The organism is Zoogloea sp. (assembly GCF_041904905.1).
In the GTDB taxonomy this organism is placed as follows: Bacteria; Pseudomonadota; Gammaproteobacteria; order Burkholderiales; family Rhodocyclaceae; genus Zoogloea.
Window position 1 is genome coordinate 1 of record NZ_JAYRMI010000007.1, and the last position, 54853, is coordinate 54853.

At 70.3% G+C, this 54853-nt stretch carries 54 protein-coding genes and 2 riboswitches (1 of these 56 cut by a window edge); of the genes, 27 read left to right on the forward strand and 27 right to left on the reverse strand.

What is annotated here, in order from left to right:
- The 3 genes from ACE3N6_RS03335 to ACE3N6_RS03345 all read right to left on the reverse strand — a co-directional run.
- Positions 1–1176: PAS domain-containing protein (locus tag ACE3N6_RS03335; protein ID WP_374243751.1), on the reverse strand; the 1176-nt coding region annotated here is incomplete at its 3' end.
- Positions 1173–2120 (reverse strand): phosphate/phosphite/phosphonate ABC transporter substrate-binding protein, encoded by a 948-nt coding sequence (locus tag ACE3N6_RS03340; protein ID WP_374243752.1) that lies wholly within the window; start codon positions 2118–2120, stop codon positions 1173–1175. The genes ACE3N6_RS03340 and ACE3N6_RS03335, both read right to left, overlap by 4 nt.
- A 120-nt stretch (positions 2121–2240) precedes the next feature.
- Positions 2241–2699: an NUDIX hydrolase gene (locus ACE3N6_RS03345; RefSeq protein ID WP_374243753.1), complete on the reverse strand. Its 459-nt coding sequence runs from the start codon at positions 2697–2699 to the stop codon at positions 2241–2243.
- Positions 2700–2804: 105 nt separating this feature from the next.
- Here ACE3N6_RS03345 and ACE3N6_RS03350 point away from each other — a divergent pair, with 105 nt between their 5' ends.
- The gene (locus ACE3N6_RS03350; RefSeq protein ID WP_374243755.1) at positions 2805–3374 is read left to right on the forward strand and encodes a hypothetical protein; all 570 of its coding nucleotides are present in this window, start codon (positions 2805–2807) and stop codon (positions 3372–3374) included.
- A 99-nt stretch (positions 3375–3473) separates the two neighbouring features.
- Entirely contained in the window at positions 3474–5018 is a 1545-nt protein-coding gene (locus ACE3N6_RS03355; protein ID WP_374243756.1) for a P-loop NTPase fold protein, read from the forward strand.
- A 291-nt stretch (positions 5019–5309) separates the two neighbouring features.
- On the opposite strand, the gene ACE3N6_RS03360 is transcribed toward ACE3N6_RS03355, so the two are convergent.
- Positions 5310–5771 (reverse strand): hypothetical protein, encoded by a 462-nt coding sequence (locus tag ACE3N6_RS03360; RefSeq protein WP_374243757.1) that lies wholly within the window; start codon positions 5769–5771, stop codon positions 5310–5312.
- 491 nt (positions 5772–6262) lie between these two features.
- Between ACE3N6_RS03360 and ACE3N6_RS03365 the strand changes: the two genes are divergently transcribed.
- Positions 6263–7096 carry a DUF4440 domain-containing protein gene (locus tag ACE3N6_RS03365; RefSeq protein ID WP_374243758.1) on the forward strand — a complete coding sequence of 278 codons (834 nt, stop codon included), beginning with the start codon at positions 6263–6265 and terminating at the stop codon, positions 7094–7096.
- A gap of 84 nt (positions 7097–7180) precedes the next feature.
- Here ACE3N6_RS03365 and ACE3N6_RS03370 read toward each other — a convergent pair whose 3' ends face one another.
- The 4 genes from ACE3N6_RS03370 to ACE3N6_RS03385 all read right to left on the reverse strand — a co-directional run bounded on the left by ACE3N6_RS03370 (position 7181) and on the right by ACE3N6_RS03385 (position 10976).
- On the reverse strand, positions 7181–7915 hold the full coding sequence (locus ACE3N6_RS03370) for an ABC transporter ATP-binding protein (protein WP_374243759.1): 735 nt from the start codon (positions 7913–7915) through the stop codon (positions 7181–7183).
- Between the two features lie 79 nt (positions 7916–7994).
- Positions 7995–9215, reverse strand: coding sequence for an ABC transporter permease (locus tag ACE3N6_RS03375; protein WP_374243760.1), 1221 nt, complete (start codon positions 9213–9215; stop codon positions 7995–7997).
- Between the two features lie 31 nt (positions 9216–9246).
- Complete coding sequence (locus tag ACE3N6_RS03380) at positions 9247–10485, reverse strand: efflux RND transporter periplasmic adaptor subunit (protein ID WP_374243761.1); 1239 nt, start codon at positions 10483–10485, stop codon at positions 9247–9249.
- Complete coding sequence (locus ACE3N6_RS03385) at positions 10482–10976, reverse strand: TlpA disulfide reductase family protein (protein ID WP_374243762.1); 495 nt, start codon at positions 10974–10976, stop codon at positions 10482–10484. Before ACE3N6_RS03385 ends, ACE3N6_RS03380 begins: the two co-directional genes overlap by 4 nt.
- Positions 10977–11038: 62 nt before the next feature.
- Between ACE3N6_RS03385 and ACE3N6_RS03390 the strand changes: the two genes are divergently transcribed.
- From ACE3N6_RS03390 to ACE3N6_RS03410, 5 genes are all read left to right on the forward strand, one after another.
- Positions 11039–11698 (forward strand): DUF4197 domain-containing protein, encoded by a 660-nt coding sequence (locus tag ACE3N6_RS03390; protein ID WP_374243763.1) that lies wholly within the window; start codon positions 11039–11041, stop codon positions 11696–11698.
- A gap of 12 nt (positions 11699–11710) precedes the next feature.
- Entirely contained in the window at positions 11711–12406 is a 696-nt protein-coding gene (gene pxpB, locus ACE3N6_RS03395) for a 5-oxoprolinase subunit PxpB (protein WP_374243764.1), read from the forward strand.
- Positions 12403–13449, forward strand: a complete 1047-nt coding sequence (locus tag ACE3N6_RS03400; RefSeq protein ID WP_374243766.1) for a biotin-dependent carboxyltransferase family protein — start codon at positions 12403–12405, stop codon at positions 13447–13449. The genes pxpB and ACE3N6_RS03400 overlap by 4 nt, the downstream gene beginning before the upstream one ends.
- Positions 13446–14204, forward strand: a complete 759-nt coding sequence (locus ACE3N6_RS03405) for a LamB/YcsF family protein (RefSeq protein ID WP_374243767.1) — start codon at positions 13446–13448, stop codon at positions 14202–14204. Before ACE3N6_RS03400 ends, ACE3N6_RS03405 begins: the two co-directional genes overlap by 4 nt.
- A 116-nt stretch (positions 14205–14320) precedes the next feature.
- Positions 14321–15607: a Glu/Leu/Phe/Val dehydrogenase gene (locus ACE3N6_RS03410; RefSeq protein WP_374243768.1), complete on the forward strand. Its 1287-nt coding sequence runs from the start codon at positions 14321–14323 to the stop codon at positions 15605–15607.
- A 12-nt stretch (positions 15608–15619) separates the two neighbouring features.
- Here the strand turns inward: ACE3N6_RS03410 and ACE3N6_RS03415 are convergent, their stop codons facing one another.
- From ACE3N6_RS03415 to ACE3N6_RS03425, 3 genes are read right to left on the reverse strand one after another with little or no spacing between them, the layout of a single operon-like run.
- Positions 15620–16189: an SCP2 domain-containing protein gene (locus tag ACE3N6_RS03415; RefSeq protein ID WP_374243769.1), complete on the reverse strand. Its 570-nt coding sequence runs from the start codon at positions 16187–16189 to the stop codon at positions 15620–15622.
- A gap of 23 nt (positions 16190–16212) precedes the next feature.
- Positions 16213–16950, reverse strand: coding sequence for a bifunctional demethylmenaquinone methyltransferase/2-methoxy-6-polyprenyl-1,4-benzoquinol methylase UbiE (gene ubiE / locus ACE3N6_RS03420; RefSeq protein ID WP_374243770.1), 738 nt, complete (start codon positions 16948–16950; stop codon positions 16213–16215).
- Between the two features lie 23 nt (positions 16951–16973).
- Positions 16974–17399 carry a gamma-butyrobetaine hydroxylase-like domain-containing protein gene (locus ACE3N6_RS03425; protein WP_374243771.1) on the reverse strand — a complete coding sequence of 142 codons (426 nt, stop codon included), beginning with the start codon at positions 17397–17399 and terminating at the stop codon, positions 16974–16976.
- A gap of 168 nt (positions 17400–17567) precedes the next feature.
- Here ACE3N6_RS03425 and phoB point away from each other — a divergent pair, with 168 nt between their 5' ends.
- Complete coding sequence (gene phoB, locus ACE3N6_RS03430) at positions 17568–18275, forward strand: phosphate regulon transcriptional regulator PhoB (RefSeq protein ID WP_374243772.1); 708 nt, start codon at positions 17568–17570, stop codon at positions 18273–18275.
- Positions 18276–18278: 3 nt separating this feature from the next.
- Positions 18279–19625, forward strand: coding sequence for a phosphate regulon sensor histidine kinase PhoR (gene phoR / locus ACE3N6_RS03435; protein ID WP_374243773.1), 1347 nt, complete (start codon positions 18279–18281; stop codon positions 19623–19625).
- A 77-nt stretch (positions 19626–19702) separates the two neighbouring features.
- On the opposite strand, the gene ACE3N6_RS03440 is transcribed toward phoR, so the two are convergent.
- The 3 genes from ACE3N6_RS03440 to ACE3N6_RS03450 form a co-directional block, all read right to left on the reverse strand.
- Positions 19703–21313, reverse strand: a complete 1611-nt coding sequence (locus tag ACE3N6_RS03440; protein WP_374243774.1) for a hypothetical protein — start codon at positions 21311–21313, stop codon at positions 19703–19705.
- A gap of 17 nt (positions 21314–21330) precedes the next feature.
- Positions 21331–21774 (reverse strand): HIT family protein, encoded by a 444-nt coding sequence (locus ACE3N6_RS03445; protein WP_374243775.1) that lies wholly within the window; start codon positions 21772–21774, stop codon positions 21331–21333.
- Positions 21775–21901: 127 nt separating this feature from the next.
- Complete coding sequence (locus ACE3N6_RS03450) at positions 21902–22720, reverse strand: class II glutamine amidotransferase (protein ID WP_374243776.1); 819 nt, start codon at positions 22718–22720, stop codon at positions 21902–21904.
- A gap of 114 nt (positions 22721–22834) precedes the next feature.
- Here ACE3N6_RS03450 and ACE3N6_RS03455 point away from each other — a divergent pair, with 114 nt between their 5' ends.
- The 4 genes from ACE3N6_RS03455 to ACE3N6_RS03470 all read left to right on the forward strand — a co-directional run bounded on the left by ACE3N6_RS03455 (position 22835) and on the right by ACE3N6_RS03470 (position 29108).
- Positions 22835–23635 carry an NAD-dependent deacetylase gene (locus ACE3N6_RS03455; protein ID WP_374243777.1) on the forward strand — a complete coding sequence of 267 codons (801 nt, stop codon included), beginning with the start codon at positions 22835–22837 and terminating at the stop codon, positions 23633–23635.
- A 71-nt stretch (positions 23636–23706) separates the two neighbouring features.
- On the forward strand, positions 23707–27066 hold the full coding sequence (locus ACE3N6_RS03460; protein WP_374243778.1) for an SNF2-related protein: 3360 nt from the start codon (positions 23707–23709) through the stop codon (positions 27064–27066).
- Between the two features lie 295 nt (positions 27067–27361).
- Positions 27362–28270, forward strand: a complete 909-nt coding sequence (locus tag ACE3N6_RS03465) for a hypothetical protein (RefSeq protein WP_374243779.1) — start codon at positions 27362–27364, stop codon at positions 28268–28270.
- Positions 28233–29108 carry a hypothetical protein gene (locus ACE3N6_RS03470; protein ID WP_374243780.1) on the forward strand — a complete coding sequence of 292 codons (876 nt, stop codon included), beginning with the start codon at positions 28233–28235 and terminating at the stop codon, positions 29106–29108. Before ACE3N6_RS03465 ends, ACE3N6_RS03470 begins: the two co-directional genes overlap by 38 nt.
- 133 nt (positions 29109–29241) lie before the next feature.
- On the opposite strand, the gene ACE3N6_RS03475 is transcribed toward ACE3N6_RS03470, so the two are convergent.
- The 9 genes from ACE3N6_RS03475 to ACE3N6_RS03515 all read right to left on the reverse strand — a co-directional run bounded on the left by ACE3N6_RS03475 (position 29242) and on the right by ACE3N6_RS03515 (position 39433).
- Complete coding sequence (locus ACE3N6_RS03475) at positions 29242–29865, reverse strand: hypothetical protein (RefSeq protein WP_374243781.1); 624 nt, start codon at positions 29863–29865, stop codon at positions 29242–29244.
- Between the two features lie 28 nt (positions 29866–29893).
- A complete protein-coding gene (locus ACE3N6_RS03480; protein WP_374243782.1) occupies positions 29894–30241 on the reverse strand; it encodes a hypothetical protein in 348 nt (115 codons plus the stop codon).
- A gap of 242 nt (positions 30242–30483) precedes the next feature.
- Positions 30484–30870, reverse strand: coding sequence for a hypothetical protein (locus ACE3N6_RS03485; RefSeq protein WP_374243783.1), 387 nt, complete (start codon positions 30868–30870; stop codon positions 30484–30486).
- Between the two features lie 510 nt (positions 30871–31380).
- Complete coding sequence (locus tag ACE3N6_RS03490; RefSeq protein WP_374243784.1) at positions 31381–32334, reverse strand: D-2-hydroxyacid dehydrogenase; 954 nt, start codon at positions 32332–32334, stop codon at positions 31381–31383.
- Between the two features lie 217 nt (positions 32335–32551).
- Complete coding sequence (gene cobO / locus ACE3N6_RS03495) at positions 32552–33163, reverse strand: cob(I)yrinic acid a,c-diamide adenosyltransferase (protein ID WP_374243785.1); 612 nt, start codon at positions 33161–33163, stop codon at positions 32552–32554.
- A gap of 113 nt (positions 33164–33276) precedes the next feature.
- A complete protein-coding gene (locus ACE3N6_RS03500; RefSeq protein ID WP_374243786.1) occupies positions 33277–34059 on the reverse strand; it encodes an ABC transporter ATP-binding protein in 783 nt (260 codons plus the stop codon).
- Entirely contained in the window at positions 34056–35102 is a 1047-nt protein-coding gene (locus ACE3N6_RS03505) for a FecCD family ABC transporter permease (RefSeq protein WP_374243787.1), read from the reverse strand. Before ACE3N6_RS03505 ends, ACE3N6_RS03500 begins: the two co-directional genes overlap by 4 nt.
- Before the next feature lie 105 nt (positions 35103–35207).
- A complete protein-coding gene (locus ACE3N6_RS03510) occupies positions 35208–37064 on the reverse strand; it encodes a TonB-dependent receptor domain-containing protein (protein WP_374243788.1) in 1857 nt (618 codons plus the stop codon).
- Between the two features lie 141 nt (positions 37065–37205).
- A riboswitch (cobalamin riboswitch) is annotated at positions 37206–37383 on the reverse strand.
- 109 nt (positions 37384–37492) lie between these two features.
- On the reverse strand, positions 37493–39433 hold the full coding sequence (locus ACE3N6_RS03515; protein WP_374243789.1) for a TonB-dependent receptor: 1941 nt from the start codon (positions 39431–39433) through the stop codon (positions 37493–37495).
- A gap of 134 nt (positions 39434–39567) precedes the next feature.
- Positions 39568–39808, reverse strand: a riboswitch (cobalamin riboswitch).
- A gap of 64 nt (positions 39809–39872) precedes the next feature.
- On the opposite strand from ACE3N6_RS03515, the gene cobU reads away from it, so the two are divergent.
- From cobU to ACE3N6_RS03550, 7 genes are all read left to right on the forward strand, one after another.
- A complete protein-coding gene (cobU, locus tag ACE3N6_RS03520) occupies positions 39873–40430 on the forward strand; it encodes a bifunctional adenosylcobinamide kinase/adenosylcobinamide-phosphate guanylyltransferase (RefSeq protein ID WP_374243790.1) in 558 nt (185 codons plus the stop codon).
- A gap of 73 nt (positions 40431–40503) precedes the next feature.
- Positions 40504–41538 carry a nicotinate-nucleotide--dimethylbenzimidazole phosphoribosyltransferase gene (gene cobT / locus ACE3N6_RS03525; RefSeq protein WP_374243791.1) on the forward strand — a complete coding sequence of 345 codons (1035 nt, stop codon included), beginning with the start codon at positions 40504–40506 and terminating at the stop codon, positions 41536–41538.
- An 11-nt stretch (positions 41539–41549) separates the two neighbouring features.
- On the forward strand, positions 41550–42320 hold the full coding sequence (locus ACE3N6_RS03530; protein ID WP_374243792.1) for an adenosylcobinamide-GDP ribazoletransferase: 771 nt from the start codon (positions 41550–41552) through the stop codon (positions 42318–42320).
- Positions 42305–42856, forward strand: a complete 552-nt coding sequence (gene cobC, locus ACE3N6_RS03535; RefSeq protein WP_374243793.1) for an alpha-ribazole phosphatase family protein — start codon at positions 42305–42307, stop codon at positions 42854–42856. Before ACE3N6_RS03530 ends, cobC begins: the two co-directional genes overlap by 16 nt.
- A 184-nt stretch (positions 42857–43040) precedes the next feature.
- Entirely contained in the window at positions 43041–43685 is a 645-nt protein-coding gene (locus tag ACE3N6_RS03540; protein WP_374243794.1) for a hypothetical protein, read from the forward strand.
- 315 nt (positions 43686–44000) lie between these two features.
- Positions 44001–45860 carry a multicopper oxidase family protein gene (locus ACE3N6_RS03545; RefSeq protein WP_374243795.1) on the forward strand — a complete coding sequence of 620 codons (1860 nt, stop codon included), beginning with the start codon at positions 44001–44003 and terminating at the stop codon, positions 45858–45860.
- 184 nt (positions 45861–46044) lie between these two features.
- Positions 46045–46878 carry an alpha/beta fold hydrolase gene (locus ACE3N6_RS03550; protein ID WP_374243796.1) on the forward strand — a complete coding sequence of 278 codons (834 nt, stop codon included), beginning with the start codon at positions 46045–46047 and terminating at the stop codon, positions 46876–46878.
- Positions 46879–46881: 3 nt separating this feature from the next.
- Here the strand turns inward: ACE3N6_RS03550 and ACE3N6_RS03555 are convergent, their stop codons facing one another.
- Positions 46882–48462, reverse strand: coding sequence for a cytochrome c (locus ACE3N6_RS03555; RefSeq protein WP_374243797.1), 1581 nt, complete (start codon positions 48460–48462; stop codon positions 46882–46884).
- Positions 48459–49085, reverse strand: a complete 627-nt coding sequence (locus tag ACE3N6_RS03560) for an SCO family protein (protein ID WP_374243798.1) — start codon at positions 49083–49085, stop codon at positions 48459–48461. The genes ACE3N6_RS03555 and ACE3N6_RS03560 overlap by 4 nt, the downstream gene beginning before the upstream one ends.
- Positions 49086–49352: 267 nt before the next feature.
- Here ACE3N6_RS03560 and ACE3N6_RS03565 point away from each other — a divergent pair, with 267 nt between their 5' ends.
- The 6 genes from ACE3N6_RS03565 (at position 49353) to ACE3N6_RS03590 (ending at position 54086) form a co-directional block, all read left to right on the forward strand.
- Positions 49353–49937 carry a type II secretion system protein N gene (locus ACE3N6_RS03565; RefSeq protein WP_374243799.1) on the forward strand — a complete coding sequence of 195 codons (585 nt, stop codon included), beginning with the start codon at positions 49353–49355 and terminating at the stop codon, positions 49935–49937.
- Between the two features lie 110 nt (positions 49938–50047).
- Positions 50048–50686 (forward strand): paraquat-inducible protein A, encoded by a 639-nt coding sequence (locus tag ACE3N6_RS03570; protein ID WP_374243800.1) that lies wholly within the window; start codon positions 50048–50050, stop codon positions 50684–50686.
- Positions 50683–51327, forward strand: a complete 645-nt coding sequence (locus ACE3N6_RS03575) for a paraquat-inducible protein A (protein ID WP_374243801.1) — start codon at positions 50683–50685, stop codon at positions 51325–51327. The genes ACE3N6_RS03570 and ACE3N6_RS03575 overlap by 4 nt, the downstream gene beginning before the upstream one ends.
- Positions 51320–52987, forward strand: a complete 1668-nt coding sequence (locus ACE3N6_RS03580) for an intermembrane transport protein PqiB (protein WP_374243802.1) — start codon at positions 51320–51322, stop codon at positions 52985–52987. The genes ACE3N6_RS03575 and ACE3N6_RS03580 overlap by 8 nt, the downstream gene beginning before the upstream one ends.
- Entirely contained in the window at positions 52984–53502 is a 519-nt protein-coding gene (locus ACE3N6_RS03585) for a DUF3617 domain-containing protein (RefSeq protein ID WP_374243803.1), read from the forward strand. The genes ACE3N6_RS03580 and ACE3N6_RS03585 overlap by 4 nt, the downstream gene beginning before the upstream one ends.
- An 8-nt stretch (positions 53503–53510) precedes the next feature.
- Positions 53511–54086 carry a membrane integrity-associated transporter subunit PqiC gene (locus tag ACE3N6_RS03590; protein WP_374243804.1) on the forward strand — a complete coding sequence of 192 codons (576 nt, stop codon included), beginning with the start codon at positions 53511–53513 and terminating at the stop codon, positions 54084–54086.
- A 7-nt stretch (positions 54087–54093) separates the two neighbouring features.
- Here ACE3N6_RS03590 and ACE3N6_RS03595 read toward each other — a convergent pair whose 3' ends face one another.
- Entirely contained in the window at positions 54094–54735 is a 642-nt protein-coding gene (locus ACE3N6_RS03595) for an ATP-dependent Clp protease proteolytic subunit (protein WP_374243805.1), read from the reverse strand.
- 78 nt (positions 54736–54813) lie between these two features.
- Positions 54814–54853, reverse strand: partial view of an ATP-binding protein gene (locus ACE3N6_RS03600; RefSeq protein WP_374243806.1) — the 3' end only. The gene runs 1583 nt beyond the window's last position; only the last 40 of its 1623 coding nucleotides appear in the window; its start codon lies off the right edge, out of view — the gene reads right to left on this strand; it ends in the stop codon at positions 54814–54816.

Consider the following 54853-nt stretch of genomic DNA (forward strand, 5'->3'; position numbering starts at 1 on the left):
GGCCTGCCACTGGAGCTGCTGCTGGAAGCGGTGCTGCTCGGTCACGTCGCGGAACACCAGCACCGCCCCCAGCAGCCCGCCCTCGGGCGAGTAGATCGGCGACACCGACTCCTCGATGTGGAAGGCCTCGCCGCCGCGCGACTGGAGCAGCAGCGCCTCCGCCCGCGGCCCGGCCGCAGGCGCGCCCAGCGCATCCTGCAGCGGCGAGGGCGCCGGCTGCCCGGTGGCCGCATCCACGATCCGCACCACCTCCTCCACCGGCCGCCCGATGGCCTCGGCCCGGGGCCAGCCCACGTAGCGCTCGGCCACCTCGTTCAGAAAGCTCACCTGCCCGGCCGCGTCGGTGGTGATGACCGCCTCGCCGATGGACGCCAGCGTCACCTCGGCCAGCTCCTTCTCGGTCTGCAGCGCGGCCTGCAGCTGGGCCTCCTTGCGCGCCCGGGCATCGAGCGCGTCGAGCATGAAATTGAAGGCATGCCCCAGATGCCCCAGCTCGTCGTGCTGGCGCACCGGGGCGCGCACCCCCATGTCGCCGATGCTCACCGCGTCGGCCACCCGACGCATGGCGGTCAGCCGGCGGGTCAGGCCCGACGCCAGCAAGCCGGCGATCAGCGCCCCCGCCACGATGGCCAGCGCCGTGTACCACAGGCCGGCGGTGCTGATCGCCGCCAGCCGCGCGCTGTTGGCGCCCTGGGCCATCCCCACCCGCACCCAGCCCAGCGGGGCACCGTCGGTGCGCACCGGCACCACCACGTCCACCAGCGCCCGGGAGCGCTGCAGCAGGTGCGGCCCGCCCGCGCCGTCGCGCGGAAAGCGGTCCATGTCGGCCACGAACTGGCCGCGCCGCAGGGGGTCGCCGTGGGCCAGGATCTTGCCGCTGCTGTGCACGATCATCACGTGCGCCACGCCGGGGTAGCGGGCCACCGCCGCCGCCAGCTCCTGCAAGCCCGCCAGATCGGAGGCCAGCATCTGCGAGATCGCCGTCACGCTCAGGGTCTGGGCCAGGTTGCTGGCCTCCTCGGTCTGACTGTCGATCAGGAAAGCCTGCTGGCGCAGGGTCAGATCGTGGACGAACAGCGTCATCATCACCGCGTGCACCAGCACCACGCCCCAGATCAGCTGCCTGCGCACGGTGCCGGCGAAGAACCCGAAGACCCGCCTTGCCAGACCTTTCATTGCGGCTTCTTCTTCACCTTGCGCTCGTACTCCCGGAGGAAGGCCACCACCACGTCGAACTGCCGGTCGTCCGACAGCTCGAAGCCGCGCGTGTCGATGCCCTCCAGCACCGCCCGCCCCTCCGCCGAATCCTGCAGGCCCGCCAGCAGCGCCGCCACCTGGGCGGCCACCGCCGGCGGCACGTCGTCGCGCACGATCACCGCGTTCTGGATCAAGCGCGGCGTCTGCCAGACCACCTTCAGCTCCGCCGCCTCCCGCGGGTTGGCCTTCCGGAACGCCTCCCACGCCACCGGCCAGGTGGCGCTGGCCGCGCTCTGGCCCAGGTAGACGTTCATGATCGCCGAGTTGTGGGTGCCCACGTACTGGTTGTCGAGCTGCGTCTCCACATCCACCCCGTGCTCCTGCAGGTAGAGCTGCGGCATCATCGCCGCCGCCAGCGCCGTGGGCGCCGGGTAGGCCACCACCTTGCCCTTCAGGTCCGCCGGCTCGCGGACCGGGCTGTCCTTGCGCACCAGGAAGATCCCCCGGAACGCCTCGTCGTCGGCCATCTTGGCGATCACCCGGTAGCCCCACCCCCGGGCCAGGGTGGCGTGGTAGGGGTTGGGCAGCGAGAACGCCGGCACCCGCTGGCGCAGCTTGCCCTCGTAGTCGGCGTAGTTGTTCGAGGCGTCCAGATCGAAGGCCACGCCTGGCATGTGGGCCGCCAGATGGCGCATCAGCGGCTCGAACTTCTTGTGCAGCAGCTGGGGGTTGTGCAGCGGATGCACCGCGAACACGTAATGCACCCGGCTATCCGCCGCCGTCGGCGCGGCCGCATAGCGCGGCCCCTCCACCGGCGCCGGCTTGTCGCACCCGCCCAGCAAGCCCAGCACCAGCCCCAGCCCCCCCATCCGCAGCAAGCACCGCCGCCAGGGCCCGCGCCCACCGATGGCGGATTCACCCATGCCTTCTCTCCTCGTCTCCGGAAGCTCACCCTTCCGTCCACGCGTTACGGCACGCCCACCCCAAAAATTGAGCCGGCCACCCCACCCGATGACAGCCGCAAGCCTCCGCCGCCCCGGCCCTCAGGCCCCGCCGCAGGCCCCCCGCGCCCGGGCCAGCAAGCCCCGCCCCAGCAGCAGCCGGCGCATGCTGGCGGCCAGGCGCAGGCCCAGCGTCTCCTCGTCGGCCCAGGCAAAGGCGTCGATCTCGGGCAGCCGGCGCCCCGTCACCGCGTCGTCGAAGAAGCTGGCGCACACGCAATCCGCCGCCCGCGTGGCCGCCGACTCGGTGCGCACCGCAAACAGGTGCAGATCCTTGCCCCGGTAATAGGCATGACGCCCCAGATCCACCAGCCGCGCCCGCGCGAAGACCAGCCCGAACTCCTCCTGCGCCTCCCGCAGCGCGCAGTCGATGGGCAGCTCGCCCGGCTCGATCAAACCCTTGGGCAGATCCCAGTGGGTGCTGCCGGTGGAATGCCCGACCAGCACCTCGCCACGTTCGTCGATGACCAGCAGGCCGCAGGAGAGAAGAGGGGAAGACATGGGCGGCACGGCACGCAGGCAGCAAGGCAACGGCCCCCATTCTGGAGCAGGACGCCCCTGGGGGGAAACCGGGCCCGTAGAATGCCCCCTCCCCCGGAGCCCGCCATGCCCCTCGACACCGCCCTGCTTCAGCTCCTGGCCTTCACGGCCATCCTCATTGCCATCGCCATCCACCGCAGGCGCGCCGCGCGCCGACCGAAACCCCCGGCCCCGCCGGACTTCCTGCAACGACACCCGGAATTCATCCACCGCTACACCGAAGAAATCTTCGGGCAGATCCACCGGCGCGTCTTCCCCGATCTCGACCCGGCCACCCTGCGGGCCCTGTTCGAGACCTTCCGGTTCGAGTTCTCCGCGCGGGGCGGCTTCATCTTCACCCCGCCGCCGGGCACCGCCGCCCGGCTGGTGCCCCGGCTCTTCCCGCCGGCGCGGGCCGACGACGTGCTGCGCGCCCTGCGCAAATACCGCGCCGACACCCCCGACGACACCGAGCTGATGCACGTCACCCTGCTGCGGGCGGCCAAGGGCGACCCCGACGCCATCGCCCCCCTCGTCAAGGCCGCCCGGCGCGATTTCCGCGACATCCTCCTCCTCACCCCCGACAACGGCGACCACGCCCTCCGCCAGTTCGTCCTGTGGCTGCTCGAACACGACGCGCTGGCACCGCGCGGGTGAGCCGAGGCGCCTGCCGCAGCCAGACAGTCCGACGACGCGCTTCCCGCCGCAACCCCGTTGCCACCACAATATTGCCGATTGCATGGTCGGAGCATTCGAATGAGCGATGAACAGCTGCACCAAACAACACAGGACGTCTGGGCCGACGACCGGCTCGGACGCAAACCCTACGCCGACTTCCTCACCACCTACCTGCGCAATCGCTGCGTCACCGAAAAGGACGGCGCCCGGACGCTGACCCCCTTCTGCATCTCCATCGATGCGAAATGGGGCGAGGGGAAGACCTTCTTCCTCCAGACCTGGATGGCCGCCCTTCGGCAGGAAGCACGCAATCCGGTCTTCCTGTTCGACGCCTGGACGTCCGATTTCGACACCGACCCCATCGTCGCCTTCATGGCCGCGTTCAAGCACGCCCTGGACGCCGAGATCGAGAAACTGCCGGCGGCCTTTGAAGCGAAAAAATCCCTTGCCGATGGCGTCCGCAAACTGGGCAAGGCGGTCGTGCCGACGCTCAAGGCATTGGGTCGGGCGGTGGTGGAAAAACATGCACCCGGCTTTTTCGGCGCGGTTGCCGACATTGCGACCGAATCCGAATCCTCCAACGACGGCGAAACGAGGCTCGAAGAACAACTCGACTCCGCCAAGGACACCGCCTCGGAAGCGCTCTTCAAATCACTGCTGGCCGAGAGCACCAAACGCAAGGCGCTCATCGCCGACTTCCGGACGGAAATCGAGCGAACCTTGCGCTATCTGGCCGACAACGGCGAGGTCGAACTCCCGATGTTCGTCTTCATCGACGAACTGGACCGCTGCCGCCCGACGTTTGCGGTGGAGTTGCTGGAAGGGCTCAAGCACATCTTCAACATTCCCGGGCTGTGCTTCGTGGTCGCCACCAACATCGAACAGCTCGCCCATTCGGTCAAGGCGGTGTATGGGGAGGGGTTCGATGGGACCGCTTATCTGCAGCGGTTCTTTGATGTCGGGTATGTGCTGCCGCGGCAAGACCCCACCAAATACATCCACGATCTCGTATCCCAAAAGTCTGTCCTCGCCGAGGGCAACTGCTATTCGGGCGTCCCACAGCGCGGCTTCATCGGGTATCCGCAGGAAAACGGAAGCCACATTGCCCTCGAATGGGTGGCCACCGAATTCGATCTGGACCTACGGTCTCAACGCAGGGTCGTCGAAATGGCGTCGGCGGTGCTGGAGTCATTCAACAAACCCCACGGAAGACATGCCATGTGGGCCTTCATGCTCAGTGCCGCTTACGTAAAGGATCGGACTCTTTTCGAGTGCCTAAAACAGGACAGCCCACACGCGACCCTCGTGGCGGCCTGGAGAAACGCGGGCCTTACTCCTTCAACGAGATGGTTCAAGGAGCGCGACGGCAGTCGAGTGTCAGTCGAACTTCAAACCATCGCGGAAGCCTATGTGACCGCCCGAAATGGCGATACGGGATCCCTTTGTCGCAAAAGGGATTCCGCTGCGGAAAGATACGATACGGCCGATTACCTTTGGGAGTTCTATCGGAAGCTCGTGGATGACTGCAATTCATCACTTCGCCAACGAGAATCGTCTGTTCGTACTGTTTTTTCCGATTACCCCCAACTCGTCGAATGCGCAGGCTTCCTGACCAACCCATAGCACCGGCACATTTCCCTGCAGGTCGGACTGAAGCCCGACCTGCAGGGGCGCAAGTTGCGGCCCCTTGCGCGCAAGCGGATTTCACCCAACCGCAAGCAACGGGCGCTCGTGCGCGAGTCTCGGCCGCTTGCCCGCAAGCAAAAATCGCTTGCGCACGAGTGATTGCGGCTTGCGCGCAAGGTCCAGTCGCTTGCGTGCAAGTGATTTTTGCTCGCGCCCAAATGGCGGCAGCTTGCGCACAAGGGGTTTTCAGTTGCGCGCAAACGATGGGCGCTTGCACGCAAGCCGCCATCAGTTGCCGGCGGCTTTGGGCGGGCGGCGGGTATAGCGCACGCTCATGCTCTCCCGCAGCCCGTCCAGCCCGGCGCTCTTGCCGCCCATCTTGATGTAGCCGTAGCCCTCCAGGGCGGCGTTGATGATGTCGCTGCCCAGGGCCATCTCGGTGCTGTCCGCCTTTTCGAGCAGCTCGCGCAGGCGCAGGAAGCGGGGGCGCATGAGGTCGAGGTCGGTGACGTCCTGGCGCAGCTCGGCCACGCTGAAGCCGGGCGGGATGAGCTGGGGGTTCTCTTCGAGCACCACGGTGGCCTGGCGGCAGAAGGCCTCGCTCTTGTCGCCCATCTTGTTGAGGCGGCGGATCTGGTCGGGGGTGAGCGTGACGAAGCGGTCGAACTTGGCTTCGAGGATGTCGAGGGCCTTGTCGATGGCGGCGATGTCGTCCACGCCGAAATCGAGGGAGATGAGGTTCTGGGTCATGATGGGCGTTCTCCTGTTCGTGTTATCGGAATCATGCGCCGGGCATCGGCGCGAGGCCGATTCTAGGCCATGACCACGGCCTTCGGCCAGCCGCATGGCATTGACAGGGGAAAGGCCCCCGGCGACGGCGCCCGGACGGCCGTGGAGGTCGGGTGACTTCGGCGGGTTGTCGGGTTACGCCCTGCGGGCTAACCTGACCTACACGACTACACGCGCTTCGGCGGGTTGTCGGGTTACGCTGCGCTAACCCGACCTACGTAAGCTGACCCGACCTACGTAAGCTGCGCGTGCTTGACGAACAGAAGCGGTAGGTCGGGTTAGCCCGCAGGGCGTAACCCGACAGGGAGCGATCGAATTGCGTCGATCACAAGATGCATGTCGGGTTACGCTGCGCTAACCCGACTCACCTGCGCGTGCTGAAGTTCGGCCTGCAGGTCTGCCGCGCGGCGCAGACCGCCTTTGAACCGTTTGATTGCCCCAAGGACCTCGCCATGAACGACGAATCCCTCATCCGCGCTGCCCTCGCCGAGTGGCAGCAGGCCTTCTGCCGCAAGGACGTGGACGCCCTGATGGCGCGCTACGCGCCGGGCGCCGTGCTGTTCGACGCCATCCCGCCCTTCGTGGACGACGTGGCGGGGATGCGCGAGAAGATCGTCGGCTGCCTGCCCTATTTTCCCGACGACACCCGCATCGAGACGCGCAACCTCGCCGTCACCGTGGGCGCCGAACTCGCCAGCGCCCACTGCCTGTGGCACTTCACCCAGCTGCCGCCGGGGCACCCGGCCGGGCGGCACTGGTTCCGCAGCTCCACGGTGTGGCAGAAGCAGCCGGATGGCCGCTGGCTGATCCTCCACGACCACTGCTCCGCCCCCTTCAACCCTTACACCGAGCGCGCGGTGCTCTTCCCCGACGCCCAGGCGGCGCTGGATGCCGCCCCCGAGCGCTGCGGCAGCGGCGCCAACCCGGTGGGCTGGTTCGAGATCTACGTGGCCGACATGGACCGGGCCAAGGCCTTCTACACCGCGGTGTTCGGCTTCGAGTTCACCCGGCTGGAGAGCCCCATCGACCTGTGGGCCTTCCCGATGCAGTCGACCAACGCCGGGGCCAGCGGCGCACTGGCGAAGATGGAGGGCTTCGGGCCGGGCGGCGGCGGCAACAGCGTGCTGGTTTACTTCAGCTGCGCCGACTGCTCGGAGCAGGCCGATCTGGCGGGCTGGAATGGCGGCGAGGTGGTGAAGCCGAAGTTCGCCATCGGCGCCTACGGCCACATCGCCATCGTGAAGGACAGCGAGGGCAACCTCATCGGGCTGCACTCGATGGCCTGACCTGGGGGGCCAGCGAGGCCGCGCGAGGGCGGCGCGGGGAGGCGGGGGCCGGCTCGTGGGGCCCCATCGCCCCCGCAGGGCGACCTACGGGGCGGGGGGCTGAGGCGGGGCGGCGGTCGGGCCGTCGTCGGCGATGCGCCCGTCCACCAGGCGCACGATGCGGTCGCAGCGGGCGGCGAGGCGGGGGTCGTGGGTGACGATGAGGCAGGCGCAGCGGGTGCGCCCGTTGAACTCGCGCAGCAGGGCGAAGATGTCGTCGGCGGTGTGGGTGTCGAGGTTGCCGGTGGGCTCGTCGGCAAGGATAAGGCGCGGCTGGAGGGCCAGGGCGCGGGCGATGGCGACGCGCTGCTGCTGGCCGCCGGAGAGTTCGGCCGGCTTCTTGTGGGCGTGGGCCTTGAGGCCGACGGCGTCGAGGAGCGCCAGGGCGGTGGCTTCGGCTTCGTCGTCGGGGCGGCCGCGGGCGATGACGGTGGGCATCATCACGTTCTCCAGCGCGCTGAAGGCCGGCAGCAGGTGGTGGAACTGGAACACGAAGCCGATGCTGCGCCCGCGAAGCTGGGTGATCTCGGCCTCGGAGAGAGTGGCGGTGTCGCGCCCGGCGATGGACAGGCGCCCGCCGGTGGGGCGCTCGAGCAGGCCGACGATGTTGAGCAGGGTGCTCTTGCCCGAGCCGGAGGGGCCGATCAGGGCGGCAAACTCGCCCTCGGCGAGGGTGAGGTCGATGCCGTGGAGCACCTCGGTCTCGACCGGGGTGCCCAGGTTGTAGGCCTTGGTGAGGCCGGCGAGCTGGATGACGGGCGGCCGGGCGGCGGCGCTCATGGAACGACCCTCCGGTCACTTCGCGACCACATCCCCAAGGGAGGGTGCGCGCCGCCTTCGGGCGGCCGGGCGGCGGCGCTCATGCCCGGATCGCCTGCACGGGGTCCATCCGCGCGGCGCGGCGGGCGGGGATGACGGCGGAGGCGAGGCCGACGCCGGTGGCCACCAGGGCGGCCATGACGATGAAGCGCGGTTCGAGCTGGGCGGAGAACAGCGGCGAGCCGTCGGCGTTGCGGTAGATGTGGGAGAACACCTGGAGCAGGGTGAAGGCGAGCAGGCTGCCCACCGCCGACCCCACCGCGCCCACCGCCGCGCCCTGGATGAGGAAGACCTGGAGGATCATCCCGCGGCTGGCGCCCATCGCGCGCAGGATGCCGATCTCCTTCTGCTTCTGCACCACGCTCACCACCAGCACGCTGGCGATGCCCAGGGCCACGATGAGGGTGACGAAGCTGCGGATCAGGTTGTTGGAGACGGTCTGGTTGCGCAGGGCGGCGAGGAGCTGGGCGTTGGTCTGCATCCAGTTGTCCACGGTCAGGCCGGTGGCGCCGCGCAGGCGGTCGGCCACGGCCTGGGCGGCAAAGATGTCGGCCACGGTGAGGTCGAGGTTGGAGATGCCGCCGGGCAGGTCGAGCAGGCTCTGGGCGAGCGGCAGGGTGACGAAGATCCAGCGGCGGTTGAGATCCTTGTTGCCGATGTCGAACACGCCGCCCACCACCAGCAGCTCGTCGCGGCCGTTGGGCAGCATCACCCGCAGCTTGTCCTCCAGGCCGATGCCCAGATCCTTGGCCAGCTCGCTGCCGATCACCGCCCGCGGGCCATCCACCGCAAAGCGGCCGGCCACCATGTATTCCTCCATGCGCACGATGCGCCGGTAGCGCTCGGCATCGACGCCCATCAGCGCCACCGATTTGTTGGCCTGCCCGCGCACCGCGAAGGCGGGGCCGGTGGCCACCGGCGAGACGGCGGTGACGCCTTCCATGCCGGCGGCCAGCCGGGCGATGTTCTCCCATTGGTCCACCGAGCGCAGGCGCTGGGCGCGGGGTTCGATCAGGGTGGCGTAGCCGTCGGCGTCGATGGCGCGGCGGTTGGCTTCTTCGAGGGGGCGGATCACCACGTGGGCCTGGCTGCCCAGCACGCGGTCGACGATCTGGGCCTGGAGCTGGGCGATGAGCTGGGTGAGGAAGACGATCACCGCCACCCCGCCGGTGGTGCCGGCGAGGATGAGCAGGGTCTGCATCCGCCCCTCGCGCAGGAAGCGCAGGGCGACCATCGGGGCAAAAGGCAGGCGGATCTTCATGGGGCGGCGGTGCGCTGGGCGGCGGGGCGGGTCACTTGGTCATCCCCTGGGGCACCTGCAGGCCGCCGACCTTGGGCTTTCTGGGCGGGCGCACGCGCACGGTGTCGCCTTCGAGCGCGCCGGCAGCGGGCAGGATGGCCTGGTCGCCCTCGGTAAGGCCGCTGGCGATCTCGACCAGCCCGATGCCGACGAGGCCCAGGGCGACGTCGACCCGGGTGGCCACACCGTCGCGCACCGCCAGCACCCAGGGGCGCGGGCCGTCGGCCTCGCGCACGGCCTCGGCGGGCAGCACGAGGGTGGCGTCCCGGTGGCCGGTGACGGCTTCGACCGAGACGGTCATGTCGGGGCGCAGGAAGGCCGGCGGCTTGCCCACCCGGAAGCGGATCTCCACGGTGCCGCGCTGGGGGTCGACCGCCGGGGCGAGGTAGTACAGCTCGGCGTCGAAGGGCTGGCCGGGGAAGGCGTCGGCCACGCCGCTGGCCTTCTGGCCGGGCTGCAGGAAGCGCAGGTTCTTCTCGTCCACGGTGGCGTAGATGCGCGTCTCGCCGGCGTCGGCCAGTTCGAGCAGCACCTTGCCGGCGGCGGCCACGTCGCCGGGCTCGGCCTTGCGGGTGAGCACGGTGGCCGCGGCGGGAGCGGTGAGGGTGAGCAGCGCGGCGCGGGCCCTGGCGTTGGCGAGCTGGGCGCGAGCCTGGTCGAGCCGCGCGCGGGCGGCGTCGCGTTCGGTGCCGCCGGGTTGCTGGGCGGCCAGCTGGGCGCGGGCGGCATCCACCGCGGTGGCGGCATTGGCGGCGTTGCGCAGGGCGTCGTCGGCCTTGGATTGGGCGTAGAAGCCCTGGGCGACGAGGCGGCGGGCGCGCTCGGCCTCGGCCTGGGCCACCTTGAGGTTGGCCTCGGCCTGGGCAAGCTGCTGGGCCGCCACCGGCCGACCGAGCTTCTCGACCTGGGTGAGGCGGGCCTCGGCTTCGGCGCGGGCGGCTTCGGCCTGGGCGACCAGCGCGGCGGCGTCGTCGGCGCGCAGGCGGGCCAGCACCTGGCCGGGGGCCACCCGGTCGCCTTCGCGCACCGCGATCTCGAGCACCGTGGCGGCAATCGGGCTGCCGATGGCGATCCGCGCCGGAGTGGCGATGCGCCCGGTGGCCACCACCGATTGGGTGAGGGGCGCGCGCTTGACCGTCGCCACCTCCACCTCGCGCCCGCGGGGCCACAGCACGGCCGCGGCAATGGCGCCGGCCGCCGCCAGCGCCAGCATCGCGCTGCGGGCCTTCATGCCGGGTCGGCCAGCAGCTTGTCGATCAGGCTGTGGAGCTTGGGGAAATCGGGCGCGCCCAGGTATTTCTGGACCACCCGCCCCTGCTTGTCGATGAGGAAGGTGGTGGGCGTGAGGCGCACGCCGTCGAAGCCCCTGGCGGCGGAGCCGTCGCTGTCGAGGGCCACCTTGAAGGGCAGGGCGTTCTTGGCGGCGTAGTTGCGCACGTACTGGGGCGGGTCGTAGTCCATCGCCACGGCCACGGTCTCGTAGCCCCGCGGGGCGAACCTGGTGTGGGTGTCCACCAGCTGCGGCATCTCGGCCACGCAGGTGGTGCAGGTGGTGGCCCAGAAGTTCACCAGCACCACCTTGCCGCGCAGGGCGGAGAGCGGGGTGGTCTGGCCGTCGAGGGTGGTGAAGCGCACGTCGGGGGTGGCGGGCTGGCTGCATCCGTCAAGGAGTGCAACGAGCAGCACAGGGGCGACGAGGCGCGTGATAGCCTTGAGAAACATCTTTTTGTTACCGCGTTCTGGCTGAGGGAGGTTCTGCGATGCGTGCGATTCTGAGAGCTTTGGTGCTGCTTGTCATCTGTTCCCAGGCGTGGGCCCTGGGCCTGGCCGATCTCACCGACAAGGACGCCTCGGGCGGCCTGAAGGAGGCCCTCGTCCAGGGCGCCGGCAAGGCGGTTGGACAACTGGGCGCCGACGGCGGTTTCCTCAACAACCCGAAAGTGAAGATCGGCCTGCCCGACAGCATCGCGCCCCTGGAGGCCGGCCTGCGCGCCATGGGCCGCGGCAAGGATCTCGACGCCCTCATCGACAACATGAACCGCGCCGCCGAACAGGCCGTGCCCAAGGCCAAGGGGCTGCTGGTGGATGCGGTGAAGAAGATGAGCGTCGAGGACGCGAAGAAGATCCTCTCCGGCGGCGACGACGCGGCCACCCAGTATTTCCGCGACAAGACCGCCGCCCAGCTCACCGAATCCTTCCTGCCCACGGTGCGCGAGACCACCGGCAAGCTGGCCCTGGCCGAGCAGTACAACAAGCTCGCCGGCAAGGCCGGGGCGTTTGGCCTGGGCAAGGGCGACGACCTGAAGATCGAGAACTACGTGACCCGCAAGGCGCTGGACGGGCTCTACCTGATGATCGCCGAAGAAGAGAAGGCGATCCGCAAAGACCCGGTCGGCGCCGCCGGCAATCTGGCCCGGAAGGCCTTCGGCGCGCTCGGGCAGTAAGCCGCCGGGGCCATGCCCAAAACCGCGCCGCTGCCGCCCGTCCGCCTGCTGCCGCTGGGCGACGCGGCGCTCACCGTCGAGTTCGGCACGGCCATCGCCGACCCCATCCACGCCCGGGTGCAGGGCTTTGCCGACGCGCTGCCGGCGCTGGCCGAACGCCATCCGGGCATCGTCGAATGGGTGCCCACCTTCCGCTCGGTGACGATCCACTTCGACCCGGACCGGGTCGATGCCGCCCAGCTCGCAGCCGACCTGCAGGCCCTCGCCCGCGAAGGCCGCGAGGCCACCGCCAGCGGCACCGCCTGGACGCTGCCGGTGTGCTTCGAGGCCGACTGCGCCCCCGATCTGGCCGACGTGGCCGCCGCCAGCGGGCTGGCCCGCGAGGCGGCGATCGACCTGCTGTGCGCCACCGAATTCACGGTTTACATGCTGGGCTTCCTGCCCGGCTTTCCCTACCTGGGCGGCCTGCCCGCGGCGCTGACGATGCCCCGCCTCGCCACCCCGCGCCTTGCGGTGCCGGCCGGTTCGGTGGCCATCGCCGGGCGGATGGCGGCGGTGTACCCGTGGGACAGCCCCGGCGGCTGGCGCCTCGTCGGCCGCACCGCCGCCCGCCTGTTCGACCCCGCGAACCCTGGGCGCCCGGCCCTGCTGGCCCCCGGCGACCGGGTGCGCTGGCAGGCGGTGAGCCGCGCGGCGCTGGGCGGATGAGCGTCGGCCTGCACCTCGACGCGCCGGGCCTCGGCGTGTCGATCCAGGACCGCGGCCGCAGCGGCCACCGCCGCATCGGCGTGCCCGTCTCCGGCGCCCTCGACCCGCTGTTCCTGGCCGCTGCCAACGGGCTGGCCGGCAACCCGCCGGACGCCGCGGGGCTGGAGGTGCTGCTCGCCGGGCCGCTGCTGCGGGCGGTGGGCGGGCCGATCCGCGTGGCCCTGGCCGGCGCGATGGCGGCCCGCCACCTCGACGTCGCAGGCGCACCCCGGTCGGTGGCGGCGTGGTCCACCGTCACCCTGCAGCCGGGGGAGCGGCTGCAGGTGGGCAGCCCGCGGGGCGTGGGCTATCTGGCGGTGGCCGGCGGCATCCTCACCCCGCCGGTGCTGGGCAGCCGGGCCACCTACGCCCGCGCCGGGCTGGCGCGGCTGCCGGCGCTGCTGCCCTGCGCGCCCTTCGCCGGCGACCCCGCCGAATGGGCCGCCCCCGCGCCGCTGGTCCACCCCGATGGCCCGATCCGGGCGCTGCCCGGCCCGCAGATCGACCACTTCGACGCCGACACCCTGGCCCGCTTCACCGGCGAGCCCTTCCGCGTCACCCCGGAGCGCGACCGCATGGGCCTGCGCCTCGACGGCCCGCGGCTGGCGCACAACGCCCGGGGCGCCGACATCGTGTCGGACGGCGTCACCCCCGGCACCGTCCAGGTGCCCGCCGACGGCCGCGCCATCGTGCTGCTGGCCGACTGCCAGACGGTGGGCGGCTATCCCAAGCTGGCGGTGGCGATCCGCGCCGACCTGCCGCGACTGGCCCACCTGCAGCCGGGCGAGGCGCTGCGCTTCCGGCTGGTGGACGCCGCCGAAGCCGCCGCCGCCCGCGCCCAGGCCGCCCGGCAGCTGGCAGAATGGCTCGCCGCCCTCGCCCCCCGCGGCCTGGCCGGCAGCGACAGCGCCGCCCTCCTCGCCGCCAACCTGGCCGGCGCGGCGGTGCGCGGCGACGAAGACCCCATCGACCCCCAAGCCTTCGACACGAGCCCCACCCCATGACCCGCACCCTCAACCTCAATGCCGACCTGGGCGAGAGCTTCGGCGCCTGGACGATGGGCAGCGACGCCGCGCTGCTCGCCATCGTCGACAGCGCCAACATCGCCTGCGGCTTTCACGCCGGCGACCCGCTGGTGATGCGCCGCACCCTCCAGCAGGCCAAAGCCGCCGGCACCGGCATCGGCGCCCACGTGGCCTTTCCGGATCTGCAAGGCTTCGGCCGGCGGCCGATGACGATACAACCGGACGAGCTGGAGGCCATCGTTTTGTATCAGATCGCCGCCCTCGACGGCATGGCCCGCACCGAAGGGCTCGCCCTGCGCCACGTGAAGCCCCACGGCGCCCTCTCCAACATGGCCTGCGCCGACGCCGCCCTGGCCCGCACCGTGGCCCGCGCCATCAAGGCCTACAACCCGGCGCTGATCCTCCTCGCCCCGGCCCTGTCCGAGCTTTACAAGGCGGGCGAGGCCGCCGGCCTGCCGGTGGTGGCCGAAATCTTCGCCGACCGGGCCTACCTGGACGACGGCAACCTGGTGCCCCGCAGCCGGCCCGACGCGATGATCCACGGCGCCGCCGCCGCCCTCGCCCACGTGGCGGCGATGCTCGACGAGCAGGCGCTGATCTCGGTAAGCGGCAAGCGCCTGCCCACCCCCATCGGCTCGATCTGCGTGCACGGCGACGGCCCCGACGCGGTGGCCACCGCCCGCCACCTGCGCGACGAACTGCTGCGCCGCGGCTACCGCCCGGCGCCCCTTTAGCCGGGCCGCCGCCCGACCGTAATCGGCTCCATGCAGCGGGGCAATGAAACCCCGCCCCGCATCGACGGACAAAGCAGGCACAGGCGTCGCCCCCACCCGAACGAGGATCCGCAAGCATGGACAACGTGGCCCACATCCCCTCCTACCTCTCGGCCGAACACCTGGGCCCGTGGGAGACCTACCTGGTGCAGATCGACCGGGTCGAACCCCACCTGGCGCCGGCGCTGCGCCCCCTCGCACCGCTGCTCACCCGCCCCAAGCGGGCGCTGATCGTGGACGTGCCGATCCGCCTCGACAACGGCGAGATCGCCCACTTCGAGGGCTACCGGGTGCAGCACAACCTCTCCCGCGGGCCCGGCAAGGGCGGCATCCGCTATCACCCGGACGTGACCCTCTCCGAGGTGATGGCCCTGTCGGCCTGGATGACGGTGAAGAACGCGGTGGTGAACGTGCCCTTCGGCGGCGCCAAGGGCGGCGTGCGGGTGGACCCGAAGACGCTGTCGACGGCGGAGCTGGAGCGCCTCACCCGCCGCTACGCCAGCGAGATCAACATCCTGATCGGCCAGGACAAGGATATTCCGGCGCCCGACATCAACACCAACGAGCAGGTGATGGCGTGGATCATGGACACCTTCTCGATGAACGAGGGCAAGACCGCGATGGGCGTCGTCACCGGCAAGCCGGTGGGCCTGGGCGGCAGCCTGGGGCGCAAGGACGCCACCGGGCGCGGGGTGTTCGTGACCACCGCCGAGGCGGCCCGGCACATCGGGCTGGAGATCGCCGGCGCGCGGGTGGCGGTGCAGGGCTTCGGCAACGTGGGCGAGGCGGCCGCCCGGCTGTTTGCCGATGCCGGCGCGAAGGTGGTGGCGCTGCAGGACGCCACCGGCACCATCCACAACCCGGCCGGGCTGGACGTGCGCGCCACCAAGGCCTGGAGCCTCGCCCATCGGGCGCTGGCTGGCGCCCCCGGCAGCGAGCCGATGGCCGACGCCGACTTCTGGGGGGTGGACGCCGACATCCTGATCGCCGCGGCGATGGAGAACCAGATCACCGCCGCCAACGCCGGGCGCATCCGCGCCCGCCTCATCACCGAAGGGGCCAACGGCCCGACCACCCCGGAGGCCGACCTGATCCTCCAGGACAAGGGCGTGACCGTCGTCCCCGACGTGCTGGCCAACGCCGGCGGGGTGACGGTGAGCTACTTCGAGTGGGTGCAGGACATCAGCGCGTTCTTCTGGACCGAGGAGGAGATCAACGCGCGCCTCGACCGGATCATGCGCGAGGCGTTTGCCGCGGTGTGGGACGCGGCCCGGGCCCGGGGCATCCCGCCGCGCACCGCCGCCTTCGTGCTGGGCTGCGAGCGGGTGCTGCTGGCCCACCGGCTGCGCGGGCTGTACCCCTGAGCGGGGCCCGGGTTAGCAGGTTTCGAGCTTCTTCAGGCGCTTCTCGAGGCGGGCGAGGTCGTCGCGCAGGGCGGCGGTGGCGCCCGCCAGGTCTTCGAGGGCGGCCTTCTTGACGACCAGCGGCTGCTCCTCGCCGAAGTACTCGACGAGGTTTTCGACCGCGTTGCGGGCGGCCTGCCGGTGCCACGCGGCCACCCCGCGGGCGACGCTCACCGCGCGGTGGGCGGCGATGTCGCCCACCAGCCGCGACAGGGCCTCCTCGCCGTCCCAGCGCAGCTTGCGCAGCACGAAGCCGAGGGCGTCGGCAAAATCGGCGTTGCCGCCGATGCGGATGTCGGCCATCAGCGCGTCGGTGCCGCCCACCGCCTTGGGCAGCGAGGCCAGCGGCAGTTCGAGGGTCACGTCGGGCTCGGGCGTGGCGGATTCGGTGAAGCAGCCGTCCCCGTCGATGCCCAGGCTGAGGACGAAGGGCGTGACGTGGAAGACGGCGGTCCGCCCGGCAAAGGGCGCCAGCCGGGCACGCGCCCAGGGCGCGTCGGCGAGCAGGTGATTGAGGCCGGCAATGGCGGGCGAGGCAAACATCGCGTGTCCTGCGGTTGGAGGGCTCAGAGCTTGTAGCCGCGGTGCAGGGCCACCACCCCGGCGGTCATGTTGAAGTACTCGACGCGGGCGAGGCCGGCGCCTTCCATCAGGGCCTTGAGGGATTCCTGATCGGGGTGCATGCGGATGCTCTCGGCCAGGTAGCGGTAGCTGTCGGCGTCGTTGGCCACCTTCTCGCCCATCAGCGGCAGCAGCTTGAAGGAGTAGAAATCGTAGGCCGGGGCGAGGGGCTTCCAGACCTTGGAGAACTCCAGCACCAGCAGCCGGCCGCCGGGCTTGAGGACGCGGCGCATCTCGGCGATGGCCCGATCCTTGTGGGTCATGTTGCGCAGGCCGAAGGCCACGGTGACGCAGTCGAAGTAGTCGTCGGGGAAGGGCAGCTTCTCGGCGTCGCACTGGGCCACGGGGAGCAGGAAGCCCTTGTCCACCACCCGGTCGCGGCCGACGGAGAGCATGGCGTGGTTGATGTCGGTGAGCCACACCTGACCGGTGGGGCCGACCTTCCGGGCGAAGGCGAGGGACAGGTCGGCGGTGCCGCCGGCCACGTCGAGCACCCGGTCGCCGGTGCGCACGCCGGCGATCTGCACGGCGAAGGCTTTCCAGAGCCGGTGCAGGCCGAAGGACATGAGGTCGTTCATCACGTCGTAGCTGCGGGCGACGGACGAGAACACGCCGCGGACCTTGCTCGCCTTCTCGGATTCGGCAACCTGCTGGAAGCCGAAGTGGGTGGTCTTGTCGTTCATGATCGGGATCGGAAATCGGTTGTTCAGTGGTGATGACCGCAGCCGCCGGCCTTGGGCGCGGGGGGCGGAAGATCGGCCGGGTCGCGGCTGCCGCCTTCGGTGTCGAGGCGCAGCAGGTAGTTCTGCCAGAGGTCGTCGTGACGCTCGCCCAGGTCGTAGAGGTAATCCCACGAGTACAGGCCGCTGTCGTGGCCGTCGGAGAACACCGGGCGGATCGCGTAGTTGCCCACCGGCTCGACCCGCTCGATCTCCACGTCGCGCTTGCCCAGCTGCAGGACTTCCTGGCCGGGGCCGTGGCCGCGCACCTCGGCGGACGGGGAATAGACGCGCAGGAACTCGTAACTCAACTCGAAGCGCTTGCCGTCGTCGAAGGCGATTTCCATGATGCGCGAGCGCTGGTGGAGCTTGATCTCGGTGGGGACGGGATCGTCCTTGCGAAGGCCGGCCATGGGGGATTTCCGTGGTCAATGGGTCAAGCCCGTAATGATACTCGAAGGCGCCCGCGCCGCCTGCCCGACGGGTTCCCACCGACGCATTTCAGGCAGATGACCTGTCATCAAAGGGTAAACTGGCTGCAATAGACTGCCGGCGTCCCAGCGCTTCCACCGAGGTTCACCATGCCTGCCACCATCCTGCTCGTCGAAGACGAGCCCGCCATCCAGGAATTGATCGCCGCCAACCTGATGCGGGCCGGCCACCATGTGGTCCGGGCCGGCGATGCGGAGACGGCCCAGCGCATCGTGCGCGACGCGCTCCCCGATCTGGTCCTGCTCGACTGGATGCTGCCCGGCATGTCCGGGGTCGAGTTCGCCAAGCGCCTGCGCAGCGAGGAGCGTACCCGCAGCATCCCGCTCATCATGCTCACCGCCCGCGGCGAGGAGACCGACAAGGTGCTGGGCCTCGAATCCGGCGCCGACGACTACATCACCAAGCCCTTCTCGCCCCGCGAGCTGGTGGCGCGCATCAAGGCCGTGCTGCGCCGGCGGGCGCCGGAGACCACCGAAGACCCGGTGGACCTGGGCGGCCTGCGCCTCGATCCGGCCACCCATCGCCTCACCGCCAGCGGCAACCCGGTCACCCTCGGGCCCACCGAGTTCCGCCTGCTGCACTTCCTGATGACCCACCCGGAGCGGGTCCATTCCCGCGCCCAGCTGCTCGATCAGGTGTGGGGCGATCACGTCTTCGTGGAGGAGCGGACGGTGGATGTGCACATCCGCCGCCTGCGCTGCGCCCTGGAGCCGAGCGGCCACGACGGGCTGGTGCAGACGGTGCGCGGCAGCGGCTACCGCTTCTCAACCCAGCAGGAGGCCGCGTCGGTCAGATAAGCAGTGGCAGACAACTTTGCGGAAGGGGTGGCCGCGGTCCGCCCCATCAGTTACATCCTCGTCGCGGTCCTGTCGGTGCTGGCCGGCATCGTCGTGGTGGCCGTGGCGGTGGGCATCTTCTTCGGCCCGGTGGCGGGGCTGCTGGTCTTTGCCGCGCTGCTGCTGGCGGCCGGCTTCTATCACATCAACAACCTGTTCAAGCTGGTGCGCTGGCTGCGTACGCCGGTGGAGCAGGCCGCGCCGCTGCCCCGCGCCTTCGGCCTGTGGGACAACGTGTTCGCCGAGGTGAACCTGCGGGCGCGCACTGCGTCCCGTCGCCAGGAGCGCCTGTCCGCCGCCCTCGAACGCTTCCGCGAAGCCAGCCAGGCGATGCCCCACGGGCTGATGTTCCTGTCCGACACCAACACCATCGAGTGGGTCAATCGCGAGGGCGAGCAGCAGTTCGGGCTGGATCAGGCCCGCGACCAGGGCGCGCCGGTGACCAACATCGTGCGCCAGCCGGATTTCGTCCGCTACCTGAAGGAAGGCGACTATACCGAGCCGCTGACGATCACCTTCGGACGGCCCAGCGGGCGCACCCTGATGGTTCACGTGGTGCCCTTCAGCGAGGACATGCGCCTGCTGCTGTCGGAGGACATCACCCAGGGCCAGCGGCTGGAGGACATGCGGCGGGATTTCGTGGCCAACGTGTCCCACGAGATGCGCACCCCGCTCACCGTGGTGATGGGCTTCCTCGAGACCCTGATCGACGGCCTCGACGACCTGGAGAAGGATGACGTGCGCCACTACCTGGGCCTCGCCTTCGAGCAGGCCGGGCGGATGCAGCGGTTGATCCAGGATCTGCTCACCCTGTCGGCGCTGGAGAGCGGCGCACCGGCCGCCCAGGACGAGACGGTGGACATCGTGGGCCTGCTCGAAGAGGTGCGTCAGGAGGCGTCGGTGGTGTCCGCCGGCCGCCACACCATCGAGCTGGCGTGCCCACCTCGGGCGCACATGCTGGGCAACGCCAAGGAGCTGTACAGCGTGTTCGCCAATCTGGCGATCAACGCGGTGCGCTACACCCCGGCGGGCGGCCACATCCGCATCCGCTGGCAGCGGCGCGGCGCGGTGGTGGATTACAGCGTGGAGGACGACGGGATCGGTATCGCGCCGGAGCACATCCCGCGCCTCACCGAGCGCTTCTACCGGGTGGACCGGGGCCGCTCCCGGGAGACCGGCGGCACCGGGCTGGGGCTGGCGATCGTCAAGCACGTGCTCAACCGCCACCAGGGCGATCTGCTGATCGACAGCGAGCCGGGCCGCGGCAGCCGCTTCACCGCCAGCTTTCCGGCCCGCCGGCTGGTGGACTGAGCGCAAAAAAGGGTGAGCCGCGGCTCACCCTTTTTCGTTTTGTGGTCGAGTTGCCCGCCGGGCCACGGCCCAGCCGCCTACACGTTCACGAACTCGTAGGTGGCCTGATCGAAGTTGGTGCCCCGGGCCACCAGGCTGGTCAGCCGGATCTGGCGCGACTCGCCCTGGTGCAGCTCGATCACCCGGTCGGCGTGGAACCATCCGCCGGGCACCACGATGGTGGCCGGCGCCCGCATCGCGGCGATCTCGGGCAGCATGAAGGCCTGGGAGAAGGGTTCGGTGGGGTTGATGTTCACCCCGGTGGGGCGCACCGCCACGGTGCTGGGCAGGCCGGCCAGCAGGTGGATGCCTGCCATCAGCGTGCCGTCGGGCTCGTACATCAGCCAGCTCACCTGACCCAGCAGATACTGGCTGCCGTCGCTGGGCTTGATGCCCACCACCTGATGGTGCTCGATGCGCTGACCGGGGTGCTTGCGCTGGATGCGGAAGCCCGACACCGAGTGATCGACGGTCTGCCACTCGTCGAGGCCGAAGCCCCGGCGCAGCACCTCGGCCTCGGGGTTGATGACGTCGGGCACCTCGTCGTCCACCCGGGCGCCGAAGGTGATGACGTTGATGTCGTAGCGGCTGCCCATGGTCTGGCGGCGGTTGGGCGGCACGAACTCCTTGCCCGAGACGAGCAGGCAGATGCCTTCCCAGTGGGTGCAGATCTTGTTGCTGCCCTTCTTGCTGCGGCGGGGAAAGCGCCGGCCGGCCGCCGACATGCCCCACGGGCGGTACAGCGACACCAGCAGCCGCGCGCAGGCGGGCTGGGAGCAGTCGTCGCCCAGGCCCAGGGAGGCCGGCGTGGTGCCCTGCTTGAACTCGGCGAGCATGGCCTTGATCTGGGCGGCCAGCCGGTGGCCGTCGAAGCGGCGCATGCCCGGCCGGGCACCGATCAGCGCGATCGGACGCAGGCCGTGGTCTTCGGTAAGGTCGAGGCCGTAGGCGCGGGCGTCGTCCTTCTCCCAGGTGGTCTGCATGATGCAGTAGGGGGCGAAGCGCTGGGCCCAGCGGCAGATCCAGTTCAGTTCGCGCTGGTTGCGGCCGTAGGGGTTGGTGAGGTCCACCAGCAGCAGGGCGATGTAGGCCTCGTCGGGGCTCTGGGCCTTCCAGGTGTTGTTGAGGGGGTCGATCACCCGGCTGTGGGTGACGCCGGCCCGCTCGGCCTCGAGGAAGGCGGCGTGGACGGCCTTCCAGGCGCCCGGCGGCTCGGCCCGGTGGGCGCGGAAGTACTCGATGATGACCTGCCCGAGATACTGGATGCGGCGCTGGGCCAGCAGCGGCCACTGGGCGCGGAACTCGTCGCTGCCGCTGCCGCTCTCGGCGAGGCGGGCGTAGGCGGTGCTCAGGGCCGTCCACAGGCGCACCACCTGACGCAGGGTGGCGTCCTCCTGGCTGTCGGGCGGCAGGGGGTGGGCGGCGTAGCGGGACGACATCTCGTGCTGCACGAAGGTGATCGTCTGGCGGGCGGATTCGAGGACCTCGAGCTGCTCCTCGGGGCCCAGCGGGCTGGCCAGCAGGCCTTCGAGCATCCGCACCAGCGTGGCGTGGCTCTCGGTCGCATTGAGCGTGTGCAGGTTGCGCAGGAGCTTGCGGTACTGCTCCACGCTATGCAGATCGGGATAGGATTGGGGGCTGTCCGCCATGGAAGGATTCTCCGGGTTCAGCCGGCAAGATGCTCGGCAATGGCGTTGCGCACCGCCAGGGCGAGGCGCGCGTCATCGACCTCGGGCGCCGGCGAGCTGCCGCCCTTGCGCTGGGCGACACCCCACACGGGCTGCGGAAAGTGGCGGTCGTCGAGATAACGCGGGATCAGATGCCAGTGTAGATGCGGAACCACGTTGCCGAAACTCGCCAGGTTGATCTTGTCCGGGCTGAAGCACTCCCGCAGGGCCACCTCCACCGCCATCAGGATGTTGAAGCAGTGGCGCTGGTCGGCCGGCGACAGGTCGCTCATCTCGGCGACGTGGTCGTTCCAGATCAGGCGGCAGTAGCCGGGGTAATCCGGGTCGGGGACGCGGATCACGCGGCAGCTGGCATCCTGCCAGAGGACGTTCTCCGGCTCGGGGAAACACAGGGGGCAGTCTTTCGGGGCGCTGGTCGGCATGGGTGGGCCACGTGTTTACAGGACGTCGGGCGATTCTAGCCCGGATGGATCGCAAAAGATCATCGACGATTCTTGCATCTTTAATTTGGAAGATTTGTGTTTTTTACCATTTTTGACATGTATCCCATCAGACTGTTCCCGGACTGCTCCCGATGAAGGGCAGGGTATCGGCCGGGCCCGCCTCCACCGGCGCGCCATCGACGAACAGCAGCAGCGTGCCGGGCGCGATGGCGGTCCAGGTTTCGTTGTCGGTCAACGGCGTGGTGGCGACCACCGCCACCCGGTCGCCGGCCTCGGTCAGCTCGCTGAAATCCACGGTGACATCCTGGTCTTTCAGGTGGGCGCTGGCAAACGGGGCCTGACGCACGATGTAGGCCAGCCGCGACGCGCAGTGGGCAAACAGGAAGGCGCCGTTGGAGAGCAGGAAGTTGAACTCGCCGCAGGCGCCGATCTGCCGGGCAATGTCGCGCACCGCCCCGAACAGCACCGGCAGCGGTGGCTCGCCCTGGGGGAAGCGCGCCCGCAGGGTCTCCATCAAATGACAAAACGCCAGTTCGGAATCGGTCTGCCCGACGGGAAGATAATCGCCACGCAGGGTCGGTGCGAAGCCCTTCAGGTTCCCATTATGGGCAAACACCCAGTAGCGCCCCCACAGCTCGCGCTGGAAGGGGTGGGTGTTCTCGAGGGTGACGACGCCCTGGGTGGCCTTGCGGATGTGGGCGATGACGTTGAGGGAGTGGATCGGGTAGCTGCGCACCAGCTCGGCCACCGGCGAGGTGCTGCTGGCCTGGGGGTCGAGGAACAGGCGCACCCCGCGGCCTTCGAAGAAGGCGATCCCCCAGCCGTCCCGGTGGACGTCGGTGAGGCCGCCGCGGGCCTGAAAACCGGCGAACGAGAAGCAGATGTCCGTCGGCGTGTTGCAGTTCATTCCAAGGAGCTGGCACATGGTGGGGATCGGGTTCGCCGCCGGGCCTTGACCCCGCCGGCGGAGCGCTCAGAATTGCGGCTCAACCTCCCGCGCCGGGCTGCCGTAAGCGGCTGCAAACCTTCGGAACTAAAAATGACAAGCCTAACCTTAGCCGACCATGGCGACCGGATCGCTGCCGCGGGTCGCCTGCTTTCCACCGCACGGCGCATCCTGTTCATCACCGGCGCCGGGCTGTCGGCCGATTCCGGCCTGCCCACCTACCGGGGCGTGGGCGGGCTGTACGAGGGCGCCCTCACCGACATCGGCCTGCCCATCGAGCAGGCGCTCTCGGGCGCCATGTTCGCCAAGCGCCCGGACATCACCTGGCGTTACCTCTCCCAGATCGAGGCGAGCTGCCGGGGCGCCCACCCCAACGCCGGCCACTACGCCATTGCCCGGCTGGAGGCGATCCACGGCGGGGTGACCGTGCTCACCCAGAACGTGGACGGCTTTCACCTCGCCGCCGGCTCGCGCAACGTCATCGAGATGCACGGCACCCTGCGCCGGCTGCGCTGCATCGACTGCGGCCGCGCCCGGCAGGTGGACAACTACGCCGGGCTGGCGATTCCCCCCGAGTGCCCCCACTGCGGCGGCGTGCTGCGCCCCGACGTGGTGCTGTTCGGCGAGCAGCTCCCCGATCAGGCCGTGCATCGCTTCGAGCAGGTCCTCGCGGCCGGGCCCGATCTGATCGTCTCGGTGGGCACCGGCAGCGCCTTTCCCTACATCGCCGGGCCGGTGGTGTGGGCCATCGAGAACGGCATCCCCACCATCGAGATCAACCCGGGCGGCACGCCCCTGTCCGAGCACGTGCGCTTTCGCCTGCGGCTGCGGGCGGCCGAAGCCCTGCCGGCCCTCCTCGACGCCGCCGGCTTCGGCCTCGACGCCGCCGGATAAGCCTCGCGGGCGGGTTTCGCCCACGGCCCCAAACGCCTAGAATCGGCGGCTTTCGCCCTGCCCGCGCCGCCGTGGAACTCGCCCGCCTCCTCGCCCAGATCGACGACACCCTGCTCGGCCAGCTGTTCTCGGCCAACGCCCTCACCCGTGCCCGCAGCTACGTGGGCCGGGTGCGCAACCTGGAGACCGCCGGCAACCAGATCCAGGCCCTCGTGCAGGGCACCGAGCCCGTGCCCTACCGGGTGGCGGTGCGGGTCGAGCGCAAGGAGTTCTTCGGCCACGTCAGCATCGAGCTGCACACCCGCTGCACCTGCCCGGTGGGCAACCGCTGCAAGCACGCCGCCGCGGCGATACTGGCCGCGCGCCGCCCCGGCGTGCTGGTGGACAAGCCCCGCGCCGAAGTCCTCGACTGGGCCAAGACCCTGCGCGAGCGGGTCGACAAGGCCACCGCCCCGCGCAAGACCCTCGCCGCCAAGGAAGGCATCTTCTACCTGTGCTCCGTCTGGCAGCACGGCGACGACGCCGAGTTCAGCCTGCTCAAGGCCCGCCTGGGCCCCGGCGGCGAGCCGGTGGGCAGCATCGGCGAGTGGTACAACTACGAGCAGGCCCTGCTCAAGCCCCCCTCCTTCGTGCGCGACGAGGACATGCAGGTGTTCCGCCAGCTGCGCGAGATGAGCCGGCGCAGCGGCGGCTACGGGCGCCCGGTGCTGCGCGGCGCCGAAGGCCGCGCCCTGCTCGAAGCCGCTCTCGCCACCGGCCGCACCTGCCTGGCCCTGGACGACAGCGGCCGCATCTCCCCCCTCGCCGCCGGCCCGGCCCGCCCGGGCCAGCTCGAATGGGTGCCGGCGGAAGGCGGCCTCAAGGCCCGGCTGATCGTCGACCCCGCCGCCCAGCTCGTCATCCGCACCGATCCGCCCATGTACCTCGACGCCGCCCTGGGCGTGGCCGGGCGGGTCGCCATCGACAGCGGCGCGGCGATTGCCGAGGTGCTGGCCCTGCCGCCCCTCTCCCCCATCGAGCTGCCGGTGGTGGCCGGCGCCCTGGCCCAGGTGGCGCCGACGCTTCCGCCGCCCCTGGCCCCCGGCGCCGCGGCCCTGCCGGTGCTCGACGCCCCCTGCCGGCCCGTGCTCAACCTGCACACCCTGCAATGCTGGAGCTGGCGCAAGCACCGCGGCTACGGCGTCGACTACGCCGGCCGCGAATACGACGTGGCGGTGCCCGTCTTCGCCTACGGCGAGGCCCGCTTCGAGCCCGGCTCCACCCACGACATCGCCCCCCTGCCCGACGGCCGCACGGTGCGCGTCCAGCGCAACCGGGCGCAGGAAGAGCACGCCTGGCGGGCCCTGCTCCAAGCCGGCTTCCAGCCCGTCAAGCCCGCCTGGCTGGTCACCGCCGGGCCGCGCCCGGACGGCATGCTGGGCCTGGAGAGCGAAGCCCACTGGGCCCACTTCTTCCCCCTCAACGCCCCCGCGCTGCGCGACGCCGGCTGGCAGATCGACTGCCCGCGGGATTTCCGCCACCGGGTGCTCATCCCCACCGACTGGCACGTGGACATCCTCGACGCCGACAGCGACGAAGGCGAAGGCAGCGGCTGGTTCCAGGTGTCGCTGGGCATCGAAGTGGAAGGCCGCCGCATCGACCTCGCCCCCATGCTCCACGCCGTCTTCCGGCAAGACCCCCGCTGGCTCGACCGCAAGCAGCTCGAAGCCATCCGCGACGACGCCAAGGTCATCGTGCAGCTCGACGAAGGCGAGCGCGTCGCCCTGCCCGCCGGGCGCATCAAGCCCATCGCCCGCACCCTCGTCGACCTCTTCGACAGCCCCGCCGCCGCCATCAAGGTATCCCGCTTCGACGCCCCGCGCCTCGCCGACGCCCTGGGTCAGGGCTGGCAGGGCGACGCCCAGGCCGTGCTCGACCGGATGATCGAACGCATCCGCGGCGCCGGGCAGATCGCCCCGGTGCCCGCCCCCGCCGGCTTCGCGCTCGACCTGCGCGCCTACCAGCTCGAAGGCCTCGCCTGGCTGCAACACCTGCGCGCCCACGGCTTCGGCGGCATCCTCGCCGACGACATGGGCCTGGGCAAGACCGCCCAGACCCTCGCCCACCTGCTCACCGAAAAACACGCCGGCCGGCTCGACCGCCCCGCGCTGGTGGTGCTGCCCACCTCCCTCGTCTTCAACTGGCAGCGCGAAGCCGAACGCTTCGCCCCCCAGCTCCGCGTGCTCAACCTGCGGGGCAGCGGCCGCGCCGCCAACTTCGAGAAGATCCCCGAGCACGACGTCTGCCTCACCACCTACCCCCTGCTCTGGCGGGATCGGGAAAAGCTCGCCGCCCACGCCTACCACTCCCTCATTCTCGACGAAGCCCAGACGGTGAAGAACGCCGCCAGCCAGGCCGCCCAGGTGGTGCGCACCCTCAAGGCCGGGCACCGCCTGTGCCTCACCGGCACGCCGCTGGAAAACCACCTGGGCGAGCTGTGGAGCCAGTTCGACTTCCTGCTCCCCGGCTTCCTGGGCGACACCAAGGATTTCGCCGCCCGCTGGCGCACCCCCATCGAAAAGCGCGGCGACACCCTGCGCCGCGAAATCCTCGCCCGCCGCATCGCCCCCTTCATCCTGCGCCGCCGCAAGGAAGAAGTCGCCAAGGAGCTGCCACCCAAGACCGTCGTGGTGCGCAGCGTCGAACTCGAAGGGCGCCAGCGCGACCTCTACGAAACCGTGCGCGCCACCATGGACGCGCGCATCCGCGACGAGATCGCCGCCCGCGGCTACGCCCGCAGCCAGATCGTCATCCTCGACGCCCTGCTCAAGCTGCGTCAGGTGTGCTGCGACCCGCGTCTCATCCACACCGACGCCGCCGCCAAGGTGAAGGAACGCGCCAAGCTCGACCTGCTGATGGACATGCTCCCCGAGCTGGTGGAAGAAGGCCGCAAGCTGCTACTCTTCTCCCAATTCACCACCATGCTCGGCCTCATCGCCGCCGAACTCGACGCCCGCAAGATCCAGTACGTCACCCTCACCGGCGACACCACCGACCGCGAGACGCCAGTGCGCCAGTTTCAGGACGGCCCGGTGCCGGTCTTCCTCATCAGCCTCAAGGCCGGCGGCGTCGGCCTCAACCTCACCGCCGCCGACACCGTGATCCACTTCGACCCCTGGTGGAACCCCGCCGTCGAAAACCAGGCCACCGACCGCGCCCACCGCCTCGGCCAGACCAAGGCCGTGTTCGTCTACAAACTGGTGATCGCCGGCTCCATCGAAGAGAAGATCCTCGCCCTGCAGGAAAAGAAAGCCGACCTCGCCGCCGGCATCCTCGCCGAAGATCACGAAGGCACGGTGAAGTTCGGCGAAGACGACATCAAGGCGCTACTGGCGCCGCTGCCGGAGAAGGGGACGGCTGAAGGGAAGAAGGGGAGGGGTAGGTCGGGTTAGCGCAGCGTAACCCGACACCGCAACCGGGGCGGCCCCGACGTACTCCAGCACGCCACGCCCGACTCCCCTGCCCCACCTCGGCCGACGCCAGAATGGGACGGCGCCCCTCCGTCACGACAATAAAGAAGAAAGTGCCGCCCGGCGTGAATGCGCGTCGGTATTGCATGGCGTGGCGTCGGGTTACGCTTCGCTAACCCGACTTGGACTTAGAGAAGGATGAAAGATAATCGTGCATATTAAAATTAGATCATTGATTATATTATTCATCATAATGTTTGGATTTTCGGAAAGAGCATTGTCTATAGAAGACACCAACAAAGACAACTTAGAAAAATTCAAAAGCCAGCGCGAATCAATTTACCAACACATGCGTCGATACGGCATTAATCGGGACGACATAGTCGCGCTTCGGCGTTTGTATGAGACATATCCTCCATACTCTTTTCCACACGTAAACATAGCATCAGAAGAACTATTAAACCCGGGGGAGCACTATCGGATAGAGGTAGATAGTTTCGTGATAACCATGATTGTTCCAGACGCACCAGCCAACATCGGAAGCTGGATATGGCCCTACACGGAAACTATTAAACCCGACTTGGAGATGCAGAAATTAATCTTGAGGGAGAACGGGAAACTAAAATTAGCAGCCCTCAGCTGGAATCAATGCAAGAGCACATTTCAACTTAATTTTCTCAAAGATTGCAAAACACATGGACTTAGCATCATATATCGCATCCTCAAACCCCAAGAACAACTGGAGTTTTCAACACCCGAAAAGCTCCGCCAACTCTCACGAAAAATTATGCGAGATCAGATAATCCCGCCCGAAAAGGTCGAAGATGCAATCCGCTCTGGACAAATTCTTAACGGTTCAGACAGCAAAATCTATCTTGACTCAGAGATCGTCGTCATCAACGGCCGAATCTGGATTCGCGATGCGATGGATAGCGATTCGGACAGAATTTTCTATTACAAGACCCGGCTATCTAAAGATCGAATGCTCGGATTGAGTTTTGGGCTGCCCACATACAACTACAACGCCAATCCCGACCCCTCTAATCACCCGGCGGCCATTAAACGTGCGGCAGCATTGATGGAAGAGCTGATCTCTTCTTTGCGCATAGCAAGGGTAGATAACGACAACACCCCCGATCCTTTCGCGATTGAACGAGTGGCGCCTGCTTCCCTACCAGCCCCGTAGGACTACAAAGGAAAAAATTATGAAATGCGCATTAATCTACGATTTTGATGGAACACTTGCTGAAGGAGATTGCGCTCAGCACGGTCTAATGCCGGCCTTAGGAATTAACAACACAGAAGAGTTTTGGGGGTCGGTGAAGAAGCGCGCTAAAGACGATGACGGAGACGAAATTCTCTCATACCTCGGCTTACTCGCAGAAAAAGCAACAGAGCTCAATTCCAACGAGTTAAGTGAAGAAAATCTAACTAACCATGGAAAGAAAATACCATTATTTCCAGGAGTCACCGACTGGTTCGATCGAATAAACGAATATGCCAAAAAAAACAATCTAGATATACACCACTACATAATCTCTAGTGGTCTCGATGCAATGATTAGAGGAACCTGCATCGGGGAAAAATTCAGAGATATATATGCCTGCAAATACCACTACTCTAAAGACGGAAAGGCATCTTGGGTAGCGCAAGCAATAAACTACACTACAAAAACCCAATTTCTATTTAGAATCAACAAGGGGATTAACAACTCGTGGGACAACGCGGCGGTTAACAAATTCATCGAGCCTCAGGAGCGCGAAATTCCGTTTCAAAGAATGATTTACCTCGGAGACGGAGACACAGACATTCCTTCAATGAAGATGATTAGAAATCAGGGCGGTTTTTCGATTGCGGTATTCAACGACACAACATGGAAAAGCCAAAGAACACGCGAAAAGATTGAGAAACTGATTGCTGAGGAGCGGGCGAACTATGTAGTACCTGCTATATATACGGAGGGCAGCCAACTCGACGTTACGGTCAAGGGCTTATTGAAATTAATTAAACGACGAAAAGCATGACCCTCCGCCCCGTAGGTCGGTTTAGCCCAGCGTAACCCGACATGCATCTTGTTATTGACGCAATTTGATCGCTCGATGTCGGGTTACGCCCTGCGGGCTAACCCGACCTACCGCTCCTATTCGTCAAGCCCCCTCAAAACCGCCACGTCCCCTCCACGATCACGGCGTCGCTCACATGTGCCCCCGTGTGCATGTTCCAGCTTCTGGCCCAGCGGAATTCCAGTTCGGCGTTTTCGGATAGTTCGAAGCTTGGCCCGAGCCGTAGCTTGTGCACGTCGTGGCCTTTGCCGGCGTCGAGGGCGCGTTGGTGGCGGTAGCCGAGCATGAGTTCGACGGGGCCGAGGGTGTAGCGGTAGCTGGGTTCGAGGTAGTAGTAGGCGTACTTTTCGTCGCCCTGGGCGGCGTGGCCGGCGAGGGCGCGCAGGACGAGGCGGGCGTCGGGGCCGAGGGGGATGTTGTGGCGGATGCGGATGCCGGTCTTGCGTTCGATGCTGCGTTCGCCGCCCTCGTGCTCGTGGGCGCCCTCGAGCAGCAGCTCGACCATGTGCACCCAGGGGTTGTCGAGCGCGATGCCGGGCACCAGGGTGATGCCGCGGCTTGTCCAGGCGTTGTGGGCGCCGGTTTCGATTTCGTATTCGATGCCGAGCTTGGCCTTGCCGGTTTCGGGGTCGTCGGCGAGGGCCGGGGCCTGCGCCAGCAGGACGGCCAGGCCGGCGGCCCATGCCCGGGGGTGCCGTCGGGGTTGCGGGTGGGTCATGGGCGATGGGCCTGGGCGGGGGGTGGGCTCAGTGCAGCACGCGGGGCGCTTCGGCGCCGCTGTCTTCCGCCGTTTCGGGCTCTTTGTCGTCGGGGAACAGGGGCGGCCTGCCGCTGAGGAGTTCGGCGATGCGGTCGTCGGCCAGGGCGATGAGGCTGTCGTGGCTGGCTTTTGCGCTGGCGGCCAGGGCGGCTTCGGCGCGGGCCACTTCTTCGCGGCTGGCCATCATCTCGGCGTAGATGGCGTCGAGCATCTTGAGGCTTTCGGCGAGGGGACCGAGCTTTTCGGGGGGCATGGCCTTGAGGGCGAGGTAGAAGTCGATGTCTTCCTGGATCTGCTTGGCGGTGACCTGCTTCTTGCGCTTGGTCTTGGTCATGGGGCCTCCAGTGAGGGTGTGGTGTGCGGGTGCCAGTGCTGCGCCCCAATACTAGGCCGGAGACTTGCGCCGCGTAAAGAACGCTGTCGTATCGGGGGCTGGGATGCGGTGGTTGCCGGCGGCGGATGCCAGCCCTGGGGTTGGCGGTTCGGGGCGGTGGGCGGGCAAAAAAAACGGCGGCGTTCTGGCTGCCGCCGTCAAACAGCCCACTTGCCGCGGGCGAGGAGTAAACGGCGGGTGGGTCAGCCGGCGTCGGGCGTGGTGGCGCTCTTGCGGACGGGGCTGGCGTGCCGGGCGTGATCGGATTTCTTCTTGATGCCCAGGGAGGCCAGCTCGTTGGAGTTGAGGCCGTAGATGACGCGGATTTCGTTCTTGGCGCCGATCATGACGTTGCGCAGGGCGCGGCGGGCGTCCATCACGGCGTCGCGGGCGGCGGCCAGGGCGTTCTCGGCCAGCACCACGTCTTCTTCGGCGCTGCGCAGCTCGTTGTAGGCGGCGTCGGCGGCGGCAATGCTGTGCTCGGCGTTGTGGGGGGTGTAGCCGGGGATGGCCCGCAGGGCAAGATAAGCGTCGATGTCGGCTTCGGCCTGGGCGCTGGAAACTTCGGTATCGGGTTTGATGTTCAGCATGGCATCTCCTTCAGTGAGGGGGTTATCTGCAGTCGATTCCTCTTTGCATAATACTAATAGATAGCCACCCGACATGCAAATATGAATTCGAGGGTCGCCCGGCGGCCCCCGGGGATCGACCTCGGGTGGCAGATCGCAGCGTGCCCCTGGCGAAGAAGACTTCGCCGGCGCCGAACCGAGTTTGGTGCCGGCGAACTGAGTTTGGCGCCGCCAAACAGCGTTCGGTGACGCCAAACTTGCTTTGGCGACGGCGAAAGACAGTTTGGCGAGCCCTGAACGTTGTTTGGCGGCGCCAAAGTGTGTTCATCGCGCGCCAAACTGAGTTTGGCGACGGCTGAAGACTGTTCTGTGACGAAAATCGTTCTTTGGCGGCGCAGATCGAGCTTATCTGCTGCAGAAGATCGTTTTTTTGTGCGCGAAGGCGTTTTTCTTTCAAAAAAAGGCCTTCAAGCGTGCATTGGGGGGGCGCGGCGGCCGCGCCCCGCCGCCCCCCGCCCGCCCGCTGCGGGCCTAGGCCACCCGATTGACCGGGGTGCCGCGGGCGAAGGCTTCGATGTTGTCGATGAGCTGGTCGGCGAGGGCCTGCATGGCTTCGCGGCTGGACCAGGCGACGTGGGGGGTGAGGATGAAGTTGCCGGCTTGCAGCAGGTCGGGGGCGAGGAGGGGGTTATCCACCGGGGGCTCGGCGGAGAGCACGTCGAAGCCGGCGCCGCCGATGCGGCGGGCACGCAGGGCGTCGGCCAGGGCCTGCTCGTCCACCAGCCCGCCCCGGGCGGTGTTGATGAGCAGCGCGGTGGGTTTCATGGCGGCCAGCTCGGGGGCGCCGATGAAGTGGCGGGTGGCCTCGGTGAGGGGGCAGTGCAGGCTGATGACGTCGGCCTCGCGGATGAGCCGCTCGAAGGGCAGGTAGCCGCTCCGGCAGGTGTCGGCGCCCTTGTGCTCGCCGAACGCCACCTGCATGCCGAAGGCGGCGGCGATGCGGGCCACGCCCTGCCCCAGGGTGCCGCCGCCGAAGATGCCAAGGGTCTGGCCGGCGAGATCGCGGATGGGGTAGTCGAAGTAACAGAATTGCGCGCTCTGCTGCCAGCGCCCGGCGGCCACCGAGCGGTGGAAGGGCCCGATCTGCCGGGCCAGCGCCAGGAGCAGCGCGAACACGTGCTCGGGCACCGTCTCGCGGGCGTAGCCGCGCACATTGGAGACGACGATGCCCCTCGCCCGGCAGGCGTCCAGATCGACGTTGTTGTAGCCGGTGGCGGCGATGGCAATCATCCGCAGCGCCGGCAGCCCGGCCAGGATGTCGGCGGTGATGAGGCGCTTGTTGACCACCGCGACGGTGGCCCCGGCCAGCCGCTCGGCCACCTGGGCCTGGGAGGTGGCTTCGTGTTCGGCCCAGCTGTGTTCAAAGGCGGGGCGACGCAGGCTGGCGACGAGGGCGCCGGCTTCGAGATTGACGATGTGGTGCATGGCGGGCGAAGTGGGATCGGCAAAGCCGCCAGCTTACCCCGGGGCCGGTGGGGCGCAAGCGGCGGGTCTGCCACAAGGCGGGGGCGGCCGCCGGCTGGCCTGCGGGGGCGTGGGTTGCCGATGGGCCCGGCCTGCGCCGCTGCGCCCGGGGTGGGCCGGGATGGGCGACGGGGGCGCCGATCCGGGGGGCGGGCTGGCCGGGGGTCCGGCCGGTTTCTCAGAACTCCACACCCGGCTGGGCGGCGATGCCGGCCTTGAAGGCGTGTTTGGTGGCGCCCATGTCGGTGACGGTGTCGGCCACGTCGATGAGCGCGTCGGGGGCGGCGCGGCCGGTGACGACGACGTGTTGGTGGGCGGGGCGGGCCTGGATGTCGGCGATGACTTCGGCCAGGTCGAGGTAGGCGTACTTGAGCACGATGTTGAGCTCGTCGAGGATGACGATGCCGACGGACGGGTCGCGCAGGAAGGCGCGGGCCTGGGCCCAGCCTTCCTGGGCGCTGGCGATGTCGGCGGCGCGGTTCTGGGTGTCCCAGGTGAAGCCGTCGCCCATGACGTGCCAGCTCACGCCGGGCTGGCGGCGGAAGAAGGCTTCTTCGCCGGTGTCGGAGCGGCCTTTGACGAACTGCACCACGCCGGCCGAGAGGCCGTGGCCCAGGGCGCGGGCGAGCACGCCGAAGGCGGCGCTGGATTTGCCCTTGCCGTTGCCGGTGTTCACCAGCAGCACGCCGCGCTTGTCGGTGGCGGCGGCGATGGCGGCGTCCACGACGGCCTTCTTGCGTTCCATGCGGGCCTTGTGGCGGGTGTCGAGGGTGGAGTCGGTGTCGGTCATGGGGTTCTCTCTATGGGGTTTTGTGGGTTTCTGCAGGTCGGACTTCAGTCCGACAAACCCTGCCCGATCGACCCGCGATGTCGGACTGACGTCCAACCTACGGGGCGAGCTTGTCATTCGGGCACGAACAGGGTGTCGTCGCCGTCCGCCACGGCGCGCAGGGGGTGGCCGAAGGCGGCGGAGAGGCGGTCGACGGTGAGCACCTGGGCGGCGGGGCCGATGGCGTGGCCGCCTGCGCCATCCAGCAGCAGCACATGGCTGGCGTAGCGGGCGGCGAGGTTGATGTCGTGGAGCACCATGGCCACCCCGGCGCCGTGGGCGGCAAGCTGGCGGAAGTGGTCGAGCACCGCCACCTGGTGGTGCAGGTCGAGGTGGGCCAGGGGTTCGTCGAGCAGGTAGAGCCGGGGTTGCTGCACCAGCAGGGCGGCAATGGCGAGGCGCTGGCGTTCGCCGCCGGAGAGGGTGGGCACCTGACGCTCGGCAAAGCCGGCGAGGCCCATGGTGTCGAGGGCGGCCAGGGCCATGGCTTCGTCCTCCTCGCCCTCCCAATCCCAGCGGCCCAGGTAGGGGTGGCGGCCGACGAGGGCGGTCTCGAGCACGGTGGCGCTGAAGTAGTCGGGCTGGCTCTGGGCGAGCAGGCCGCGCAGGCAGGCTTCGTGGCCGCGGGGCCAGTCGGCGTAGGGCTTGCCGGACAGCAGCACGCTGCCGGCGGCGGGCGGGCGCAGGCCGGCGAGGGTGTGCAGCAGGGTGCTCTTGCCGGCGCCGTTGCGGCCAAGGATGACCAGGGTGTGGCCGGGCTGGAGGGTGAAATCCAGATCGCGGCACACGCGGTGGCGGCCGACTTCGACCGCCAGGGCGTCGGCGCCGAGCGCCGGGGGACGGGCGTCCATCTTCATCGGGGGTGCCTCGCCAGCAGGAACAGGAACACCGGCACGCCGAACAGGGCGGTGAGCACGCCCACCGGGAGCTGGATGGGCGCGACCACGGTGCGGGCGGCGGTGTCGGCGACGGTGAGCAGCACGCCGCCGGCCAGGGTGGCGGCGGGCAGCAGCAGGCGCTGGTCGTTGCCGATGGCCAGGCGCACGAGGTGGGGCACGATCAGCCCCACGAAGCCCACCGAGCCGACGGTGGTGACGGCGACGCCGGTGAGCAGCGCGCCCAGGCCATACACCAGCCCGCGCAGGCGGCCGACGCGCACGCCCAGGGCGCGGGCGGTGATCTCGCCGCGGGAGAGGAGGTTGAGTTCCCGCGCGAAGGGGAGCACGGCCAAGAGGCCCAGGCCCAGCACGGCGAAGGCGGGCCACGGCTGGGTGACGCTGCTGGCGTCGCCCATCAGCCAGAACAGCATGCCCTTGACGCGGCCTTCGGGCGCCAGCGAGAGCATGAGCGCCACCGCCGCGCCGCAGCCGGCGGCCACGATGACGCCGGTGAGGAGGAGCCGGGTCTGGGTCCAGGAGCCGTCGCCGTGGGCGAGGCCGAACACCAGCAGGGTGGCGGCCAGGGCCCCGACGAAGGCGCCGGTGTCGATCCAGCCGGCGGTGGCGCCGGCGAGGATGGCCCCCAGGGCGCCCACCGCCGCGCCGCCGGAGATGCCCAGCACGTAGGGGTCGGCCAGGGGGTTGCGCAGGAGCACCTGCATCAGCGCGCCGGCCAGGGTGAGCAGGCCGCCGCAGGCGAAGGCGGCCACCGCGCGGGGCAGGCGCAGGGTGCGCACGATGTCGGCCTCCATGCTGCCGCCGCTGCCGGTGAGGGCGGCCAGCAGATCGGCGCCGGAGACGGCGAGCGCGCCGGCCGAGAGCGCCCAGGCGAAGGCGCCCAGGGCGGCCACGGCGAGGCCGGCGAGCACCAGGAAGGCGCGCTGCCGCCCGCGCCGGCCGGCACCGGGCCGGGCCGTCGGTGGGGCGGCGCTGCGGGGGGCGAGGTGAAGCTCGGCGGTCATGCGGGACGGGGCGCCCGGGGGCGGCGGGGGTGTGGGGTCCTGGGTTGGCGGCGGGCGGGCCGGGCGCTGCCCCGGCCCGCTGCCGCCGGCGGTTGCGGTTGCGGTTTACCTCGGGGCGTAGCGTACGCCGAAGAAGACGTTGGCGCCGGGGGTGTTGTAGCCGTAGGCGGTCTCGTACTGCTTGTCGAGGAGGTTGTTGGCCCGGCCTTCGACGCTCCATTCGGGCGTGACGGCGTACTTCACGAAGGCGTTGAGGAGGCCGTAGCCGCCCAGCCGGTCGCGCTCGGTGGCGGTGGCGAGGGCGGTGGTGCTGAAGCTGACCGCGTCGTAGCGGCCGCCCACGCCTTGCAGCTCGACCCCGGCGGTGAGGCGCTCGACGCTGCGGCTGACCCGGACGTGGCCGCTGTGCCGGGCGCGGCGGGGCAGGCTGGCGCCGGAGTCGCGATCCTTGGCGTCGAGGAAGTCCACCCCGGCTTCCAGATCGAAGCCGGCGAGGCGGGTGCCGCCGGCCAGGGACAGGCCCTGGAGCTGGGCTTCGCGCACGTTGGCGGGGCGCGACAGGCCGGTGCCGGGGTTGCGGAAGGTGACGATCATGTCGTCCACCCGGTTGCGGAAGACGGTGAGGCTGGCGAAGCTGCCGCGCTGCTCCCACAGCAGGCCGACTTCCTTGTTGTAGGCGTTCTCGGGGCGCAGGCTGGCGTTGCCGAAGCCGGGGTAGTACAGCTCGTTGAAGGTGGGCGCCCGGAAGGCCGAGCCGATGCTGCCGGTGAGGCGCAGGCTGGGGGCGAGCTGGTAGCCGTAGCCGGCGTAGCCGGTGGTCTTGCCGCCGTACTGGCTGTTGTCGTCGTGGCGGGCGTTGAGCTGGAGGCGGTGGGCGCCCAGGCCGGCGGTCCAGCCCAGGAGGGCCGAGTTGACGGTGCGCCCGCCGTCGAAGGCGCCTTCGCTGAGCACCTTTTGGTGGAGGTTTTCGTAGGCGGCCATCAGGGTGCCGAGGGGCAGGCGGATGTCGTGCTGCCAGGCGAGCTGATCCTGGGTGGTGCGGATGGTGGAGCCGGCGGGCTTGCTGCGGGTGAAGCCTTCGTAGCTGTCCACCGACTGGCCGAAGCGCAGGGTGCTCGTCCAGCCGTCGGTGAGGCGGTTGCGGCTGAAGAGGCTCCAGATGCGCTGGGCCGAGTTGTTGTAGTTGTTGAAGTTGGCGTCGCCGTCGTAGAAGTTGCGGCCTTCGGTGGCGAGGACGGTGGCGCCCAGGGTGTGGCCGTCGGCGAGGCGGTAGTCGAGCTTGCCGGAGAGGCTGGCGTTGCGGTAGGGGTCGCGGTCGGGGTTGTAGGTGCTGCCGGCCTTGGCCATCTTGGCGCTGAGGCTGTCGGTCTCGGTGTAGCCGCCGCGCAGGGCGTAGCTGAGGCGCTCGGTGCCGCCCGCCACGCCGGCGGCGACTTCCCGCGCGCCGTAGCTGCCGGCGCCGGCGAAGGCGTCGATGCGCGGGGCGCCTTCGCCCTTGCGGGTGAAGATCTGGATCACGCCGCTCATGGCGTCGGCGCCGTAGAGGGCGGAGGCCGGGCCGCGGACGATCTCGATGCGGTCGATCTGCGACAGGGGGATGTCCTGCCAGCTGGCGGTGCCGGTGGTGGCGGAGCCGACGCGCATGCCGTCCACCAGCAGGATGGTGTGGTTGCCGTTGCCGCCGCGCATGAAGACGGAGGTGCTCTTGCCCGGGCCGCCGTTGCTGGCGATCTGGATGCCGGGCTGGCGGGAGAGGAGTTCGGGCAGGCTGAAGCTGGCGCCGGATTGTTCGATGCGGGCGCGGTCGATCACGGTGACGTCGGCGAGGGCTTCGTCGGCGCGCTGGGCCTGACGGGAGGCGGTGACGACGACGAGGGGCTGATCGCCGTCGGCGGCGTGGCCGGCAAGGGGAAAGGCGGTGGCCACGGCGAGGGCGGCGAGGGTGGGGCGGATGAAGGTCATGGAGGTCTCCCGAACCGGGCGGCGTCCCCGCCAACCCGGTGGTTTGCTGGTGGAAGCACCGGGGGTGGCAGGCCGGGGACGGCGTGGGCCGTCCGGCGTGCGCCACCGCCCCGTGGCACTTCCGCGTGGGGCGACCGAGGCCGGTATCCGGGCTCGCAGTGGGGCGGGGCCGATGTAACCGGCTCCGCCGCGGCGCGTCGCCTTCCCAGGCCGAAGGGCCCAGTGGCGCAGTGACGCGTCGTGTTCCTGCTTACCGTTGCGGGGGCAGCACAGGCTTTGCGGCTTTTGCGAGCAGCGCGCGCACCTGTTTCCCGTTTAACCCCCGGGCCTGCCGGCCCGGGCGCACCTTGGTCGCGTTGATCGGCCGGCGGGGGTGCCGCCGGTCGAGGGTTCTTGCTGGTGTTGAAGCTGGGTTGAGGCGCGGCGACTCAGCGGAAGTCGTAGCGCAGGGTGCCGAACAGGGTGCGACCTTCCGCCGGGTAGAAGTAGTAGTCGCCGGCGAAGGACGAGTACAGGGCGTAGGGCGCGTACTTCTGGTTGGTGGCGTTGGCGAGACGCAGCTGCAGGGTCACGTCACGCAGCTTCCAGTCGGCGTGCAGATCGAGGATGCCGTAGCTGTCGAGCTGCTCCTTGGTGTTGTCGAAGTCGCCCCCGAAGCGGCGCTTGCCGACGTGGGTCCAGGTGGCGCCGTAGCGGCCGGCGGTGGCGGCGTCGAACACCGCGCCAAGCCGGTACTTGAGCTTGGGGGCGAGGGTGACGGCGTTGCCGCTGTAGGGGCCGTCGACGAACTTGGCGTTCTGGGTGGTGAGGCCGGCGTTGAGTTCGAGCTTGGGCAGGGCGCGCCAGCGGGCTTCGAGTTCGAGGCCCTCGCGGCGGGTGCGGTCGAAGTTCTCGTTGGCGTAGGTGATGGGGTTGTAGCCGATCTCGTCGGTGAGGCTGAGGCGGTAGAGGGCGCCCTGCAGCGTGAGGCCGTCGGCCTTGTAGCGGGCGCCGACTTCGAGGTTGGTGCCGTGCTGGGGCCGCACGTTGCCGCCGGTGAACACCGGGGCGTAGGTGAGCGGGTCGTAGCCGAAGAGTTCGTCGGTGTTGGCGAAGCGGAACACCTGGCCCCAGCGGGTGAACAGCCGGGTACGGCGGTCGAGATCCCAGGCGAGGCCGGCCTCGAAGGCGTTGCGGGCGTGGCTGGCTTCGCCGTCGATGCCGTTGGCGCGGTCTTCGGCGTGCTGGCGGACGATCTGGCGGCGGCCGCCCAAGGTGAGGTGCAGGTCGGAGCGGAGCGAGGTGGTGTTCTGCAGGTAGAAGGCGCGGGAGAGCTGGGAGCCGGATTGATCCAGCGCGACGTTGTCGACCTTGCCGTGGAACACGTCCAGCCCGCCGACGGTGGTGCTGGCGAGCCCGGCCAGCCCGTGGCGCCACTGCAGGCGCGGGGTGAAGGCGGTGGTGTCGCGGTTGGCGATGTAGGGGGTGGCGCCGTACACGGCGTTCTGACGCGAGCTGTTGTAGGTGACCTCGCCTTCGAAGCTCAGGGTGTCGGTGATGGCGTAGCGCACGCCCGGGCGCAGGCGGTAGCCCTCGCGCTTCTGGTGGTCGGTGAGGCTGCGGGCGCGGGTGGGGTCGGCGTCGTAGTCGGCGCGCTTGATGGAGCCCGGCAGGCCGTTGGAATCGCCATAGGCGGCCACGTCGACGAAGACTTCGCGCTCGTCGCCGAGGATGTGCCCGACCCGGCCGGCGAGGGCGCGCTGGTCGCCCTGGGTGTTCTGGCGCCAGCCGTTCACGTCGGCGTAGTTGGCGAACACGTTGAAGTAGGTGGCGTCGGCCGCGCCGGCGGCGGACACATCCACCCGGTGGTAGCCGTAGCTGCCGAGGGTGAGGCCGGCGCTGGCGCGGGGGGCGCCGGATTTGTCGGTGACGATGTTGATGACGCCGCCCACGCTGCGGTCGCCGAACAGCACGCCGCCGGTGCCGCGCATCACTTCGACGCGGGAGACGTTCTGCAGCGGGATGGCCGACCAGTCGATGCCGCTCATGTCCACCGGGTTGAGGCGCTGGCCGTCGAGGAGGATGAGGGTGTTGCTGCCGGCGGATTCGCCGAAGCCGCGCAGGTCGACCGCGGTGTCGATGCCCAGCGCGCCGGACATGGGACGCACGTCGATGCCGGCGGCCATGCCCAGCACGTCGGGCAGGCTGGCGGCGCCGGAGCGGGCGATGTCGTCGCGGCCGATGCGGGTGAGACTGACCGGGGCTTTGGATTCGGCGTCGTCGAAGCGGCTGGCGCTGACGACGACTTCGGGCTGCGGGTCGGCGGCAAGGGCCGGCGCGGCAAGGCTTGCAGCCACGGCGAGCGCAACGGCGGAATGGCGGTCGATCATTTTTATGTGTTCTCCCTGGCCCGCTGGCGTCCCCGCCGGATCGGGCAAATCATGTGTGGAAGCACGCGTGGGGAGAAACTGGGAGAGGCGCCGGAAAACCCCGGCTGCGCCCGTCGCCACCACCCCGTGGCACTTCCGCTTGGTGTGTCCGAGGCCGGTATCCGGGCTCGCAGGCTGGGCGGGTGGATGGACCACCGGCCGCGGCGCGTCGCCTTCCCAGGTTGAAGAACCCAGTGGCTCATTGACGCGCCGTGCACCTGCTTACCGTTGCGGGGGCAGCACAGGCATGACGGCTTCGAGGAAGACCGCGCACCTGTTTCCCGTTTAACTCCGGGGCCGGATGGCCCGTGGAGCACCTGGAGCACTTTGTTGCCGGCAGACGCCGCCGCCGGCAAACAGCCTGCGATAATACCACCGATTCAGACACTTCCGGATTTCCATGAGCTGCGAACTGATCCTCGGCGGCGCCCGTTCGGGCAAGAGCCGCCTGGCCGAAACCCACGCCGCGGCGAGCGGGCTTGCCGTGCATGTCATCGTCACCGCGGAGGCGCTGGACGAAGAAATGAGCGCCCGCATCGCCCGCCATCGGGTCGACCGGCCGGCTGGCTGGCAGGTGGTCGAGGCGCCCCGCCAGCTCGCCGCGGCCCTTGAATCCACCGCCGCGGCGGATCGCTGCGTGGTGGTCGATTGCCTGACCCTGTGGCTGGCCAACCTGCTCGATGGCGCCGAAACCCTGACCCCCGGCGACGGCGCCGAACGGCTGCCGCTGTTCGCCCGGGAGCGCGCCGCGCTGCTCGACCTGATCCCCCGCCTGCCCGGCCGGGTGATCTTCGTGGCCAACGAGGTGGGCCTAGGCCTGGTGCCCGAGACGCCGCTCGGCCGGCTGTTCCGCGACGAGGCCGGGCGCGTCAATCAGGCCGTGGCGGCCCTGTGCGAGCGGGTGGTGTTCGTCGCCGCCGGCCTGCCGCTGGTCCTCAAGGACACACCCCGCCCCTGACTCCGCCCCCCATTTCCCACCACCCGCCCCGCCCTGCTAGCATCCGCCGCTTCGCCCCGTTCCCGACCCCGTCATGACCTACGCCATCGCCCGCCCCGACCAGGGCCTCGCCGCCGCCCTCCAGCAGCGCATCGACACCAAGACCAAGCCCCTCGGCGCCCTCGGCCGGCTCGAAGCCCTGGCGAAGCAGATCGGCCTCGTCCAGCAGACCCTGTCGCCCGAGCTGCGCCAGCCCCACATGCTGGTGTTCGCCGGCGACCACGGCGCGGCGAAGGCCGGCGTGTCGGCCTACCCCCAGGACGTGACCTGGCAGATGGTGGAGAACTTCCTGGCCGGCGGCGCGGCGATCAACGTCTTCGCCCGCCAGATGGGCCTGGGCCTCACGGTGGTGGATGCGGGCGTGGCTCATGATTTCGAGGCCCGCCCCGGCCTCGTCGACGCCAAGCTCGGCGCCGGCACCGCCAACTATCTGGAAACCCCGGCGATGGACGCCGCCACCCGCGACGCCGCCCTGGCCCGCGGCCGCAAGCTCGCCCACGCGCTGGCCGCCGACGGCTGCAACGTGGTCGGCTTCGGCGAGATGGGCATCGGCAACACCGCCGCCGCGTCGCTCCTCACCCACTGCCTCGCCGGCGCCGACCTGGCCACCGTGATCGGTCGCGGCACCGGCCTCGACGACGCCGGCCTCGACCGCAAGCGCGCCCTGCTGGCCCGCGCCGCGGCCCGCGGCGGGCGCCCCGCCGACCCGCTGGCCGCGCTGGCCGAATACGGCGGCTTCGAGATCGCCATGATGGCCGGCGCCATGCTGGGCGCGGCCGAGGCGAAGATGGTGCTGCTGATCGACGGCTTCATCGTCACCAGCGCGCTGCTGGTGGCCCACGCCATCGCGCCGGCGATCCTCGACTACTGCGTGTTCGCCCACCGCTCCCACGAGGCCGGCCACGCGGTGCAGCTGGCTCACCTGGGCGCCGAACCGCTGGTGCAGCTCGACCTGCGCCTGGGCGAAGGCACCGGCGCGGCGCTGGCCTACCCCCTGGTGCAGGCGGCGGTGAACTTCCTCACCGAGATGGCCAGCTTCGAATCCGCCGGCGTGGCCGGCAAGTCCTGACCGCAGCCCGGATGCGCACCCAGCTCGAACTCTTCTTCATCGCCATCGGCTTCTTCACCCGCCTGCCGGTGCCCCGCTGGGTCGAGTTCGCCCCCGAAAAGCTCGGCTACGCGGCGCGCTACCTGCCCCTGGTGGGCTGGCTGGTGGGGCTCGTCGGCGTGGCGGTGTATCTGCTGGCGGTGCAGGTGCTGCCGGTGGATGTGGCCGTGGTGCTGGCGATGGCCGCCACCATCCGCGTCACCGGCGCCTTCCACGAAGACGGCTGGGCCGACACCTGCGACGGCCTGGGCGGCGGGTGGACCCGCGAGCAGGTGCTGGCGATCATGAAGGACTCGCGGATCGGCAGCTACGGCACCATCGGGCTGGTGCTCATGCTCCTCGCCAAGTATCTGGCCCTCACCAACCTGGGCGCCGAAGACGACTACCCGGCGATCGCCGCCCTGCTGGTGGCCCACCCCCTGTCGCGGCTGGTGGCGGTGGGGCTGATGGCAACCCTCGACTACGCCCGCGCGGACGCCACCTCCAAATCCGCCCCGGCGGCCCGCCGACCCACCGCCGCCGAACTGGGCATCGCCACCCTGGCCGGGGTGGTGCCGCTGCTGCTCCTCAACCCCCGCGAGGCGCTGCTGGCCCTGGCGGTGAGCGCGGCAGTGGGCATCCTGGCCCGGCGCACCTTCCGCCGCCGCCTGGGCGGCTACACCGGCGACTGCCTGGGCGCCGCCCAACAGGTAGCCGAACTCGCGATCTACCTGGGAATCCTCGCCGCGTGGAGCTTTACCTGATCCGTCACCCCCGGCCCGCCGTGGCGCCGGGGGTCTGCTACGGCCAGCTCGATCTGGGCCTGGCCGAATCCGCCCACACCGTGGCCGCGCGCCTGCGCCCGCTGCTGCCGGCCGACTACGCCCTCTTCGCCAGCCCCCTGGCCCGCGCCCGGCTGCTCGCCGACGCCCTCGGCACCCCGCAGCTCGACCCGCGCCTGAAGGAGATCCACTTCGGCGACTGGGAAGGGCGCAGCTACGACGACATCGGCCGGGCCGCCCTCGACGCCTGGGCCGACGCCCCGCTGGATTTCGCCCCGCCCGGCGGCGAATCGCCCCGCCAGATGGCCGCCCGCGCGCTGGATTTCCTCGCCGGCCTGCGCCTCCGCGCACCCGCCGCCGCCGTGGTGGTGGCCCACGGCGGGCCGCTCCGGGCCATCGCCGGCGAACTCCTCGGCCTGCCGCCGGAGCGCTGGCTCACCCTCGACTTCGCCTGCGGCGAAGTCACCCGGCTGGATCTCCACGACTGGGGCACCGTGCTGCGCTGGTTCAACCGCTGAACGACAACCCATATCGGGTAGCCGACCGTCCACCTCAGCGCGTCGGCATTTCAGCGGATGCTAACATTCGACCCGGATGGCATTGCCTCCGGACGAACCATCCTTCCCCACTGAGTTCCCCCGGCGCCCGTCGCCCGCAGAAGGCGCGGCCCCCCGGCAACGCAACGACTCGAAGGAACAGCCCATGCTCCGCCTCTCCCGCCGCACCCTGCGGCACACCGCCGCCACCCTCGCCGCCGCGCTGGGCTTTGCCGGCTCCGCCCACGCCTACCTGCTGTCGGCCTACGACGCGTCGGTCTACACCGGCGACACCGCCGCCCTGAACGCCGCCCTCGGCCTCACCACCCTCACCGCGGTCGAGGATTTCGAGGACGCCGTGCCGGTGCCCGGCCTCGGCTCGTCCCTCGCCAGCGACGGCCGCAACCTGCCCAACCACGCCTGGGACGGCATCACCACCACCGTCTCGGGCTACCCGGTGTTCACCATCAGCCTGCCCGGCATCCGCCTGTTCGGGATCGGCATCTCCGACAACGACGGCGGCGGCCAGACGATCACCGTCAACAACCTCCCGCCCCTCGATCTGTCCTCGGTGCCCGGCTACCGGGGCGACGTCAGCGGCCACGCCACCTACGTGATCGTCCGCGCCGAAGCGGGCGACGCCGACATCGCGCAGATCGCCATCGACGGCAGCATCACCCCGATGTTCGACCACCTCGTCCTGAGCACCGACGCCGGCCTGCCCGCCAGCGTGCCCGAGCCCGGCAGCGCGCTGCTCAGTCTGGGCGGCCTCGGCATCCTCGCCCGCCTGCGTCGCGGCGCCCGCCGCTGACCGCATCGCCCCGGATCGGCCCCCTCGATCCGGGTCTTCCGCCCTCCGCTTTCCCCCCACAGCGGCCGCCCGTCGGCCCGCGTCGCCTGCCGCCAGCGCCTGCGCCGGCCGGCCACCCCGCTCCGCCCCCGCCTGAAAGCACGAGGAAACCTCGTCATTTGTAAGCAATCATTTCAGCGCACCCGTTGATGATGGTTTTGACATTTCAGGATCGAATTTAGCGAGATACTCGATTTAAGGGAAAAGCGCTGCCGCCCTCCGAACCCGTCCAGGCGTTCGGGCCAAAGTGCCGGCAAACCTCAAGGGGATTTCACCATGGAAAATCGACGCAAGCTCCTCAAGGCAGGTGGGGTGGGGTTGCTCTCCTACTTCGTCTCGCCGCTCAGTTTTGGCCAGACGGCGGCCACCCTGCTGTCGTCCATCCGCAGCCGGCAATTCACGCTGCCGATGCCCAACCCCCTCGACCCGGCCAACCAGTTTGCGCCGGACGCCCCCGGGGGCACCGCCTACACCCTGAAGATCAGGGAGTTCCAGGCCAACCTGGGCCTCATCGACCCGTCCACGGGCCGGGCCCTGCCCACCACCCTGTGGGGCTACGGCTCCACCACCCAGGCGCCCAGCTACCCCGGCCGCACCTTCAACCTGCGCCAGAACGTGCCCGTCACCGTGCGCTACGTGAACGAGCTGGTGAGCGGCACCGGCCCGCTGCCCCACCGCCTGCCGGTGGACACCACCCTCGACTGGGCCAACCCCGGCAACCTGGGCGGACGGGCGCCGGTGCCGCTGGTCGCCCACCGCCACGGCGGCGACCAGGGCACGCGCGCCGACGGCCTGCCCGACGCCTGGTCCACCCCCGACGCGAACCGGGACGGCATGCCCGACTACCGGGGCCGCCTGTTCAGCGCCAGCTACACCTTCGACAACAGCCAGGAAGCCGGCCACCTGTGGTATCACGACCACGCCCTGGGCGTGACCCGCCTCAACGTTTACATGGGCCTTGCCGGCAACTACTTCATCCGCGACCGGAACGAGGACTACCTCGTCCAGTGCGGCCAGCTGCCGGCCTACCCCTACGAGCTGCCGATCTGCATCCAGGACCGCCAGTTCGGCGCCACCGGCGCCCTCCAGTACCCGGCCACCGACCCAGCCAACCCCGCCGCCCCCAACCCCACCCATCTGCCCGAGTTCTTCGGCGACGTGGTGGTCGCCAACGGCCTGCCCTGGCCGCGCTTCGACTGCGAGCCGCGCCTCTATCGCCTGCGCCTGCTCAACGGCTCCGACTCGCGGGTATTCACCCTCAGCTTCGTGCCCGAGAACTTCGCCGGCACCCGGCTCACCTTCTGGCAGATCGGCACCGACCTGGGCCTGATGAACAGCCCGGTGGCCCTCACCAGCCTCACCCTGGCCCCCGGCGAGCGGGCCGACGTGCTGGTGGATTTCTCGCGCATCGTCTGGTGGTGGCACGGCAAGGTGCTGGTCAAGAACAGCGCCAGCACCCCCTTCCCCAACGGCCTGCCGCCGGTGACCGGCACCACCGACCGGGTGATGGCCTTCAGCGTCACCAAGCCGCTGGGCTTCTTCGGGTGGAGCCTGGCGCTGCTCACCGGCGCCAGCATCCCGTCCAACCTGCGCCCGGTGCATGGCCCGCTGCCCGCGCCCGTCACCGCCGGCGTCAAGGTGCGCAAGCTCATGCTGTTCGAAGGCACCGACGCCTACGGCCGCCTGCAGACCATGCTCGGCACCGTCAATCCGGCCGCCGGCAACCCGGCCGGCCCGGGCTTCGGCACCTTCCTCTACACCGACCCGGTCACCGAGAACATCGCGGTGGGCAGCACCGAGATCTGGGAGATCTACAACACCACCGTAGACGCCCACCCCATCCACCTGCACCTCACCGCCTTCCGCGTGCTCGACCGGCAGGGCTTCACCGGCACCCTGCTGCCCAAGCCGATGGGCGTGGGCGCCACCGGCGGCTACCTCACCCGGATCGCCCTCGCCGGCACCCGGGCCCCCGCGCTGCCCACCGAGCAGGGCCGCAAGGACACCGTGCTGGCCTACCCGGGGCAGGTCACGCGCATCGTCGCCACCTTCAGCCGGCCGGGCGAGTACGTCTGGCACTGCCACATCCTGTCCCACGAAGACCACGAGATGATGCGCCGCTTCGTCGTCGCCTGAGCGCGCGGGCCGGCCGGCGCAGCCCCGCGCCGGCCCGGGTGCGGAAGCGTCGGAAAAAATCGGGCAGAATCCGCCCACCGACGCCGCGCCCGCTCCGCCGCCCGTCGCCGTCCGCCCCCCGCGGGGCCGGGCGGCGTTTTTTCGTGCCGGCGCGGGCGGCGGCCCCGAACCGAGAGAGAACGCGATGACCCACTTCCTGGCCGACGACGGCGAAAAGATCCACCTCAAGGTGTCCGGCGAGGGCCCGCCGATGGTGCTGCTGCACGGCTGGACCTCCTCCCACCGGGACTGGAACCCCTTCCTCGCCGAGCTGGAGCCCCACCGCCGCCTGTACCGCTGGGACGCCCGCGGCCACGGCGGCCATCGCCTCGAAACCGCCAGCGTGCCCACGGTGGCGCGCATGGCGCGGGATCTGCAGAACCTGCTCGACCGCCACCGGCTTGATCGGGTGGTCGTCGCCGGGCACTCGATGGGCGCCCTCACCCTGTGGCAATACCTGCGGGATTTCGGCAGCAGCCGGCTGGCCAAGATCGTCGTGATCGACCAGTCGCCGCGCCTCGTCACCGACGCCGGCTGGCCCCACGGCATCTGCGGCGACTTCGACGAAGCCCGCAACGCCGCCTTCATCCGCGCGCTGGAGGCCGACTTCGCCGAGGCCGTGCTGCGCCTCGTCGCCTTCGGCCACAACGCCCGGGCGCGCCAGCTCTACGAGGAGAACGGCCCCGCCATCCAGTCGGCCCGCCAGCGCCTGGCCAGCTTCGACGCCCGCGCCCTGATCGAGTGCTGGCAGAGCCTCACCGCCGCCGACTACCGGGACGTGCTGCCCACCATCGACGTGCCGGCGCTGCTGGTGTACGGCGGGGCCAGCAACTTCTACTCCACCGCCACCGCCCATTACGTGCGCGACCGCATCCCCGACGCGCGCCTCCACGTCTACCCGGACGTGGACCACGCCCCGCACCTGTGGGAGCGGGCGCGCTTCGTGCGCGACGTGCTGGATTTCGTCGCCGGCGGCTGAGGCTCAGGGCACTGTCCAGTCCCCGTCCGGCACCAGGCTGCCGTCGGCGCCCACCCGCATCAGGTAGCCACCCTTCGAGCCGTAGCGCTGCCCCGGCCCCAGGGTGAAGCGCGGGAAGGCCGTGCTCACCGCCCCGGCGTAGGCGTCCTCCACCCGCTCCAGCAGCGCCGCCCGCGACGCCGGCTCGGGCAGGGTGTACAGCGCCCGGGCGGCGACGAGGCAGGCCGACCAGGTGTTGCCCTGGGTCCGCTCGGTCTCCCGGGTGAGGTTCAGCCCGGCGCCGCTCATCCACCCGCCCAGGTTGAAGACCATCCGCCCGAGGCGCGCCTCCGACGCGTCGAAGGGGTGAATCACCCGCAGCGCGTCGCCGGAGATGGGCCGGATCGCCCCCGCGTCCGGCGCCCGCTCAAGCTCGCCCAGGGTGGCCGACACCAGCACCGGCAGCCCGGCCGGCAGGCGCGGCGGGCGCGCCGCGAAGGCCCGCAGCTGGGCCGGGGTGAGCCACAGCAGCAGGGCGTCGTCCCGCCCCAGGGTGGGCAGCGGCGCCCCCGGCGCCACATCCACCCGGCGGGTGTGGGGGCGCTCGGCGCGCATCGCGGCATGGGCGGCGGCGGCGTGGCGGCCGATGTCGTCCGCGGCAAACACCTGCACCAGCCGCCGCGGCGGCGCGGGCCGGTCGAGCAGATGGCGGGCGGCCAGCCGGCCCTCCAGCGCCACCCCCGGCCACAGGTAGATCGACGCCGCCGGCGCCGGGCCCGGCGCGTCGGTGTTGGGGAAAAGGCAGGGCATGCCCTCCGCCTCGCAGAACGCATGCACCGGCGCCCACTCGCGGCCGATCCCGCCGACCAGCGCGAAGGCCGGCGTGCGGCGCTGGTGCTCCGCCAGCTGCCGACGCCAGCCGCTGGCCGGGCCCGCCAGGCGCCACTCGTGGAGCTTCCAGGCCCGCCGGCCGCTGCCCTCGGCCGGGCTGTGGCTGGCGATGCAGCGGGTCAGCACGTCGAGCATGGCCTGCTGCTGGCGCTCGGGCACGTCCGGCGCGACGACCGTGGCCAGGTGCACCACGCCCGCCTCCAGCCCCGGCGGCGGCACGGCCCCGAGCCGGCGCAGGTAGGCCGCCAGCGCGGCGATCTCCCGGTCGGCAAGCCGGTAGCGCGGCATCGTCGGGTCGAAGGCGGCGCCCCCGGCCCCCACCCCGTCGCGCAGGGCCCGGGCCAGGCTGGCCATGGCGTAGGCCGGCCGGGTGCGGAAGGCGTGATCCTCGAAGGCCATGCCCGGCGCCCGGCGGGGGCGATGGCCGGCGGGCGGACGCCCCGGGGCGAACAGGGTCTCGCCGGCCACCGGCGGCACCCGCGTCACCCCCTCCACCGTGCCCATCCCGCTGGGCCGGTGGCACTGCACGCAGGCCAGATCGCGCCCCGCCAGCAGCGGCCCGCCGGGGCGACGGCCCTCGATGGGCGTGCCGTCGGCGCGCAGGCCGTCGTGATACAAACGGCGGCCTTCTTCGGCCAAATCTGTATCGGCCGATGCGCCGCCCGCCGCCACGGCCCACGCGGCGGCCAGCAGCGTCCGCAGCGCCGCGCTCACCGGGCGAGCATCGGGCGCAGCTCGGCCAGGATGCGCTCGGCCTGGGCCAGGCCGTCCAGGCGCACCCACGGCTGACCCGGCGCCCGCCGCAGAAAGCTCACCGGGGTGTGGCCCATCTTGTCCGGCCGGTAGGCGTTGAAGGCCCGCTGCACGGCGCTGCTGGCGGCGTCGCTGCCGGTGAGGAACAGCCAGTCGCCGCCCACCCCGGCGCCGTACTGGCGGGCGTAGGCCTTCAGGCGGGCCGGCGTGTCCTGCTCCGGGTCGATCGACACCGACACCAGCCGCACCCGGCCACGGTCGGCGCCCAGCCCCTCGCGCACCTCGGCGAAAATCCGCGTCATCGGCGGGCAGATCGCCGTGCAGCTGGTGTAGATGAAGTTGAGCAGCACCGGCCGGCCGTCATCCACCAGGGCCGGAAAGGCGGCGCTCACCCCGTCCTGGTTGCGCAGGCTGACCGCCGGCAGGGCCACCGCCACCTCGCTGCGGCTCACCGTCGACGCCGCGTGCAGGCTGTGCCGGTGGTGGGCGTGCTCGTCGGCGGCCCACAGCCCGTTGGGCAGCGCCAGCAGGATCAGCAGGACCGCCGCGGTGACGCGGACGGTGAAATAGGGTTTGGACGACATGGCAGGGCTCCCCGTGCAATGCAGAAAGTGGGCTCCCGGCCATTTTCGGGTCGCGCCGCGCGCCGCCAGCGTGACGGGCGCCACGACTTTCCGCCATGAAACTCCAAATCACGTAAAAACGGTAAAACCACGTGAAACGCCCGCAAGCCCGAGGACGCCCGGTGATACGTTACGGTCATGCAAAGACAACCCATGCGGCTTAGCGTGTCTCGGTGGGTCCGCGAGGAAGCGGGCGCGGAGGCCCCTTGCCCGGACGGAGAGATCGGAATGAAGTGGTTCAACTACGACCGCATCCAGCGCCTCGTCGTGTTTGCCGGGCTGGCGGTGGTGCTGGGCCTGTGGGCCGCGGAGGACGCCGGCCTGCTGCCGGTCGCCCCGCGGAGCGCCCCCGCCGGCGAGACGGCCCCGGCGGCCCGGCAGCCCGCCCCCGCGGGGGCGATGCCCCACCTCACCCTGCAGGGCGTGATCGCCGGCAGCGGCTCGGTGCCGCCCCTGGCCCTGCTGGCCGAAGCCGGCCGGCGCCCGGTGCTGGTGCCCGAAGGGGCCAGCTTCGGCGAGGATTTCCGGCTGGAGCGGGTGTTCCCCGACCGGGCCGTGCTGCGCTGGCGCGGCAGCGAGGCGCCGGTGGTGGTGCCGCTCACCCCCGCCGCCGGCAGCGACACCCTGGCCGAACGCGGGCAGGACGCCGCCGGCAACCCGCCGCCGCCGCCCGCCGACGCCGTGGCGCCCCGCCGCGACGACGCCCTGCCGGCCGACCGGGTGCCGGCGCCGGCGGACGCCTCGGGCCCGCCGCCGGGCAGCGGCCTCACCGGCCCGGCCCTCAGCGGCCCGGCGCCGGACACCCCGCGCTAGCCCGGCGGCGTTCCGGGCGCCCGGCGGGGCGTGTTTGCTTTTCGCGCCGGGCGCTTGCGCCCGCCCCTGGCGCACCGCACAATTGGCCGTCATCCTCGCCCGCCCCCGCCATGCCCGCGCCCGACGCCCACCCGTCGCTCCCGCCCGCCCGGATCGCCTGCCACGAATGCGATCTGCTGCAGACCGAGCCTGCCCTCGCGCCCGGCGAGACGGCCCGCTGCGCCCGCTGCGGCGCCCTCCTGGCGCGCAACCCGCCGGATAGCCTGGACCGCAGCCTGGCCCTGTCGTGCACCGCCGCGGTGCTCTACGTGCTGGCCAACCTCTACCCGCTGGTGGGGCTGGAGATGCAGGGCCGGCAGGTGCAGGTCACCCTCGCCGGCGCGCTGCACATCCTGTGGCAGGGCGGCATGGCGCCGGTGGCGGCGCTGGTCGGCGTCACCACCCTGCTGTTTCCGCTGCTCGAACTGGCGATGTTCCTGATCGTGCTGGTGCCCCTGCGCCTGGGGCGGGTGTCGCCGCGGCTGGCGCCCTTCTTCCGGCTGGTGCGCTCGGTCAGGCCGTGGGGGATGGTCGAGGTCTTCCTGCTGGGCATGCTGGTGTCGCTGGTCAAGCTGTCGCACCTGGCCACGGTGATCCTCGGCACCGCCTTCTGGGCGATGGCGGCGCTGATCGTCGTGCTCACCCTGGCCGCCCGGGCCTTCGACCCCCGGCTGGTGTGGCAGGCCCCGCTGGCGGAGCCCGCCCGGTGACGCAGCGCCACCTCACCGCCCGCGAGGCCGGCCTCCTCAACTGCCACGTGTGCGGCCAGCTGTCCCGCGCCGCGCCCGGCCACGGGCTGGTGCGCTGCCCCCGCTGCCGGGCGCCGCTGCACCTGCGCAAGCCCGCCAGCCTCGCCACCACCTGGGCGCTCACCCTCGCCGCGGCGATCCTCTACGTGCCCGCCAACCTGCTGCCCATGATGACCACCGCCTCGCTGCTGGGCAGCCAGGAGGACACGATCATGAGCGGGGTGATCTTCCTGTGGCAGTCCGGCTCGTGGCCGCTGGCCGCGGTGGTGTTCTTCGCCAGCGTGATGGTGCCGCTGCTCAAGATCATCGCCCTCCTCTACCTCGCCGTCAGCGTGCAGCGCCGCTCCCGCCGCCGCCCGCAGCAACGCACCCGGCTGTACCGGATGGTGGAGTTCGTCGGCCGCTGGTCGATGCTGGACATCTACGTCATCACCCTGCTCGTCGCCCTGGTGCAGTTTCAGGGGCTGGCCACCATCCAGGCCGGGCCGGCCGCGGTGGCCTTCGGCGCGGTGGTGGTGCTGACCATGTTCGCCGCCATGAGCTTCGACCCCCGCCTGATCTGGGACCCCCTCGCCGGGCCCTCCCCCACCGACCATGCCTGAACCCACCCCCACGCCCCTCCCCGATCTGCCCCGGGCCACCGTCGAGACGCCCCGCCGCTTCCGCATCCCGCTGGTGTGGGTGATCCCGCTGGTGGCGCTGTCGATCGGCCTGTTCCTGGCGGCCCGCAGCTACTACGAGCAGGGCCCGCTCATCACCCTCGCCTTCAAGACCGGCACCGGCCTCGAGCCGGGCAAGACGCGCATCAAGTTCAAGGACGTGGACGTCGGCCAGATCACCGGCGTCGCCCTGTCCGAAGACGGTGCCGGCGTGGTGGCCACCGCCCGGCTGGCCCGCGAGGCCACCCGCCTGCTGGTGGACGACACCCGCTTCTGGGTGGTCAGCGCCCAGGTCTCGGGCAGCTCGGTATCGGGCCTGGGCACCCTCCTGTCGGGCGCCTACGTGGGCCTGGACGTGGGCAAATCCACCGAAGCCCGGCGCCACTTCACCGGCCTCGAGGCCCCGCCGGCGGTGAACTTCGACGTGCCCGGCAAGGCCTTCGTGCTGCAGGCCGAAACCCTCGGCTCCCTCGGCGTGGGCACCCCCATCTACTTCCGGCGCATCGAGGCCGGGCAGGTCACCGGCTTCAAGCTCGACGAGACCGGCAAGCGGCTCGACGTGCAGATCTTCGTCAAGGCCCCCTACGACCGCTTCGTGACCGCCAACAGCCGCTTCTGGAACGCCGGCGGGGTGGACGTGAAGCTCGGCGCCGACGGCGTGCAGGTGAACACCGAATCCATGACCGCCATCCTCGCCGGCGGCGTGGCCTTCCTCACCCCCGACGGCGACGGCACCGAGCCGGCCCCCGCCAACCACGCCTTCACCCTCTTCGCCAGCCGGGCCGAAGCCCTCAAGCAGGCCAGCCACCAGGTGCTGGTCTACACCCTGCGCTTCGACGAGACGGTGCGCGGGCTGTCGGTGGGCGCGCCGGTGGATTTCCGCGGCATCCAGGTGGGCGAAGTGAGCGCCATCAACCCGGACTTCCACCCCCGCAGCGCCGACCTGGGGCTGCTGGTGGACGTGAAGATCTTCCCCGGCCGGATGCGCGCCAACCCCAGCGCCGACAAGACCACCTTCTTCGGCAAGGACTACCGCGCCCGGGATTTCCGCGCCTTCGTCGACCAGCTCGTCGCCAAGGGCCTGCGCGGCCAGTTGCGCAGCGGCAACCTCGTCACCGGCCAGCTCTACGTGGCCCTCGACTTCTTCCCCGGCACCCGGCCGCTCAAGGTGGACTGGAACCGCAACCCGCCGCTGCTGCCCACCCAGCGGGGCAGCCTCGAGGAACTCCAGACCACCCTGCTGCGCATCGTCGCGCGGATCGACCGGCTGCCCCTGGACGAGATCGGCCGCGACACCGGCAAGGCCGTCGCCAGGCTCGGCAGCACCATCGACGAGGCCGAACGGCTGCTCAAGCGCCTCGACGGGCTGGCCGGCGGCGACGTGCGCGAGACCGTCGTCGAAGCCCGCAGCGCCATCGCCGAAACCCGCGCCGCCGTCGCCGACGCCCGCAAGCTGCTGGCCACCGACGCCCCGCTGCAGCAGGACATGCGCGCCAGCCTGCAGGAACTCGCCCGCGCCGCCCAGGCCCTGCGCCACCTGGCCGACACCCTCGACCGCCACCCCGAAGCCCTGCTGCGCGGCAAACCGGAGGAAAAGCCATGATCCGCGCCGGCCACCTCCTCGCGGCCCTGCTGGCCCTGGCCGGCAGCGCCCACGCCGGCACCGACGTCCGCCCCGGCCTGTGGGAGTTCCGCTCCACCCGGGTCAGCGTGGGCGGCGCGCCCGACCTCTCCGACGCCCTGCGCCAGCAGCTCGCCCGCCTCCCGCCCGACGTCCAGGCCCAGCTGCGTCAGCAGCTCTCCGCCCAGGGCGTGCAGCTGGGCAACGACGGCACGGTGCGCAGCTGCATCACCCCCGAACAGGCCCGCCACAACAGCATCTACGCCGGCCCCGGCGACGGCCGCTGCACCCTCGCCAGCATCGCCCGGAGCGGCAACCGGGTGCGCGGCCGCCTCAACTGCAGCCAGCCCCAGGGCAGCGCCGACTTCGACACCACCCTCGACGGCCCCGAGCACATGCGCACCCGGGTCGTCATGCACTCGGCCCAGGGCGAGATCCAGCTCGACAGCGACGCCCGCTGGATCGCCCCCTGCGGCACCGCCACCCGCCAGGATTGACCGCCACGATGAACCGCCCCCTCGCCATCGCCCTGCTGAGCGGCGCCCTCGCCGCCTGCGGCAGCACCCCGCCGATCCACCACTACACCCTCGGCCCGCTGCCGCCAGCCCCGGCCGCTGCGCCCGCCGCCGGCGGAGCCAGCCTGGTCGTCGGCCCGGTGGGCGTGCCGGCCGCCATCGACCGCCTGCACATCGTGCGCCAGCAGGGCGCCGCCCGCGCCGAAGTGTCGGACGAGCACCGCTGGGCCGCGCCGCTGAAGACCGAGATCGCCCGCCGGGTGGCCCTCGAGGTGGCCCGCCGCAGCGCCTACGGGCGGGCCGTGGCGTGGCCCCAGGCGAGCGTCGCCGACCCCGACCTGAGCCTGCCCATCGACGTGCAGCGCTTCGAGGCGGACGGCTTCGAGCGGGTGACGCTGGAGGCCGTGTGGACGCTCCGCAAGGGCGGGCGCGACGTGGCGAGCCGACGCTTCGCCGCCACCGAACCCATCCAGGCGCCCGGCTGGGAGGGCCTCGCCGCGGCCCACGGGCGGCTGGTGGATGCGCTCGCCGCAGACATCGTCGCGGCGCTGCCGGCCCGGCCCTGAGCGGCGCCTAATCCGCCGGCTCGGCCTTCTTGCGCGCCGCCGGCTTGCGGGGGGCGGCGGCCGGCTTGTTGGCCTTGATGCGCCCCAGGCGGCGGCGGATCTCGTCGGAATCCATCCACAGGTCGCTGCCCTGCAGGATGTGGGCGATGTCGGTGGCGCTCAGGAAGGGCGTGCACAGCCGGGTGGTCACCTTCTCGAACCAGCTGCCCAGGGCGCGCACCTCGGCCGCCTGCTCGCTGCCCTTGCCGGCAAAGCTGCTGGAGTAGGTGTGAAACATCAGCTGGCAGTTGTCGTGGACGATCAGCTCGTCGCCCGACAAAAAGATGAAGGCCGCCATCGAGTAGGCCCGCGCCTCCAGCACCGTGACCACGTGAGCCTCGGAGGCCAGCATGTTGTTGATGAGCTGCAGCCCGGTGTTGAAATCGCCGCCCGGCGAGTTGATGTGCAGGTAGATCAGGTCGGTCTGGGCCGCCGTGCGCAGGGTGTAGAACAGCTCGGTGTAGTGCTGGGGCTCCTGGATCTCGCCGCACAGGTAGTAGGACACCTGGTGGATCGGCACGTGGCGCTCGTAGCGCACCAGCCCTGCGAAGGGCAGCACCTCGCCCTCGTCCTCGTCGTCCGCGCGACGGCCGGGGTTGTGTTGAACCATGGCAGCACCTCCGCTTGAGCACACCCGCCCAGTATGCAACCGGCGGCGGGCGGGTTCAACGCGCAGGCGCCGCCGGGCTCAGGTGTCGCTCTCGGAGAACACCGGCTTGGTGGGCGGC

Bases quoted from the DNA above. Each gene is read 5' to 3' on its own strand.
- ACE3N6_RS03340 (WP_374243752.1), bottom strand. From the start codon at position 2,120: ATGGGTGAATCCGCCATCGGTGGGCGCGGGCCCTGGCGGCGGTGCTTG.
- ACE3N6_RS03345 (WP_374243753.1), bottom strand. From the start codon at position 2,699: ATGTCTTCCCCTCTTCTCTCCTGCGGCCTGCTGGTCATCGACGAACGT.
- ACE3N6_RS03350 (WP_374243755.1), top strand. From the start codon at position 2,805: ATGCCCCTCGACACCGCCCTGCTTCAGCTCCTGGCCTTCACGGCCATC.
- ACE3N6_RS03355 (WP_374243756.1), top strand. From the start codon at position 3,474: ATGAGCGATGAACAGCTGCACCAAACAACACAGGACGTCTGGGCCGAC.
- ACE3N6_RS03360 (WP_374243757.1), bottom strand. From the start codon at position 5,771: ATGACCCAGAACCTCATCTCCCTCGATTTCGGCGTGGACGACATCGCC.
- ACE3N6_RS03365 (WP_374243758.1), top strand. From the start codon at position 6,263: ATGAACGACGAATCCCTCATCCGCGCTGCCCTCGCCGAGTGGCAGCAG.
- ACE3N6_RS03370 (WP_374243759.1), bottom strand. From the start codon at position 7,915: ATGAGCGCCGCCGCCCGGCCGCCCGTCATCCAGCTCGCCGGCCTCACC.
- ACE3N6_RS03375 (WP_374243760.1), bottom strand. From the start codon at position 9,215: ATGAAGATCCGCCTGCCTTTTGCCCCGATGGTCGCCCTGCGCTTCCTG.
- ACE3N6_RS03380 (WP_374243761.1), bottom strand. From the start codon at position 10,485: ATGAAGGCCCGCAGCGCGATGCTGGCGCTGGCGGCGGCCGGCGCCATT.
- ACE3N6_RS03385 (WP_374243762.1), bottom strand. From the start codon at position 10,976: ATGTTTCTCAAGGCTATCACGCGCCTCGTCGCCCCTGTGCTGCTCGTT.
- pxpB (WP_374243764.1), top strand. From the start codon at position 11,711: ATGCCCAAAACCGCGCCGCTGCCGCCCGTCCGCCTGCTGCCGCTGGGC.
- ACE3N6_RS03400 (WP_374243766.1), top strand. From the start codon at position 12,403: ATGAGCGTCGGCCTGCACCTCGACGCGCCGGGCCTCGGCGTGTCGATC.
- ACE3N6_RS03405 (WP_374243767.1), top strand. From the start codon at position 13,446: ATGACCCGCACCCTCAACCTCAATGCCGACCTGGGCGAGAGCTTCGGC.
- ACE3N6_RS03410 (WP_374243768.1), top strand. From the start codon at position 14,321: ATGGACAACGTGGCCCACATCCCCTCCTACCTCTCGGCCGAACACCTG.
- ACE3N6_RS03415 (WP_374243769.1), bottom strand. From the start codon at position 16,189: ATGTTTGCCTCGCCCGCCATTGCCGGCCTCAATCACCTGCTCGCCGAC.
- ubiE (WP_374243770.1), bottom strand. From the start codon at position 16,950: ATGAACGACAAGACCACCCACTTCGGCTTCCAGCAGGTTGCCGAATCC.
- ACE3N6_RS03425 (WP_374243771.1), bottom strand. From the start codon at position 17,399: ATGGCCGGCCTTCGCAAGGACGATCCCGTCCCCACCGAGATCAAGCTC.
- phoB (WP_374243772.1), top strand. From the start codon at position 17,568: ATGCCTGCCACCATCCTGCTCGTCGAAGACGAGCCCGCCATCCAGGAA.
- ACE3N6_RS03440 (WP_374243774.1), bottom strand. From the start codon at position 21,313: ATGGCGGACAGCCCCCAATCCTATCCCGATCTGCATAGCGTGGAGCAG.
- ACE3N6_RS03445 (WP_374243775.1), bottom strand. From the start codon at position 21,774: ATGCCGACCAGCGCCCCGAAAGACTGCCCCCTGTGTTTCCCCGAGCCG.
- ACE3N6_RS03450 (WP_374243776.1), bottom strand. From the start codon at position 22,720: ATGTGCCAGCTCCTTGGAATGAACTGCAACACGCCGACGGACATCTGC.
- ACE3N6_RS03455 (WP_374243777.1), top strand. From the start codon at position 22,835: ATGACAAGCCTAACCTTAGCCGACCATGGCGACCGGATCGCTGCCGCG.
- ACE3N6_RS03475 (WP_374243781.1), bottom strand. From the start codon at position 29,865: ATGACCCACCCGCAACCCCGACGGCACCCCCGGGCATGGGCCGCCGGC.
- ACE3N6_RS03480 (WP_374243782.1), bottom strand. From the start codon at position 30,241: ATGACCAAGACCAAGCGCAAGAAGCAGGTCACCGCCAAGCAGATCCAG.
- ACE3N6_RS03485 (WP_374243783.1), bottom strand. From the start codon at position 30,870: ATGCTGAACATCAAACCCGATACCGAAGTTTCCAGCGCCCAGGCCGAA.
- ACE3N6_RS03490 (WP_374243784.1), bottom strand. From the start codon at position 32,334: ATGCACCACATCGTCAATCTCGAAGCCGGCGCCCTCGTCGCCAGCCTG.
- cobO (WP_374243785.1), bottom strand. From the start codon at position 33,163: ATGACCGACACCGACTCCACCCTCGACACCCGCCACAAGGCCCGCATG.
- ACE3N6_RS03500 (WP_374243786.1), bottom strand. From the start codon at position 34,059: ATGAAGATGGACGCCCGTCCCCCGGCGCTCGGCGCCGACGCCCTGGCG.
- ACE3N6_RS03505 (WP_374243787.1), bottom strand. From the start codon at position 35,102: ATGACCGCCGAGCTTCACCTCGCCCCCCGCAGCGCCGCCCCACCGACG.
- ACE3N6_RS03510 (WP_374243788.1), bottom strand. From the start codon at position 37,064: ATGACCTTCATCCGCCCCACCCTCGCCGCCCTCGCCGTGGCCACCGCC.
- ACE3N6_RS03515 (WP_374243789.1), bottom strand. From the start codon at position 39,433: ATGATCGACCGCCATTCCGCCGTTGCGCTCGCCGTGGCTGCAAGCCTT.
- cobU (WP_374243790.1), top strand. From the start codon at position 39,873: ATGAGCTGCGAACTGATCCTCGGCGGCGCCCGTTCGGGCAAGAGCCGC.
- cobT (WP_374243791.1), top strand. From the start codon at position 40,504: ATGACCTACGCCATCGCCCGCCCCGACCAGGGCCTCGCCGCCGCCCTC.
- ACE3N6_RS03530 (WP_374243792.1), top strand. From the start codon at position 41,550: ATGCGCACCCAGCTCGAACTCTTCTTCATCGCCATCGGCTTCTTCACC.
- ACE3N6_RS03540 (WP_374243794.1), top strand. From the start codon at position 43,041: ATGCTCCGCCTCTCCCGCCGCACCCTGCGGCACACCGCCGCCACCCTC.
- ACE3N6_RS03545 (WP_374243795.1), top strand. From the start codon at position 44,001: ATGGAAAATCGACGCAAGCTCCTCAAGGCAGGTGGGGTGGGGTTGCTC.
- ACE3N6_RS03550 (WP_374243796.1), top strand. From the start codon at position 46,045: ATGACCCACTTCCTGGCCGACGACGGCGAAAAGATCCACCTCAAGGTG.
- ACE3N6_RS03560 (WP_374243798.1), bottom strand. From the start codon at position 49,085: ATGTCGTCCAAACCCTATTTCACCGTCCGCGTCACCGCGGCGGTCCTG.
- ACE3N6_RS03565 (WP_374243799.1), top strand. From the start codon at position 49,353: ATGAAGTGGTTCAACTACGACCGCATCCAGCGCCTCGTCGTGTTTGCC.
- ACE3N6_RS03570 (WP_374243800.1), top strand. From the start codon at position 50,048: ATGCCCGCGCCCGACGCCCACCCGTCGCTCCCGCCCGCCCGGATCGCC.
- ACE3N6_RS03580 (WP_374243802.1), top strand. From the start codon at position 51,320: ATGCCTGAACCCACCCCCACGCCCCTCCCCGATCTGCCCCGGGCCACC.
- ACE3N6_RS03585 (WP_374243803.1), top strand. From the start codon at position 52,984: ATGATCCGCGCCGGCCACCTCCTCGCGGCCCTGCTGGCCCTGGCCGGC.
- ACE3N6_RS03590 (WP_374243804.1), top strand. From the start codon at position 53,511: ATGAACCGCCCCCTCGCCATCGCCCTGCTGAGCGGCGCCCTCGCCGCC.
- ACE3N6_RS03595 (WP_374243805.1), bottom strand. From the start codon at position 54,735: ATGGTTCAACACAACCCCGGCCGTCGCGCGGACGACGAGGACGAGGGC.